This window comes from Neorhizobium sp. T25_13, from assembly GCF_002968675.1.
GTDB lineage: Bacteria > Pseudomonadota > Alphaproteobacteria > Rhizobiales > Rhizobiaceae > Neorhizobium > Neorhizobium tomejilense.
The window spans coordinates 113,401-171,071 of record NZ_PVBI01000009.1 but is presented as its reverse complement, the minus strand read 5'-3'; the positions used below and the strand labels follow the sequence as shown (position 1 = coordinate 171,071).

General features: G+C 62.2%; 48 protein-coding genes and 1 pseudogene (2 of these 49 only partly in view). 37 read left to right on the top strand and 12 right to left on the bottom strand.

Annotation, left to right across the window (positions count from 1 at the left end; genetic code table 11):
* Window positions 1–1,493, top strand: the 3' portion of a protein-coding gene (locus tag C5J22_RS21565) for an ABC transporter ATP-binding protein (protein WP_105439912.1). The gene continues 301 nt to the left of window position 1, outside the view; only the last 1,493 of its 1,794 coding nucleotides appear in the window; its start codon lies off the left edge, out of view; the stop codon is at window positions 1,491–1,493.
* Between the two features lie 78 nt (window positions 1,494–1,571).
* On the opposite strand, the gene C5J22_RS21560 is transcribed toward C5J22_RS21565, so the two are convergent.
* On the bottom strand, window positions 1,572–3,137 hold the full coding sequence (locus C5J22_RS21560) for a diguanylate cyclase domain-containing protein (protein WP_245440493.1): 1,566 nt from the start codon (window positions 3,135–3,137) through the stop codon (window positions 1,572–1,574).
* Between the two features lie 210 nt (window positions 3,138–3,347).
* Window positions 3,348–4,331: a D-erythronate dehydrogenase gene (gene denD / locus C5J22_RS21555; RefSeq protein ID WP_105439910.1), complete on the bottom strand. Its 984-nt coding sequence runs from the start codon at window positions 4,329–4,331 to the stop codon at window positions 3,348–3,350.
* A 179-nt stretch (window positions 4,332–4,510) separates the two neighbouring features.
* Here denD and C5J22_RS21550 point away from each other — a divergent pair, with 179 nt between their 5' ends.
* The 6 genes from C5J22_RS21550 to C5J22_RS21530 all read left to right on the top strand — a co-directional run bounded on the left by C5J22_RS21550 (window position 4,511) and on the right by C5J22_RS21530 (window position 9,885).
* Complete coding sequence (locus C5J22_RS21550; protein ID WP_105439909.1) at window positions 4,511–5,956, top strand: FAD-binding oxidoreductase; 1,446 nt, start codon at window positions 4,511–4,513, stop codon at window positions 5,954–5,956.
* A 34-nt stretch (window positions 5,957–5,990) separates the two neighbouring features.
* A complete protein-coding gene (locus C5J22_RS21545; RefSeq protein ID WP_105439908.1) occupies window positions 5,991–6,701 on the top strand; it encodes a FadR/GntR family transcriptional regulator in 711 nt (236 codons plus the stop codon).
* Window positions 6,702–6,897: 196 nt separating this feature from the next.
* Complete coding sequence (locus C5J22_RS31945; RefSeq protein ID WP_256386153.1) at window positions 6,898–7,020, top strand: hypothetical protein; 123 nt, start codon at window positions 6,898–6,900, stop codon at window positions 7,018–7,020.
* 16 nt (window positions 7,021–7,036) lie between these two features.
* Window positions 7,037–7,570 carry a TRAP transporter small permease gene (locus C5J22_RS21540; RefSeq protein WP_105439907.1) on the top strand — a complete coding sequence of 178 codons (534 nt, stop codon included), beginning with the start codon at window positions 7,037–7,039 and terminating at the stop codon, window positions 7,568–7,570.
* Complete coding sequence (locus tag C5J22_RS21535) at window positions 7,570–8,847, top strand: TRAP transporter large permease (RefSeq protein ID WP_105439906.1); 1,278 nt, start codon at window positions 7,570–7,572, stop codon at window positions 8,845–8,847. Before C5J22_RS21540 ends, C5J22_RS21535 begins: the two co-directional genes overlap by 1 nt.
* Before the next feature lie 30 nt (window positions 8,848–8,877).
* A complete protein-coding gene (locus C5J22_RS21530; protein WP_105403271.1) occupies window positions 8,878–9,885 on the top strand; it encodes a TRAP transporter substrate-binding protein in 1,008 nt (335 codons plus the stop codon).
* A 62-nt stretch (window positions 9,886–9,947) separates the two neighbouring features.
* Here the strand turns inward: C5J22_RS21530 and C5J22_RS21525 are convergent, their stop codons facing one another.
* The gene (locus C5J22_RS21525) at window positions 9,948–10,862 is read right to left on the bottom strand and encodes a DMT family transporter (RefSeq protein ID WP_172746740.1); all 915 of its coding nucleotides are present in this window, start codon (window positions 10,860–10,862) and stop codon (window positions 9,948–9,950) included.
* 11 nt (window positions 10,863–10,873) lie between these two features.
* Window positions 10,874–12,076, bottom strand: a complete 1,203-nt coding sequence (locus C5J22_RS21520) for a mandelate racemase/muconate lactonizing enzyme family protein (RefSeq protein ID WP_105439905.1) — start codon at window positions 12,074–12,076, stop codon at window positions 10,874–10,876.
* Between the two features lie 493 nt (window positions 12,077–12,569).
* Here C5J22_RS21520 and C5J22_RS21515 point away from each other — a divergent pair, with 493 nt between their 5' ends.
* The 20 genes and pseudogenes from C5J22_RS21515 to C5J22_RS21415 all read left to right on the top strand — a co-directional run bounded on the left by C5J22_RS21515 (window position 12,570) and on the right by C5J22_RS21415 (window position 37,849).
* Window positions 12,570–14,354 (top strand): IucA/IucC family siderophore biosynthesis protein, encoded by a 1,785-nt coding sequence (locus C5J22_RS21515; protein WP_105439904.1) that lies wholly within the window; start codon window positions 12,570–12,572, stop codon window positions 14,352–14,354.
* Complete coding sequence (locus C5J22_RS21510) at window positions 14,338–16,074, top strand: IucA/IucC family siderophore biosynthesis protein (RefSeq protein ID WP_105439903.1); 1,737 nt, start codon at window positions 14,338–14,340, stop codon at window positions 16,072–16,074. Before C5J22_RS21515 ends, C5J22_RS21510 begins: the two co-directional genes overlap by 17 nt.
* A complete protein-coding gene (locus C5J22_RS21505; RefSeq protein ID WP_105439902.1) occupies window positions 16,071–17,351 on the top strand; it encodes an AMP-binding protein in 1,281 nt (426 codons plus the stop codon). Before C5J22_RS21510 ends, C5J22_RS21505 begins: the two co-directional genes overlap by 4 nt.
* Window positions 17,348–18,649 (top strand): DUF6005 family protein, encoded by a 1,302-nt coding sequence (locus C5J22_RS21500; protein WP_105439901.1) that lies wholly within the window; start codon window positions 17,348–17,350, stop codon window positions 18,647–18,649. Before C5J22_RS21505 ends, C5J22_RS21500 begins: the two co-directional genes overlap by 4 nt.
* Window positions 18,650–18,908: 259 nt before the next feature.
* On the top strand, window positions 18,909–19,424 hold the full coding sequence (locus C5J22_RS21495; protein WP_105439900.1) for a sigma-70 family RNA polymerase sigma factor: 516 nt from the start codon (window positions 18,909–18,911) through the stop codon (window positions 19,422–19,424).
* A 100-nt stretch (window positions 19,425–19,524) separates the two neighbouring features.
* Window positions 19,525–20,499, top strand: a complete 975-nt coding sequence (locus C5J22_RS21490; protein ID WP_172746739.1) for a FecR family protein — start codon at window positions 19,525–19,527, stop codon at window positions 20,497–20,499.
* Between the two features lie 122 nt (window positions 20,500–20,621).
* Complete coding sequence (locus C5J22_RS21485) at window positions 20,622–22,907, top strand: TonB-dependent receptor (protein ID WP_105439898.1); 2,286 nt, start codon at window positions 20,622–20,624, stop codon at window positions 22,905–22,907.
* Window positions 22,908–23,014: 107 nt separating this feature from the next.
* The gene (locus C5J22_RS21480; protein WP_105439897.1) at window positions 23,015–23,314 is read left to right on the top strand and encodes a DUF2218 domain-containing protein; all 300 of its coding nucleotides are present in this window, start codon (window positions 23,015–23,017) and stop codon (window positions 23,312–23,314) included.
* A gap of 45 nt (window positions 23,315–23,359) precedes the next feature.
* Window positions 23,360–24,259, top strand: coding sequence for a siderophore ABC transporter substrate-binding protein (locus C5J22_RS21475; RefSeq protein ID WP_105439896.1), 900 nt, complete (start codon window positions 23,360–23,362; stop codon window positions 24,257–24,259).
* Window positions 24,256–25,233 (top strand): ABC transporter permease, encoded by a 978-nt coding sequence (locus C5J22_RS21470; protein WP_105439895.1) that lies wholly within the window; start codon window positions 24,256–24,258, stop codon window positions 25,231–25,233. Before C5J22_RS21475 ends, C5J22_RS21470 begins: the two co-directional genes overlap by 4 nt.
* A gap of 10 nt (window positions 25,234–25,243) precedes the next feature.
* The gene (locus C5J22_RS21465) at window positions 25,244–26,185 is read left to right on the top strand and encodes an iron chelate uptake ABC transporter family permease subunit (RefSeq protein ID WP_105439894.1); all 942 of its coding nucleotides are present in this window, start codon (window positions 25,244–25,246) and stop codon (window positions 26,183–26,185) included.
* Window positions 26,182–26,940 (top strand): ABC transporter ATP-binding protein, encoded by a 759-nt coding sequence (locus tag C5J22_RS21460; protein WP_105439893.1) that lies wholly within the window; start codon window positions 26,182–26,184, stop codon window positions 26,938–26,940. The genes C5J22_RS21465 and C5J22_RS21460 overlap by 4 nt, the downstream gene beginning before the upstream one ends.
* A gap of 333 nt (window positions 26,941–27,273) precedes the next feature.
* The gene (locus C5J22_RS21455) at window positions 27,274–29,106 is read left to right on the top strand and encodes a dipeptide ABC transporter ATP-binding protein (RefSeq protein ID WP_105439892.1); all 1,833 of its coding nucleotides are present in this window, start codon (window positions 27,274–27,276) and stop codon (window positions 29,104–29,106) included.
* A gap of 37 nt (window positions 29,107–29,143) precedes the next feature.
* Window positions 29,144–30,679 carry an ABC transporter substrate-binding protein gene (locus C5J22_RS21450; RefSeq protein WP_105439891.1) on the top strand — a complete coding sequence of 512 codons (1,536 nt, stop codon included), beginning with the start codon at window positions 29,144–29,146 and terminating at the stop codon, window positions 30,677–30,679.
* Window positions 30,680–30,745: 66 nt separating this feature from the next.
* Window positions 30,746–31,669, top strand: coding sequence for an ABC transporter permease (locus C5J22_RS21445; RefSeq protein ID WP_105439890.1), 924 nt, complete (start codon window positions 30,746–30,748; stop codon window positions 31,667–31,669).
* Window positions 31,670–31,674: 5 nt separating this feature from the next.
* Window positions 31,675–32,520, top strand: coding sequence for an ABC transporter permease (locus C5J22_RS21440; protein WP_105439889.1), 846 nt, complete (start codon window positions 31,675–31,677; stop codon window positions 32,518–32,520).
* Window positions 32,517–34,253, top strand: a complete 1,737-nt coding sequence (locus tag C5J22_RS21435; protein ID WP_105439888.1) for a M14 family zinc carboxypeptidase — start codon at window positions 32,517–32,519, stop codon at window positions 34,251–34,253. The genes C5J22_RS21440 and C5J22_RS21435 overlap by 4 nt, the downstream gene beginning before the upstream one ends.
* Window positions 34,254–34,591: 338 nt before the next feature.
* Window positions 34,592–36,084, top strand: a pseudogene (locus C5J22_RS21425) (DUF4153 domain-containing protein).
* Between the two features lie 47 nt (window positions 36,085–36,131).
* Complete coding sequence (locus C5J22_RS21420) at window positions 36,132–36,836, top strand: response regulator transcription factor (RefSeq protein WP_105439887.1); 705 nt, start codon at window positions 36,132–36,134, stop codon at window positions 36,834–36,836.
* Entirely contained in the window at window positions 36,836–37,849 is a 1,014-nt protein-coding gene (locus C5J22_RS21415) for a HAMP domain-containing sensor histidine kinase (protein ID WP_105439886.1), read from the top strand. The genes C5J22_RS21420 and C5J22_RS21415 overlap by 1 nt, the downstream gene beginning before the upstream one ends.
* Before the next feature lie 33 nt (window positions 37,850–37,882).
* Here the strand turns inward: C5J22_RS21415 and hutC are convergent, their stop codons facing one another.
* The gene (gene hutC, locus C5J22_RS21410; RefSeq protein WP_105439885.1) at window positions 37,883–38,611 is read right to left on the bottom strand and encodes a histidine utilization repressor; all 729 of its coding nucleotides are present in this window, start codon (window positions 38,609–38,611) and stop codon (window positions 37,883–37,885) included.
* A complete protein-coding gene (locus tag C5J22_RS21405; protein ID WP_105439884.1) occupies window positions 38,608–39,954 on the bottom strand; it encodes a formimidoylglutamate deiminase in 1,347 nt (448 codons plus the stop codon). Before C5J22_RS21405 ends, hutC begins: the two co-directional genes overlap by 4 nt.
* 98 nt (window positions 39,955–40,052) lie before the next feature.
* Here C5J22_RS21405 and hutI point away from each other — a divergent pair, with 98 nt between their 5' ends.
* The 10 genes from hutI (at window position 40,053) to fhuB (ending at window position 53,052) form a co-directional block, all read left to right on the top strand.
* Window positions 40,053–41,306 (top strand): imidazolonepropionase, encoded by a 1,254-nt coding sequence (gene hutI, locus C5J22_RS21400; protein WP_105439883.1) that lies wholly within the window; start codon window positions 40,053–40,055, stop codon window positions 41,304–41,306.
* The gene (hutH, locus tag C5J22_RS21395) at window positions 41,303–42,838 is read left to right on the top strand and encodes a histidine ammonia-lyase (RefSeq protein WP_105439882.1); all 1,536 of its coding nucleotides are present in this window, start codon (window positions 41,303–41,305) and stop codon (window positions 42,836–42,838) included. Before hutI ends, hutH begins: the two co-directional genes overlap by 4 nt.
* 1 nt (window position 42,839) lies before the next feature.
* Window positions 42,840–43,658 (top strand): N-formylglutamate deformylase, encoded by an 819-nt coding sequence (gene hutG, locus C5J22_RS21390; protein WP_105439881.1) that lies wholly within the window; start codon window positions 42,840–42,842, stop codon window positions 43,656–43,658.
* Between the two features lie 13 nt (window positions 43,659–43,671).
* Window positions 43,672–45,345 (top strand): urocanate hydratase, encoded by a 1,674-nt coding sequence (gene hutU / locus C5J22_RS21385; protein ID WP_105439880.1) that lies wholly within the window; start codon window positions 43,672–43,674, stop codon window positions 45,343–45,345.
* 3 nt (window positions 45,346–45,348) lie between these two features.
* The gene (locus C5J22_RS21380; RefSeq protein ID WP_105439879.1) at window positions 45,349–45,933 is read left to right on the top strand and encodes a HutD family protein; all 585 of its coding nucleotides are present in this window, start codon (window positions 45,349–45,351) and stop codon (window positions 45,931–45,933) included.
* A 218-nt stretch (window positions 45,934–46,151) separates the two neighbouring features.
* On the top strand, window positions 46,152–46,607 hold the full coding sequence (locus C5J22_RS21375) for an RNA polymerase sigma factor (RefSeq protein WP_245440492.1): 456 nt from the start codon (window positions 46,152–46,154) through the stop codon (window positions 46,605–46,607).
* Between the two features lie 78 nt (window positions 46,608–46,685).
* The gene (locus tag C5J22_RS21370) at window positions 46,686–47,621 is read left to right on the top strand and encodes a FecR domain-containing protein (RefSeq protein WP_105439877.1); all 936 of its coding nucleotides are present in this window, start codon (window positions 46,686–46,688) and stop codon (window positions 47,619–47,621) included.
* Window positions 47,622–47,721: 100 nt separating this feature from the next.
* A complete protein-coding gene (locus tag C5J22_RS21365; protein WP_245440491.1) occupies window positions 47,722–50,160 on the top strand; it encodes a TonB-dependent siderophore receptor in 2,439 nt (812 codons plus the stop codon).
* A 10-nt stretch (window positions 50,161–50,170) separates the two neighbouring features.
* On the top strand, window positions 50,171–51,055 hold the full coding sequence (locus C5J22_RS21360; protein ID WP_245440490.1) for an ABC transporter substrate-binding protein: 885 nt from the start codon (window positions 50,171–50,173) through the stop codon (window positions 51,053–51,055).
* The gene (fhuB, locus tag C5J22_RS21355) at window positions 51,052–53,052 is read left to right on the top strand and encodes a Fe(3+)-hydroxamate ABC transporter permease FhuB (protein ID WP_105439876.1); all 2,001 of its coding nucleotides are present in this window, start codon (window positions 51,052–51,054) and stop codon (window positions 53,050–53,052) included. The genes C5J22_RS21360 and fhuB overlap by 4 nt, the downstream gene beginning before the upstream one ends.
* 48 nt (window positions 53,053–53,100) lie before the next feature.
* Here fhuB and C5J22_RS21350 read toward each other — a convergent pair whose 3' ends face one another.
* The 6 genes from C5J22_RS21350 to C5J22_RS21330 form a co-directional block, all read right to left on the bottom strand.
* Window positions 53,101–53,859 carry an SDR family NAD(P)-dependent oxidoreductase gene (locus C5J22_RS21350; protein WP_105439875.1) on the bottom strand — a complete coding sequence of 253 codons (759 nt, stop codon included), beginning with the start codon at window positions 53,857–53,859 and terminating at the stop codon, window positions 53,101–53,103.
* A complete protein-coding gene (locus C5J22_RS21345) occupies window positions 53,856–54,875 on the bottom strand; it encodes a ketopantoate reductase family protein (protein ID WP_105439874.1) in 1,020 nt (339 codons plus the stop codon). Before C5J22_RS21345 ends, C5J22_RS21350 begins: the two co-directional genes overlap by 4 nt.
* A 256-nt stretch (window positions 54,876–55,131) precedes the next feature.
* A complete protein-coding gene (locus C5J22_RS31940; protein ID WP_256386148.1) occupies window positions 55,132–55,254 on the bottom strand; it encodes a hypothetical protein in 123 nt (40 codons plus the stop codon).
* 93 nt (window positions 55,255–55,347) lie between these two features.
* On the bottom strand, window positions 55,348–55,764 hold the full coding sequence (locus C5J22_RS21340; protein ID WP_105439873.1) for an organic hydroperoxide resistance protein: 417 nt from the start codon (window positions 55,762–55,764) through the stop codon (window positions 55,348–55,350).
* A 172-nt stretch (window positions 55,765–55,936) separates the two neighbouring features.
* Window positions 55,937–57,256 carry an ATP-binding protein gene (locus C5J22_RS21335; protein ID WP_105439872.1) on the bottom strand — a complete coding sequence of 440 codons (1,320 nt, stop codon included), beginning with the start codon at window positions 57,254–57,256 and terminating at the stop codon, window positions 55,937–55,939.
* Window positions 57,253–57,671 carry the 3' portion of a response regulator gene (locus C5J22_RS21330; protein WP_105429627.1) on the bottom strand. The gene runs 322 nt beyond the window's last position, so the window shows 419 of its 741 coding nt (coding positions 323–741); the start codon falls outside the window, past its right edge — the gene reads right to left on this strand; the stop codon is at window positions 57,253–57,255. The genes C5J22_RS21335 and C5J22_RS21330 overlap by 4 nt, the downstream gene beginning before the upstream one ends.

Here is a 57,671-nt window from a genome sequence, read left to right as displayed (position 1 = left end):
ACGCGGTGCTTGCCAATTTCATATATGGCAAGGCCGGTCATTCGATCCGGCATCGTCTCGCCGACCAGCTTCTGACGATCGGCTACCCGTTCTTCCTGCAGCAAAGCCCGGGGCGGCTGCTGAACATCATCTCCAACGAATCCTGGCGGGCTTCGGACGCGGTCCAGACCGTCCTTGCGGCGATCGTGAATGCATCGGCGGCCGTTATCCTGCTCGCATTTCTGCTGCTTCTTTCGTGGCAGATGTCGCTGTGCGTCACGCTTGGGCTTGTCCTGATCCAGGCTATCCATGCCTTGCTGTCGGCAGGCCTGAAGGGCCCGAGCCGCAACGTCACGTCGTTCAACAGTGAACTTGCCGCGAGAATGCTTCACCTCGTTCACGCCGGGCGCCTGATCCGCGCCTTCGGACAGGAACTGCGTGAGAGAACGATCTTCGACGCGGCTTCAAATGCGGTGCGGAAGGCGGGCTTCGTTCTTAACAGCCGCCAGGCAGCTCTCCCGCCACTAACCGAAGTGCTGCATTCCGCCCTCTTTCTGGGCGTGGTTGTCAGCGCATGGCAGGTCGGGGTCGGGTTCCCGGTCATCGTCGCTTTCGTCGTCCTGCTTTATCGGCTGCAACCGCATGTCCGGGCGCTGCAGATGGCCTGGAGCCAGATCCAGGGATGGAGCGGGGCGCTGGAAGAGGTCGAATGGCTGCTGGATTCCTCCGACAAACCAGCGGCGCCCCAGGGTAGCCACCCGATCCAGGGGCTCCGCCAGCAGATCAAGTTCGACCAGGTGACCTTCAGGTATCCGGGCTCCAGCACGCGGCCCGTGGTCCTGCGTTCGGTAAGCTTCGACATTCGCCAGGGCCGCTCGACCGCAATTGTCGGGCGGTCGGGCGCCGGCAAGAGCACGATCGTCAATCTCCTATGCCGGTTTGTGGAGCCGGATCAAGGCAATATTCTTGTCGACGGCATTCCACTCGACCAAATCGATCCCGCTGCATGGCGCCGACAAATTGCGCTTGCCAGCCAGGATCTTGAACTGGTGGATGGCACCATTTTCGAGAACATCGTCTACGGCCACGATACGTCCCTCCTCGCGGCGGAAAGCGCAGCGAGGCTTGCCGAAGCGCATGAATTTATCGAGAAGCTGCCTGACGGATATGAAACTGTCGTCGGCTATCGGGGAGCGAGCCTGTCGGCTGGTCAACGGCAGCGGATCGCGCTGGCAAGAGCTCTGGTCCGCGATCCGGAAATCCTGATCCTGGACGAGGCCACCAATGCCATGGACGGCCTGTCCGAAGCATCGATCGTGGAGACGTTGAAATTAAGAGCCGGGCGCCGCACCACAATCGTCGTCAGCCATCACCACAGCACCATTTCCTTCTGCGACGAGGTCGTCATTCTCGGTGCCGGCCGCGTCCGCAATCAGACGCCCTTTGCCGAAGTTGCGTCGTTGAGCATGGAACAGCTTTACGAACATGAGATGTCGCATGGCAGTCAATCCTGAGAATGACGTTTAAACCCGCCGGAACCGCTGCGTTCTTAGGATCAGATGCGAAGCGACGATGGGGTTCTGCCCGTGGCCTCAGCCAACCGTGACAGCCAACGGCATAATCTCGTCTTCGGCCATCCGCCAGGTGTTGCGGCCGGCCGACTTTGCCCGATAAAGCGCACGATCCGCGGCCTGGACAAGCGTTTCCCGGTCGCCGGCGGCAACGCTTGCAGCGGCTATACCTATGCTGACCCCGATGCTGATCGATAATCCCTTGATCCGGAAAGGTGCGTTCAAGGCCGATATGCACCGATCGGCAAGGCCGATATCCGCCTGGTCTTCGGTTTTCACGAGGATTGCGAATTCATCGCCGCCGAGGCGGGCCACCAGATGTCCGCCTGCGGCCGAACGCAATCGCTCACCGGCAAGCTGCAGGACCTCGTCGCCGGCGGCATGGCCGAATGTGTCATTGACCGGCTTGAATCCGTCGAGATCGAGGCAGTAGACGATGACGACGCCCTCGGTCGCTTCAGTCTTGAATGCCTCATCGAGCGCTTTGTAGAATTGCATACGGTTCGGCAGGCCGGTCAGAATATCATGATGCGCCAACCTGTTGGCCTCCGCCTCCGCCAGCACCCGGTCGCTGACATCCGCGATCGTCAGCAGGAGCCGTCGATCGCCGCCGTCGTAGAGCAACCGGACATAAATGAGGACGTGGTGTTCCCGGCCCTCCGCCGTTCGCTGGCGCCAGACGGTGCGGGCCTCGCAGTTGCCGTCGAGATTGCGGAGCCTCGCGGCGAACTCTTCACCCTGGCCTTCGGCGTGCATGTCGAAAACGGCTTTGGCAAGAAGGACCGATCTCTCGTAGCCATAGAACTGAAGCGCCGCGTGATTGGCTTCAAGGATCGCAAGGCTGTCCCCGTCGCAGAGCAGCATCGGCATCGGGTTGGCGTCGAACAGTTGCCGAAGCCACTCCTCCCGTTGCTTGAGGCTGCTAATGTCTATGCGCATCCCGATGGCGCCGCCATCCGGCGTGCGGCGATCGTCATAACGCAACCATCGCCCGTCGTTCATTTGCCGCTCCTCCTGGGAAACGGGCTGTCGAAACTTCGCCATGCGCTCGCTGAGCCAGACGTCCTGGTCCGGCACCACTTCCTGGATGCTGCCGCCTGCAAGGCTGATCTTCAAAATCTCCTCGAACGGAATTCCGGGCGTCAGGTATTCCGCGATATCGGCATAGAGATCGGCGTATTTCTGGTTCCAAAGGACGTAACGGTCCTTGGCGTCGAAGACACAGACCGCCTGCGGCAACATCTCGATGACGTATCGCAGACGAAGATTGGCTTCCCGTGCGGCGAGCCCCGCGGATTTCTCCTGGCCGCCGGCATCGATCCAGACCATGGTGAGCGGCTCGTCCGAGCCGGGACATGGCGAAACTCTGATATTGCAGGTCCGGGCTTCCCCTGCCCTGCTGCTCAAGAGAACCGGCGAACCCTCGGGATTGTCCAGCGGCCACCCGGGCAGGAGATCGGTTATGGCTGTGCCATGCAAAGTGTCGGCTGCGCCAAAGAGTGCTCTTGCCTCGGCATTCGCAAAGGTGACGAAGCCCGCCGCGTTTACAATGAGCGCGGCGAGAGGACAGGATTCCAGCAGGGTCATCACTTCCGCACCAAGCATAGCCCTTCAAGCACCGCTGATCTGCCCGGAAAAATCTACGGATGGAGGATACGCGGCAAGAATGAAATAAATCGCTAAAGTTCAAACGCCGCATATAAATGACGCGGCCTCGCTCCGAGGCATTCCGACATCTGAGCGAAGACCGCCGTTCGTTTTTGAGGCAAGCCCCTTAGTCCATTCGCGGATTTCTCATCACAGGCGGCCTCCAAGCTCATCCTCGATATGGACGCGGATGATCTCGTCGAAATTTTTCTCCGCGGTAAAGCCGAGGGCGGTCGCGCGTTTTGCCTCGAAACCGGGTGCCCAGCCTGCAACCATTCTCATGATCATCTCGTCCGGGACGCGACGAATGAGATTTACTGCCCTGTCGCCGGCCACGCGGCGAAGCGCATCGATCTGCTCGCCGACGGTCGCGCTGACGCCCGGCATGGAAAGATTGCGGTGCGGGCCGACGCGATCGAGATCCATATTCGCCGCATGGACGAGGTATCCCACAGCCGAGCGAGGCGATGTATGCCAGTGACGCACGTCATCCGACACGGGCAGGATCGCCTCCTGCCCGATCAGCGGCTCACGCAGAATGTTCGAGAAGAAGCCGGATGCAGCCTTGTTGGGCTTACCCGGCCTGATGCACACTGTCGGCAACCGGATGCCGATGCCGTCGAAGAAGCCCCGGCGGGTGTAGTCCGAGAGGAGAAGCTCCGAGATCGCCTTTTGGGTGCCATAGCTGGTAAGCGGCGTCAGATGGAAATCATCGGGAATGGGGAACGGCAGGGGAGCACCCGCGACAGCGATGGATGACGTAAAGATGACCCTCGGCTTATAGCCATCCTCGCCGTTTGCGAGGCGAACCGCGTCGAACAGGTAGCGGGTTCCATCCAGGTTGACCCGGTAGCCCTTTTCGAAATCGAGCTCCGCCTCCGCCGAGACGATCGCGGCAAGGTGAAAGATCACGTCGGGGCGGGACCCGATGAGCTTCTCGGCCTCGCCGGGCATCGAGAGGTCGGCGTCGCTCGTCACCACGGATCCCGAAAACCCCTCCGGATGATCGGGCTTCACGACGTCGACGAGGGTCAGCTTGTCGAGCGGCTTGCCGAGAACGCCGCCGTTGGCGATGAGACGCGCCGTCAGTTTGCGGCCCACCATCCCGGCCGCGCCTATGATCAGAATATGCATGCTTCCTCCCATTTCGACCGAACCACATGACTGCCCGGATGCGCCAAATTTATATTGTACGGTTGTCTGATAACCTTATATGCTTCCGTTGCAAACAGGATAGTTGTGCGCCGGGACAAGGCGCGGGGCAAACGACACTATCCAGCCAGGGGACTGATCATCCGAAGGAACCACGCAGAATGACGAGCCTGCAAACTGACCCGGCCGGAGAGCATCGCCTCCTCCTGCGATCGATGCTTGGCGAGGACCTTGTCCTGACCGATGCAGATGCGATGGCGCGATACTGTCGCGATTGGCACGGTGACGTGACCAGTGCTGCGGTTGCCGTCCTGAGGCCGCGATCGACGGATGACGTGGTGGCTTGCGTGAAAGGCTGCCGTGACCTCGGCCTCGCGATTGTCCCGCAGGGCGGCAATACAGGCCTCGTGCTGGGCGGCATTCCTGATGCGCCGGAGCGTCAGGTCGTTCTCAGCCTGGAACGCATGAACCGCATCCGCAAGATCGACGTCGACGATTTCTCGGCCGTCGTCGAGGCGGGCTGCATCCTGTGGGAGCTGAAGGAGGCGATCGCCGCAGAGGGAATGTTCTTCCCGCTGGCGCTCGGTGCGCAGGGAAGCTGCCGGATCGGCGGCAACGTCTCGACCAATGCCGGTGGCATCAACGTGCTTCGATACGGCATGACACGCGAACTGGTGCTGGGCCTTGAGGTCGTGCTGCCGGACGGTACGATTTTCGACGGCCTCTCGACGCTCAGGAAGGACAATCGCGGCATAGACCTGAAGCAGCTCTTCATCGGCGCCGAAGGCACGCTCGGCATTGTCACCGCCGTGTCGATCAAGCTGACGCCCAATCCCGACCAGGTGGCGACCGCCCTTGTCGGCCTTGCCTCCTTGGAGGACGCAATCACCCTCTATCGCCGCGCCCGGCGCGACTGCAGCGATTTGATGTCCGCCTTCGAGTTCATGCCGCCACTTGCCTTCACGCTTGCCCGGGAAGCCATCCCTGACCTGCCGATCCCGATGGCCACCGACTATCCCTGCTATGTTCTCATGGAGGTTTCCGGTTCGGGCCTCGTCGATATCGGCGACCTGATGCAGCGGTTCCTCGAAGGCGTCATGGAAGACGGAATCGTCCTCGACGGCGCGATCGCCTCATCACAGGCCCAGGCGCGAAACCTGTGGCTGATCCGCGAAGGGATGAACGAAGGCCAGGCGAAACGTGGTGTCCACATGCGCAGCGACGTTTCGGTTCCACTCTCCAAAGTGCCCGCCTTTGTCGCCGAGGCCGAAAAGGCGATCCACGACGCGTTGCCCGACTGCGTTTGCGTCTCCTACGGTCATGTCGGCGATGGGAATGTCCATCTCAACGTTCTGCCATCCGTGGAACTGCCCCATGAGCAGCGGCTCGTAAGGATCTATCAGTCGAAAACCATCCTGAACCAGGTGCTTGACCGCTTCCAGGGAAGCCTCAGCGCCGAGCACGGCATCGGCCGCCTCAAGCGGGCGGATTTCGATGCGCGCCTTCCGGACACCAAGCGCCGGCTGCTGACGGCCATCAAGAATGCCATCGATCCCGACATGGTGATGAATCCGGGCTGCCAGTTGAATTTTATTCGGAAGTCATAGAAGAGCGTCACAAGGGAGGGGCGGCGCCGTGGTAATGGACTTCAGCCAGATCAGACGAAACGAGCATCTGCCCGCACGGATCGCGTCGCAGATCGGGCGCGAGATCAGTGATGGCCGGATTGCACCCGGCGAGAAGCTGCCGACGGAACATATTCTGGCGAAGACCTTTGGCGTCAGCCGATCGGTCGTGCGCGAAGCGATTGCGCAGCTTCGCAACGAGGGTCTGGTCGAGACCCGGCAAGGTGTGGGAGCGTTCGCCACCGATTTTGAGCACCGGCAGTCGATTCGCATCGAACAGGGCAATCTTGCCGACCACGCGAGTTTTCAAAGCCTGTTTCAGCTCCGGCTGCCCCTTGAGATTGAAGCGGCCGGTCTCGCAGCCGTCAATCACACAGCCGAAGACCTTGTGAAACTCGACGAAGCGCTTGAACAGATGACGGGCGGAGAGAAGTGGACCGAGAAAGGCGTCCTCGCCGATCTCGCCTTCCATCGCCAGATCGCGGCGTCCACGCATAACGAATACTTCCTGCTATTCCTCGGTTTTATCGCGGAGCGAATTCATCTGGCCATCAATACGGCCAGGGAGGCAGCCGTGTTGACCGAGATCGTCGAAGTGACGATCGCGGAACATGCCGCAATCCGTGATGCGCTTGCGAGCCGCGATCCCATCCGCGCTCGGGAGGCAATGCGCCATCACCTTCACGGTGCGGCAAGCCGTCTCGACCTTCAATTGAAAGTTTACTAAGCTTCCAGTCAGCCGCCTCGTTAGATCGATCCAGCGGATTTCCCGAAAGCGACCAAGGGCCGCTGGACAGCGAGTAAAACTCTCTTTAGAGATACCGCAGGTGGAGGTTGTCAGACATCCTGACAATTGAGGGAGCGCGGGAGAGATCTTTGCGATGGAGGAGAGTCTGATCGCATACCAAATAGGAAACCGCATCGTGACGTCCAGGCTGCCGCTTGAGCCGCTGGTCGATGAAGTGGAGCATCGGGGCAAACGCCCGGAGCGGAATTTGACGTTGTCGACGGTGACGAAGACCTTCGCACGGCGCGGGCTCTTGTAAGAATTCGGAGGGGAACATGCAAAAGGCAATCGTTCTTTTTTTTAAGGCGTTGGAAGTCCTATTGATCCTGCTGCTTTCAGCAATGGCGATCATGGTGTTTGCCAATGTGGTGCTTCGCTACGCCTTCAATTCCGGCATGTCCGTCTCTGAAGAACTTTCCCGCTACTTCTTCGTCTGGCTGAGCTTCGTCGGCGCAGTCGTCGCATTTCGCGAACATGGCCACCTCGGCGTCGAAAGCGTCGTGGCGCTTTTCGGCCGCAAGGGCCGGCTGGTCTGCATGATCCTTTCTAACCTCGTCATCCTCGCTTGCTCGATGATCTTTTTCTGGGGGACTTGGCAGCAGTTCGAGATCAACGCCAGCATGAGCGCGCCGGTAACCGGCATTTCGATGATCTGGGTCTACGGCATCGGCCTGTTTACCGGCGCCGGCTTGTCGCTGATAGCGCTGGAGCGGCTGTTCCGCTATGTCACCGGCCGCGCGACGGCAGAGGAGATCAGCATCTTTGCCGGTGAAAACCTGACGATCGAGCAGATGGCGGAGCGTACCTGATGACACTTATCGTATTCATCGTATCGCTTCTCGGCGCCATGGCGATCGGCGTGCCCGTCGCGTTCTCGCTGATGTTCTGCGGCGTCGTGCTCATGTGGTACATGGACATGTTCAACACCCAGATCATCGCTCAGAACATGATCGCAGGTGTCGATACCTTCACCCTGCTTGCCATTCCGTTCTTCATCCTGGCCGGCGAGCTGATGAACTCGGGCGGCTTGTCGCGCCGAATCATCGATTTTGCCATTGCCTGTGTCGGCCATATCCGCGGCGGCCTCGGCATTGTCGCGATCATGGCAGCCGTCATCATGGCCAGCATTTCGGGCTCGGCCGCTGCCGATACGGCAGCCCTTGCCGCCATCCTTATCCCGATGATGGCGAAGGCTGGGTACAACGTGCCCCGTTCCGGCGGCCTGATCGCCGCCGGCGGCATTATCGCGCCGATCATTCCGCCGTCCATGGCCTTCATCGTATTCGGCGTCGCGGCCAACGTGTCGATTACCCAACTTTTCCTCGCCGGCATCTTTCCGGGCATCCTGATGGGCGTTGCGCTGGTCATCGCCTGGCTGATCACCGTGCGTCGGGACAAGGTCCAGCCGCTACCGAAAGCGCCGATGAGCGAGCGGCTGCGTGTGACCGGCAGGGCCGCCTGGGCGCTCGGCATGCCGGTGATCATCCTCGGCGGCATCAAGGCCGGCATCATGACGCCGACCGAGGCCGCCGTCGTCGCCGCCGCCTACGCGCTCTTCGTCGGCATGGTGATCTATCGGGAGCTGAAGCCAAGCCACCTGCCGCACGTCATCCTGCAGGCCGCCAAGACCACCTCGGTCATCATGTTCCTGGTCGCGGCGGCGCTGGTGTCCTCGTGGCTGATCACCGCGGCCAACATCCCGGCCGAGATCGTCGGTTACATCGAGCCCCTGATCGACCGCCCGATGCTGCTGATGTTCGCCATCATGATCCTGGTGCTCGTCGTCGGCACTGCGCTCGACCTGACACCGACCATCCTGATCCTGACGCCGGTCCTCATGCCGATCGTCAAGCAGGCTGGTATCGACCCGGTCTATTTCGGCGTGCTTTTCATCATGAACAATTCCATCGGCCTGATCACTCCGCCGGTCGGCGTGGTATTGAACGTGGTCAGCGGCGTAGCGCGCATTCCGCTTGGCAAGGTGACGGCCGGGGTCTGGCCGTTCCTGATTGCCGAAACCATCGTTCTGTTTCTTCTGGTCCTGTTCCCGGACCTCGTGCTCGTCCCTGCACGCTGGCTCCGCTAACCCCGTCTCACACATCCATGGGAGGATAATATGAGAAAACTGCTACTCACAACTACTGCACTTGCCATCGCCTGCGCATCGGCCGCACCGGCCTTCGCCGAATTCAAGGCGCGTAACATCCGCGTTTCGAACGGCATCAACGCCGACCATCCGGTCGGCAACGGCATCGCCGCCATGCAGAAGTGCCTTGACGAGAAGTCCGGCGGCAAGATGAAGCTGACAGCCTTCTGGGGCGGCGCGCTCGGCGGCGACCTGCAGGCCACCCAGGCCCTGCGCTCCGGCGTCCAGGAAGCCGTGGTGACATCGTCGTCGCCTCTGGTCGGCATCGTTCCGGCACTCGGCGTCTTCGACCTGCCCTTCCTGTTCGGCAATCCGCAGGAAGCCCACAAGGTGCTCGACGGCAAGTTCGGCGACATGATGAACCAGAAGCTGGATGCCGCCGGCCTCGTCAACCTCGCCTACTGGGAAAACGGCTTCCGTAACCTGTCAAACTCGGTTCGCCCGGTCACCAAATGGGAAGATTTCTCGGGGATGAAGGTTCGCGTCATGCAGAACAACATCTTCCTCGACACCTTCCAGAACCTCGGTGCCAATGCCACGCCGATGGCCTTCGGCGAGGTCTTCTCGGCGCTCGAAACCAAGGCGATCGACGCACAGGAAAATCCCTATGTGACGATCGATACCTCGAAGTTCTTCGAGGTCCAGAAATACGTCACCGAGACCAACCACGCCTACACGCCGTTCCTCTTCCTGTTCTCCAAGGCAATCTTCAACACCTATGCCCCGGACGAGCAGGCTGCCCTTCGCGCCTGCGCGGTCGTCGGCCGGGATGTGGAACGCCAGGTGATCGGCGATCTCAACAAGAAGTCGCTTGAGAAGATCAAGGCGGCCGGCCTGCAGGTCAACACGCTTTCGCCGGAAGAGCAGCAGCGCATCCGCGAAAAGTCCGCGGTCGTCTATGAGAAGCACAAGGCTGTCATTGGCGCCGAAGTGGTCGACGGCATCGTCGCCGAGCTCAAGGAAGTCCGCAAGAAGTAAGCCGAAGGCTTCGCGCGACAGCGACCATTTGGGAAAGCCCGCGAGTGATCGCGGGCTTTTCTCTATTCGGGAATAGCGGGAAGCACGCTCTCACGCTTCTTGAGCATCTGCTCCCGGATGAAGATGAAGAGGCCGGAAGCGACGATCAGGGCCGCCCCGACCATCATGCCGAACCGTGGGATGTCGCCGAAAAACATCCAGCCGAAGATCACGGCCCAGAGCAACAGCGTATATTGGAGCGGCGCCACGGTCGCGGCATCGGAGATCTTGAGGGCGCGGTTGACCAGCATATGGGCTGCCATGGCGACGATACCGAGCAGCCCGAGCAGAAGAAGATCGCGGCTCGATGCAATCGGCGACCAGTCCATGGGCGCGAAGGCAAGGCCGGCGACGCCGGCTCCCACGACCTGGAAAAAGACCAGCGCACTATCCGGCGTGCCTCGCAGGAAACGCCCGGAGATCAGCATGAAGGCAAAGGCGGCGCTGCCGACGATCGAAATGACCGCCGGCATGCTGAACATGGCGCTCGAGGGTTCGAGCGTGATGATGACGCCGACGAAACCGACGGCGATCGCCGTCCAGCGCCGCCAGCCGACCTTTTCGCCGAGCAGGAAGGGCGAGCACGCCGCAACATAGATCGGCGCCGCTAGCCAATAGGTCATGACGTCGGCGAGCGGCAGGTACATGACCGCATAATAGAAGCAGAACACTTCAGCCGTCGAAAACGCCACGCGGAAGAACTGCATGCCGGGCCTTTCGACGGTCAGCAGATTGCCAAGACCTGCCTTCCAGACCATCGGCACGAGGATGATCAGTGCTGCAAGGCTGCGGATCAGGACAACCTGACCGAGCCCGTAATTCGCGACCAGCCACTTGCCCATAGCATCGTTGAGAGCAAACATCAGCATGCCGAGAAGCATCAGCATCGGGCCGGTCGTGCCCGCGGTCTTGAGCACGGTCGCCGAGGATATAGTCATTTCATTGCACCTTAGAGAATGGAGGCGTCGGACGTCCGCCGGCTGACGGTGAAGGCTCGATCGAGCTCGGGATTGAGCTCCATCCCGAGACCCGGGCCTGGCGGCACGGTGATCATGCCGTTTCTCACCTCCGGCAGCGCCGTCACCAGGTCCCGGTACCACGTCTTGTAGAATGCGCGCACGCTTTCCTGCACCAGCGCGTTCGGCGCGTTGAGTGACAGATGGGTCGATGCGCAAAGAACGACCGGGCCGGTGCAGTCGTGTGGCGCGACCGGCAGGTGCCAGGCTTCCGCCATGGACGCGATCTTGCGGGCCTCCGAAAGGCCGCCGCACCAGGAAATGTCGAGCATGACGATGCCGGCAACGCCGGTTTCCAGGTAATCGCGAAAACCCCAGCGGGTCGCGAGCGTCTCGGAGGCTGAGATCGGCGCCGGCGAAACTTCCGCATAACGCTTCAGGCTCGACAGGCTATCCATCTTGATCGGATCTTCATGCCAGAAGGTCTGGTACGGTGTCAGGGCCTTGGCGATCTGCATGGCCGGCAGGAGTTGCCACATGGAGTGGAACTCGACCATGATATCCATCCTGTCGCCGACGGCCTTGCGGATCTTCTCGAAAGGCTGAAGCGCAAGATTCAGGTCCGGCATCGAGATATACTGGCCTTTGGTTTTTTCCGCGGCCGCGTCGAACGGCCAGATCTTCATCGCGGTGATGCCCTCTTCGAGCAGCGATTCGGCCAGCTCGTCGGCGCGATGCAGAAAACCGTTCAGATCGTCATAGCTGGTGCCACCGGTCAGACCGTAGTTGGCGGTCGCCTGGCCGGTCGCCTTCTTGATATATTCGGTCCCCGCGCAGGTATTGTAGGTGCGGATTTCCCTGCGGCTGAAGCCTCCGAGCAGCTGGGCGATCGGCTGGTTCGTGACCTTCCCGAAAATGTCCCAAAGGGCGATATCGAACGCCGAATTGCCGCGAACTTCCGCGCCTGAGGAACGAAAACCGATATAACCGACCAGTTCCTGCGCCAGGAGGTCGATCTGCAGCGGGTCGCGGCCGATGACCCGCGGAGCCACGTATTCGTGGATATAGCTTTCCACGGTCTCTGCCCCGAAAAAGGTTTCGCCGAGGCCGGTAATTCCTTCGTCGGTGTGGACCAGTACCCACAGCAGGTTCGCACGCTCTGCAACGCGCACAGTTTCAAGCTTGGTGATCTTCATTGTTGCCTCCCTTGTGAATTCAACCACAGGCCTTGGCCTTTGGTAAGGCAAGACCCGCGATTTTGTCGCCCACAGGATAATCATCAAAGCAGAGTCTGCCGGCGCGGATCAAAAATTCTGAAAGCGGTGAAAAAAAGGTGCGGACAGATCGTCCTTGTTGCCGAGCGCCTGCACAGCAAGAGCAAGGCACGCAAAAACGGATGACAGGAACGGGTTCGCCGCCATGAGATCACAGCTTCAGGCACCGCAGGCCGAAACGAGCCCGTTGCATCGCGGCAAAGCGGGACGCTCGGCTCCTGCTCTTCCTACGGGGCCCAACCTCAAACAGTTCCCTGCCCCGGCGCTGCAGCCGGCAATCCAGAGAAAACACGCCCAGCAGCCAGATCACTGTCGGCGGAAGCCTGGCTGAAAACCGGCAGAGGCTGTCGGCCGCCGGACGCTGACTGGAAAGCCATTGCGTGGCCGTCGGCTTGCGCAATGGGGATGGAGACATATGCAATCGTCAAGACAGACCGCGGAAGCGGCGACATTCCAGAGTTTTGCGAACTGCTACCTGCGGGAGGTCAGTTCCGGTAGCCGGATTGTCCACCGCAGCGTGAGCGGGACGGTCGATGCCATCGAATGGCCACTGCCGCAGCAGCAGCTCCTCTTGCGCGCAGAGATCGTCTCCGCGTCGGTCTGCGGACCGCAGCATTTCGGCAGGTTGTGGACGCGCGCCGCGTCCGACATGTCCTGGCGGGCGGTCGAGCCGATGTCGGCGCTGCATCTCCTCCTCCAGGAGGCCTACCGGCAAATGGAGGACGACCGGACCGATGCCCTGCGCAGCTTTGAACTGGAGCTGCTGGTGCGTGTTCTCGACAGCTACCAGCAGATGACGCTCTACCTCGAAAAAGCCTCTCCCGCGCCATCGGACGAGGGACATTTCATCGAGGCCGAACAATCGCTCGTCTTCGGCCACTGGCAGCATCCGACGCCGAAAAGCCGGCAGGGCATGACATTCTGGCAGCAGGAGCGATACGCCCCGGAACTGCACGGACACTTCCAGCTGCAGTATTTTGCCGCCAGGACAGAACATGTCCGCGAGGCTTCGGCGCGAACGATGCAGGCGCACGAGATCATCCGCTCCGAGCTTGGCGCGTCCGGAGCCGATCTCGGCATCGACCCGGACGAGTGCCTTATACCCATGCATCCGCTGCAGGCCGAAGCGCTGCTTCTCGATCCGGGTGTCCAGGCGATGCAGCGCGACGGCCGCCTGCGCCATCTCGGTCCCGCCGGGTCACTCTTTACCGCGACCTCGTCGGTACGCACGGTCTACAGCCCGTATTCCGATTGGATGCTGAAGTTCTCGCTTCCCGTGCGCATCACCAATTCCGTCCGCATCAATCGCCGGCCGGAGCTTGAAGCCGGGGTAGCGATGGCGAAACTGATAGACGGCATCGGCTTTGCCGAGCGTTCTAAAAATTTCCGCATCATCCAGGACCCCGCCTACATCACCCTCGATATACCGGGTCGCGAGGAGAGCGGTTTCGAAGTCATCCTGCGCGAAAATCCATTCAAGGGCGCGAGGGCACAGGGCGTCGTGACGGTCGCCGCCCTCACCGCCGACCCGCTTCCAGGCAACCTGTCGAGACTGGAGCGGACCATCCGCAAGCTCGCAGCCAGGGGCGGCGACGGTATTTCGAACACCGCGCTTGCATGGTTCCGGCGTTATCTTGGCTGTGCCGTGGAGCCATTGATCCGGCTCTACGACGATTACGGGGTGGCGCTCGAAGCCCACCAGCAGAACACCCTCCTCGATATCAGCATGGGTTATCCGGCCACCAGCTACTATCGCGACAACCAAGGCTTTTATCTTTCGGAGCGCTATCGCAGCCTGCTTGCCGGGCATGCCCCGGAAACGGAAACGATTGCCTCGCTCTATTTCGCGGATGCCGAAATCCGTGACCGGTTCGCCTATTACCTGATTGTAAACCAGGTCTTTTCCGTCATCAGCCGCATGGGCCATGACGGAGTTTGCGACGAGGGTGTTCTTCTTTTTGCCCTGCGGGCGCATCTGGAACACTGCGCCGAAACGATGTCCGGCGGCGGCCGGGATTTTGCAAGGCACGTTCTCGATCTGCCGACGATCACGTCGAAGGCCAATCTCACGACCCGGCTTTTCGATGTCGACGAGCTTCAGTCGAGCGGCGTGCATTCCCTGTATCGGCCCATCCCGAACCCGCTGAGGGTTCCGATCGCGCTTGCAGCACCGAGGACCGGCCATGCCATTGCCTCTTGAAGCCGCGGGAGAACCTCGCGACCGCGTCATCCGCCAGCTCGTGGCGGCACTGCTGTTCGAGGGCGTCATAGAGGTGCGCGAAAGCGCCTGTGGCGGTGCGACGCAATTTCAATGGATGCTCGGTGGCCGGGAATTCCGGTGCCGCGGCACGATCGGCCCGTTCGGACGCGCCCGCATCACGAAGGGATCGGTGGAAATGTGGGCCCTCGATGGCCATTGGGAAAGCGCCTCGCTCGGCACGATCATCCCGTCATTGCCCGGCACCGGGATCACACGCGGCAAGCTGCTCGGCGAACTGGAGCAGACGATCGCCTTTTCCGAATGGAACCACCAGAACCTGCCCCCGAAGAACCGCCGTGCCCTTTCCTTCGTCGAACTGGAAAGTGCCGTCGATGAAGGGCATCCGTACCATCCCTGTTACAGAGCCCGAACCGGATTTTCGTTTGCCGATCATGCCGCCTACGGGCCGGAAGCCGGGCAGCCATTCCAGCTCGTCTGGCTGCTCATCGCGCAAAAACATCTCGCCGAGGCGCTTCCGGGTAGCAGAGACGCCTTCTGGCGCACCGAACTCGGCGACGAGACGTGGACAATCCTGGAGGCGAGGCGGAAACAGCTTGGCTTGCCGGCCGGGGATTTCGGGCTGGTGCCGCTGCACCCGTGGCAATGGAAAGACCTTGGCGACACCATGCGCGCGGGGTGGATCGCCGCGGGAGAGGCGCATTACCTCGGCCCTGCGGGAGATCGTTACGTGGCGAGCCAATCGATTCGGTCCCTGTTCAATGTCGACCGGCCGCTCGCAGCGAGCATCAAGCTGCCGCTCAACATCATCAACACCTCGTCTCGCAGGACGCTGGAGCCGCATTCGGTCTGCACGGCGCCGGTGCTGTCTGCCTGGATCGCCGGCATCGTCCGCGACGATTCGTTGTTTGGCCGGGAATTTCCCCTCACCATCCTGCAGGAATATGCCGGGGTCATCGCCGACGCCGGAGGCCCTCTGGCCGGCCAGCTGGGCGCGATCTGGCGGGAGAACGCCGAGGCGACGCTGTCGCCCGGCGAGGCAATCATCCCGTTCAACGCCCTGATGATGGTCGAAGCGGACGGAAAGCCCTTTGCGGATAAGTGGATCGACCGTTTCGGCCTCATGCCATGGATGAACCGGCTTCTGGAGGTCGCCGTTCTGCCTGTCTGGCACCTCCTTGTCGGCCACGGGATCGCCGTTGAAGCCCACGGCCAGAATATGCTGCTCGTCCACCGGGACGGCTGGCCGGTGCGGCTTATCCTGCGCGATTTCCACGAGAGCGTGGAATTTGTGCCCGATTTTCTGCGCGAGCCGAAGAGAGCTCCGGATTTCGCTGCGCTGAACCCGCTCTACCGCCATGCGGAACCGGATCAGTATTACTGGACGGACAATCTCGATTCCCTGCGGGAACTCGTGATGGACACGCTGTTCGTGTTCAACCTGGCGGAGATCTCGCATCTTCTCGACGTCTGTTACGGACTTCCGGAATTCCGCTTCTGGCAGCGGGTCGAAAGCCTACTCACGTCCTATGCGCAAGAGCAGGATATGCAGCACCGGCAATCGCTGCTGGGACATGACCGCGCGCTCATCCTCACCGAATCCCTGATCACCCGAAAGCTCCTCGCGCTGAAGCCGGAATATCACCACGAGGTGCCGAATGCCCTGGCTGCCAGGACGTCTGAACGAAGGAGAAAACCATGATCCAGATCGATGGACGGCTCTACGATCACGCCTATTTCGACGAAACATCGCGACGCATCGCCGCGCAGATCGGCCTTGCTGAAAACGACAGCGGACGCTACGCGGTCTGCTTCAGCGAGACGACCCAGTGGCTGTCCCTGTTCTTCGCCATCCGCAAGGCCGGCGCAAGCGTCCTGCCGATCCATCCCGGCACGCCCTATGCCGCCGCCCGAAAACTGGCGATCACGGCCAACTGCGACCGGCTTTTCTACAACAGCCTGACGGCCGAAGTGCTCGACCCGAAGCAAGAGGCGCCAAAGCCGGGTCGGCTGCTGCACATGAGTTCGGGAACGACCGGGGCAGCAAAATGCATCGCCCGGCCGTGGGCCGAAATCGACCGGGAGGTCGAAAGCTATGTCGCGACCTTCCGCGAACCCGAAGGCATGACGCCGGTGATCGCCTGCCCGACCACCCATTCCTACGGGCTGATCTGCGGGATTCTCGTGGCCCTCAAACGCGGCCAGGTCCCCGTCATCGTCGAGACCGCCAATCCGAAATATCTCCTGAAAGTGCTGCGCGAAACCGAGCGACCGCTCCTCTATTCCTCCCCGGCGATCCTCCATACGCTCTCGCGGCTTTTGCCCGAGGGGGAAAAGCTTCATGCGGCGATGACCTCCGGCACACTGCTTCCCGATCCGTGGTTCGTGCAGATCCGCGCAAGGAGCGAGCATCTCTTCCAGCAATATGGCTGCTCGGAATCCGGCTGCATCGCCATCAACCCTGACATGCGGGCCGCAGGCGACATGGGTTTCGTCCTGCCGCACCTGACGGCCGAGACCGGAACGGGCTCTGACGATACCGGCGAGATCGTCGTCCGGAGCGATGGCGGCGCGGCAATCCACACCCGCGACGTCGGCTACCGCCGCGCGGACGGCATGCTGGTCTTCGTGTCGCGCATGGACGACATGATCAACGTGTCGGGGCTCAACGTCTATCCCGGTGACGTGGAGGACGCGGTGATGGCGATGCCTGGCGTTACCGACGCCGTCGCCTTCCGCAGGAGCGACCGTTTTGCCGGCGAACGCGTGGCCCTGCTCTACAGCGCCAATCAGCCGGTGGCACCGCAGGATATCCGCGCATGGTGCAGCCGCCATCTCGCCAGCCACCAATTGCCGATGGAAATGATCCAGGTCACAGAAGTCCCCCGCCAGGCGAACGGCAAGATCAGCCGCCGCGAGGTCGCGGCCCGTCACGCGGCCGGCGAGTTCGCAGGCCCCGAAGCAGGAGTTGCCTCATGACCCGTGAAGATATTCTCGAAGCCGTCCGGGCCGTGCTTTCCGAGCACATGGCCCATCCGCATATGCGTGGCTTCGCACCGGAAGCCCGCCTCAACGAGGATCTTTATCTCGATTCCGTTCTGATCCTGCAGATCTTCCTCAATATCGAGCTGGAATACGGCCTTGCCATGCCGGAAGAGGCGATCGCGCGGCAGGAACTCGACACGGTTGCGGACCTCGTGGCGCTCTATGTGCCGAAGGCCATCATTCCGTCATTCCCGATGACGGGCGGGACCGCAGATGAGGGGGTCCACGGTGAGGCCTATTACGACATCAAGGTGCATTGCTTTGTCAGCTGCGTCTGCGACGGCCTGAAACGGCAGGGGCTCGACCAGCGGCCCTTCTATTTCGGGGTCTGGGATGCGCGGTTCACCGTCAGCGAAAGCTTTCAGCTCCTCTATCATTCGCCGGAGATTACCCAGGACTTCTTCCGCGACTGGTTCCAGCGGCTCTACCAGGTCCAGGTCCGGGAGTGGTACGACCCGGCGAAATCGAAGAGCGACAACCTCGCCACGCTTTTCGACCTCGTCGACAGCCGCCCGGAGACCGGCTCGGTCATGGTCATGCTCGACATGTTCCACCTTCCCGAGCGCGAGAACAAATTCAACCAGAACCCCTTCCCGCATTACCTGATGCTGCAGAAGACCGCCGACCCGGACAAATGGTTCGTGCATGATCCCGATTATCGTTGGGAAGGCGAAATCGAGCGGGAAAAGGGGATCCACGCGATCATGCAGCCGACGGTCGGCGGTGGTTACGTCTTCGACAACGCACAGGCACGCAATCCGGCGCCGGAAGATCTCAGGGATTATTTCGAGGCCTGCTTCGTTGCTGACCGCAATCCGCTCTCCGATGCCGTACGCGACATCGTCACGGCCCATATCGAGGGCCGCAATGGACTGCAGCTGGCGAACCTGGCATCGGCGGTTCGTGAACTGCCGGTGATCACCATCCGCAAATATGCCTATGAGCACGGTTTCGCTTTCTTCTGGCGCGCCCTGAAACTGCCATCCGCCGAATTCGAAACCTGGTGCGAGGAGATCGAAGCGCTCGTCCAATCGCTGAAGAATCTGCATTACGCCTGCATGAAGCTCGGCCAGACTGGCGACCGGAACCAGGCCGGTGCAGTCTTCGAGCGCCTTGACGAGGCCGACCGGCTGGAACGCAACCTGAAGAACAGGCTTGGCGAGGTCTTTTCCGATTGGTGCGACCAAAATCTACCGCTCACCGCCCCGAGACTTAGAAGAGCGGCCGGATAGGGCTGAAACGTACATATATCTCGCCGCTTCGCTTCTCCCAGAGTGTCGCGACGGGTGGGAGGGACTGAGGACGGCAGCAAAGGCAGCCCGGCCTTTGCTGCCGTCATCATAATATGACTATTGCATTCAAGTTTTTGATGGTAGATATGCGTCGCATGATAGGTAGTCCAACCATGTCATTCATATCATCGACCCATCCGTTGCATCTCGTGGCGAGCACCGGGTCAGCATATTAGACGAGCTCAGATACTCTGACCCTATGACCTTGGAAGCTGAAAGTCGTCACAGCCTCTATCTCGCCCACCGCTCGGCGCTGGTCGACTATGCCGCTCGGATCCTGGGTTCCCGGGAGGCGGCCGAGGATATCGTGCAGGAAGCCTATCTGCGTTTCGCGCCGGGGAAGACGCCCGGCGAATCGGCGCGCCAGGGACTGGCCTATCTCTATCGCATCGTCCGCAATCTCTCCTTCGACGTCCTGAAGCGCCGCAAGATCGAGTATCGTGGCCATGCCGAAGACCCGCCCTTCTGGACCATTCCACAAGCCGCCGACAATCCGGAACAGACGGCGATGTTCTGCGACGAAGTGCGTGTGGCGGCGGCGGCACTCGACGCGCTTCCAAGCGAGATCCGGATTGCTGTCGAAATGTACCGGTTCGGTGGCCATACGCTCGAAGGCGTAGCCGACCACCTGGGCATCTCCGTCGCCACCGCCCATCGTCACGTGCGGACCGCCATGGTCAAGATCGCCACCGCGCTCGACAGGAAAACCGCCTGAATATCTCCACACATGCGAAAAATCCGGAGCAGCCAATCGTTCCTACGCAAGAAGGGGAATTTCGGATAGAGATCGCAAGACATCCGAAGCAGGTTGAGACTTGGCAGGGCACGACAAAACGGACGAGAGCATTCTGGAGGAGGCGATGGACTGGTTCCTGCGCCTGCGCGAACCACATCGTACAGCCGCCGACGAGCGCGATTTCAGCCTCTGGTTCAACCGGTCGCCTGCAAATCGCGATGCCTGGACGAAAGCCTGCAAGACCTGGGAGCTGATGGGCGAGACGACGCCCATCCACGAAGACCTCTGGAGGCCGGCCGGCCAAGCGAAAATGCTTGCCGCTCGCCACCGACGGCGCGTCTGGAGTGTGGGCACGGCGCTCGCGCTGGCGGCCTGTCTTGTGCTGGCGTTGGCCGGCCCCTCCCTCTTCATTCGCTACCGGGCAGATTTCAGGACCGTAACGGCCGAGCTGCGCAAGATCACGCTCGAGGACGGCAGCGCGGTCGAACTGGGCGCCGAAAGCGCGATCGATGCGGATTTCGCCAACGGCGCACGGCATGTGACGCTGCTTTCCGGCGAAGCCTTCTTCGACGTCAAGCACGATCCGGCGCGGCCCTTCACCGTCACCGCAGCCGGCGTGAAGGTCACCGTGCTCGGCACCGCGTTCAATGTCCATATCAAGCCCGAAAATACGACGGTGGAACTGGTTCGCGGGGTGGTCGGCCTCACGATCGACGGCGCGGCGCGCGCCTTCGAGCTTTCTCCCGGCGATTCCGTGACCGTCAGCAACACCGATGGCCGGGTGTCGCGAGCAAGATTGGCGCCGGAAGACATGGCGGCCTGGCGAAACGGGCGGCTGTTCGTCAACGACGTGACCGTCGCCTCGGTCGTCGAGGAACTGCAGCGCTATCATTCCGCGTGGATCAGCATCCCGAGCGACGATCTCGCCAATCGGCGCGTCACCGGCCTCTACGATCTCTCCGATCCTGATCGGGCCCTCGAAGCGCTGGTCCAGCCTTATGGCGGCAGGGTGCACCACATCTCCCCCTATCTCAGGGTGCTTGCGCTTTTCTAGGCCGTTAAAATTTCCTGAAAATTTTTGCGATGCGGTGAAAAAAGCGCCGGGCGCAGTCGTCTTTACCCTGAAGCGCAGGCCGGGGGGCCTTGGCGAACACAGTGTAGCAGGAGACGGGGCGGATGATTTTGCCGGTGAGTGGAGTAGTGCGTGGCGTGGGGGCAAAGGGCAAGCGGAACGCTTTTGCACTGAGCTTGATGACAACGGTCGCAGCAGCCGCGATTGGCGGAAGCGCGATCTTTGCGTCCCCGGCCCTCGCCCAGACGGCGACGCGCAGCTTCAATATCCCGGCTCAGCCGCTTGCTTCGGCTCTCAATGCCTTCGGCCGCCAGTCCGGCCTTCAGGTGACGCTGGCTGCCTCGACTTCCCGCGGTGTCGCCGCGCAGGCCGTCAGCGGCAATCTCACGCCGGATCAGGCGCTCGCCCGCATGCTCGCAGGGACGGGCGTGAACTACAGGATCGCCAACGGCACGGCTGTCATCGGCACTCCCGCAAATGCGTCCGGCGATGTGCCGGCCGAAGGGGCCACGACGCTGAGGCCGATCGTCCTGCAGGGCCAGCCGGGTGCCGAAGGCGATGTCGGTGAAACGGTCATCGGACCCGAGCAGCTCGAGCGCATCAACCCGACCGACCTCGCGGACGTGTTCCGGGAACAGGCCGGCATACAGGTGGGCAGCTCGCTTCCCATGTCGCAGAAGGTCTATGTCCATGGGGTCGAGGAAACCAATCTCGCCATCAGCATCGACGGCGCACGCCAGAACAACAAGGTCTTCCATCACAACGCGACCAACCTGATCGACCCGAGCCTGCTGAAGGCAGTGGACGTGGACGCCGGCATCGCGCCCGCCGACGCCGGTCCCGGCGCCCTCGCCGGCTCGATCAACTACGAGACCAAGGATGCGATCGACCTTCTGGCGCCCGGCAAATCCTTCGGCGGCTTCGTCACGTCGACCTACAATTTCAACAGCGATACGGTGACGACCGGGCTTTCCGCTTACGGCAAGCGTGAGGGCTTCGAGTTCCTCGGCTATTTCAATTTTGCCAAAGGCGACGACTTCGTCGGCGGCAATGGCAGAGAAGTATCCGGCACGGAAACCGATCTGATTTCGGGCCTTGGCAAACTCGCCTATGAAGCGGAGAGCGGCGACCGCTTCGAGATCAGTTACGACCGCAGCCGCGACGACGGGCTGCGCCCCTACCGCGCCAATGCAGGCCATATCGTCCGGCCGCCATGGGAACCGCTGACACGCAATTACGAGATCGACCGCCAGAACCTTGTCTTCACTTATACGGATACTTCGCCCGAAGGTTGGTGGGATCCGAAAGTGGTGCTTGCCTATAGCGGCTCGGAAGTCACCGTGCCGGTCTATAGCTCTCTGGGGTATCAATATGACGCCACCGGCAATACGACCAGCTTCAACGGGAAGTTCGAGAACAAGTTCTCCTTCGATATCGGCAATATCGTCGCAGGCGTCGACTTCTATTCCGACATTGCGGATCTCGATGCCGACGTCGATTCGTCGAAGGAAAAAGCGCGCAATGTTGGCTTCTATGCACAGGCACGGCTGGAGCCCTGGGACCGCACCCGCCTTTCGTTCGGCGGACGAGCGGACTATCAGTGGTTCACCGGTGTCGGTGGGCAGGATTACGACAACGGCGGCCTGAGCGCCAATATCTCCGGTGAATACGACCTGACGGACGTACTGACCGCCAAGGCCGGCTTCTCGCATGTCTGGGCCGGCATACCGATGGCAGAAAACTTCGTCATGAACCCAGCCTGGACCTACGGTCCCGATGGGCCGGAACCGGTCTCCGCCAATAACTACATGGTTGGGCTCGAGGCGGAATATGAAGGCTTCACTGCAGAGGCAAGCCTTTTCCGGACCGACATCTACAATGCGCGTGCGGTGCGCTACAACCCGCCCACGACAGGCGGTATCATTGAACGGGACATGGTATCACAAGGCTTCGAACTCGGCGCAGGCTATGAGTGGGCGAATGGCTATGTGAAGGTCAAATACGCTCATATTCGAGTGGATATCGACGGCGTTCCTGCCGACTCTGATACCGGCAACTATCTCGCCACGCCGGTTGGCGACATCATCACCATCACGGCCGCCCATACATTCGTCGGCTGGGGCCTGACGATCGGCGGCGATATCGAGATCGCCCCTAAATATGACCATGTCGCCGGCAATGCCCCGGCCTACAAGGCCTATGAGGTGGTCAACGCCTTCGCCGAATGGAAGCCCGAGGCTCTGCCAAACTTCACCTTCCGCGCCGAGGTCCAGAACGTCTTCGACGAGACCTATGCGGACCGCGCCACTTACGGTCAGGAATTTGGAACCGTCAGACCCCTCTATGAGCCGGGCCGCAGCTTCCTCCTGACTGCCAAGGCGACGTTCTGAAGAACATGATCATCCGTTCACATGACCGTGCGGCAACCGCGTTCCCGGTTGCCGCCGCAGCAGGGGTGAGATAAGTGGAGAGCAGCAGTCATCTTAAGGAGAGGGCTTTGTTACAGGCGACTACGGAATGGCGCACCGAGCACGGCGGAAAATACCTCGTCCAGTTGTGCAAGCATTTCGCTCACAAGATCGACGTCTCCTATTCCGAGACCCATGGGGAGTGCCGCTTTGCCTGCGGCACCGCCATTCTCGATGCGGATGACGGCGGCCTCAGGATCCTCGCGACCGCAACCGACGAGGAACAGCTGACGGAAACGGAATCGGTGATCGAGAGGCATCTGGTGCGCTTCGCCTTCCGTGAAAATCTGGAGGCCCTGCAATGGCAGAGACCCGATCGGGCCGCCTGAGGCCCGATCGAGCATCCTGCCGACGGGTCAAGACATGGTGAGAGAATGAATTTGAGGACGATCGCGGCTTTTGCCGCTTTTGCTTTTTCAGCCCTCCCCGCGCAAGCGGTGGATATCCTGACTGCCAAGGGTCCGGTGCAGGTCGCCGCCTCACCCGCCAAGATCGCGGTCCTGGATATCGCGGCGCTCGATACGCTCGATCGCCTCGGCATCAAGCCAGCCGGCGTTCCGCAGAAACTATACCTCCCGCAACTGGAGCGTCTGAAACAGGGCGCGGAAGTCGTCGGAGATCTCTTCGAGCCCGATCTCGAGGCTCTCAGCGCGCTCGGTCCGGACCTGATCATCGTCGGCGGCCGCTCCTCGACCAAGGCTTCGGCGACCGCGCAGGTTGCGCAGACCATCGACATGACCATGGATGGCGACGACCTCGTTGCCCAGGCCAAGGAGCGGTTGGCTACCTATGGTACGCTCTTCGGCAAGACGGAGGAGGCCGCTTCCGCCGTAAAGGAACTGGATGCCCGGATAGAGGCCGCCAAGGCAGCAATTGCCGGCAAGGGCAACGGCCTGATCATCATGACCAACGGGCCGAAGGTCACCGCCTATGGTCCCGGCTCGCGCTTCGGCTGGGTGCATGCCGCGCTGAACCTGCCAGCGGCGGTGCCCGGCATCGAAGCCGCCAATCACGGCGAAGCGATCTCCTTCGAGTTCATCGCCAAGGCAAATCCCGACTGGCTTCTGGTGCTCGACCGCGCCGCCGCAATCGGTTCCGGCGAACAGGGCGCCAAGACGACGCTCGACAACGAACTGGTCGCCAAGACGACAGCCTGGAAGAAGAACCAGGTGATCTATCTGCCGGCCGCAGAATTCTACATCGCCGCCGGCGGGGTGCAGTCGATACAGCGTGTCGTCGCGACCGTCGCTGAGGCGTTCACCGCCGCCCGATGAGCATTGCCGCCGCCAAGCAATCGTCGAAAACGGGGTGGATCGCCGGCCTGGTGCTTGCGATCCTTTTTGTTTTCAGCCTTTGTGTCGGGATCGGCGACCTGCCGATCACCCGGCTGTTCTCTGACGGGCGGGCGCTGGAACTCCTGCTCGTCAGCCGCCTGCCCCGCACACTCGCGGCGATCCTCGCCGGCGCCGGCCTGGCGATCGCCGGGCTCATCATGCAGACGCTTGCCCGCAACCGCTATGTGGAGCCCTCCACCGCCGGAACGGCGCAGAGCGCCGAACTTGGGATCCTGCTTGTCACCCTGCTCCTTCCCTCCGCCAGCCTTCTGTTCAAAAGCCTTGCGGCGAGTGCCGTCGCTCTTCTCGGGACCTCGCTCTTCCTGATGACGGCGCACCGGCTTCCGCCGACGCAGCCCTTCCTCGTGCCGCTCTTCGGGCTCGTCTTTGGCGGCGTCATCGGCGCGGCAGTCACCTTTGTCGCCTGGCAGGCCGACCTTTTGCAATATCTCTCGGTCTGGACCAATGGCGACTTTTCCGGCGTCCTGCGCGGCCGTTACGAACTCCTATGGCTCGGGGCACTGATGGTGGTGATCGCCTGGATCGTCGCCGACCGGCTGACGATCATGGCGCTCGGCCGCGATGCCAGCATCGGGCTCGGCCTTGACTATGCGCGCATGCTGCAGCTCGGGCTGGTCATCGTCTCCGTCATTTCGGCCTTAAGCGTCGTGGTCGTCGGCATGATCCCCTTCGTAGGCCTCGTGGTGCCGAACATCGTCTCCCGGCTGATGGGCGACAATATGCGCGGCACGCTGCCTTTCGTGGCCGCCAGCGGCGCGATCCTGGTGCTCGGCTGCGACATTCTCGGACGGCTGCTCCGCTATCCTTACGAAATTCCGGTCGGAACCATGATGGGTTGCGTCGGCGGGCTGATCTTCCTCTGGCTTCTGTTCCGGCGGCCTTCCCATGTCTGAGCGCCGGCACATGCCCGATCGCCGGCTTCTCTGTCTTGCCGGGGCGGCCCTCTTCTGCATCGTTGCCTTCATGACGATCGGGCTGCGCGGCAATATCGGCTTCGTGCTCGCCCTGCGCGCCATGAAGCTTGCCGCCCTTCTGCAGGTGAGCGTGTCGATCGCCGTCTCGACGGTGATCTTTCAGACCGTCACCAACAACCGTATCCTGACGCCGTCGATCATGGGTCTCGACGCGCTTTACCTGTTCGGCCAGATGCTGCTCGTCTTCCTGCTCGGCGGGCTCGGTTATGCGGCGCTCGACGCGCAGCTGAAATTCGGCGGCGAGATTGTCGTGCTGATGGCACTGGCAACGGGCCTCCTCCTGCCGATGCTCCGCCGCCGCACCGACATGGGTCTGATGCTGCTCGCCGGCATCATCTTCGGCATCCTGTTCCGCAGCCTGCATTCCCTGCTGGCACGCCTGATCGGTCCCAATGACTTCGCCGTCGTCCAGGGCGCGAGTTTCACCAACTTCAACGACGTCCGCACCGATCTTCTCGCCTTTGCCGCCATCCTGACAATCGCCGGCATCGTGATCGCCTGGAGAGCCCGGCATGTGCTCGATGTCATCGCACTCGGCGCAGATACGGCGACCGGGCTCGGGATCAGCTGGTCGCGCACCGTCACCGGTCTGCTGCTGCTCGTCTCGGCACTTGTCGCCGTTTCGACGGCGCTGGTAGGCCCTGTCGCGTTTTTCGGCCTGCTGGTCGTGGCGCTTGCCGAACGCATCGTCGATACGCGGAACCACGCGGCTCTGATGCCGGCCGCCATGTTGACGGCCGTCATCATCCTCGTCGGCGGACAGACGCTGTTTCAGCATGCGCTGGGCAGCAGTTCGACACTCGGCATCGTCATCGAGTTCGTCGGCGGCTTCGCCTTCCTTGTTCTGCTCGTTTTCGGGAGCCGCAAATGATCCGGATAGAAAACGTCTCGCTGCGGCACGGCCAGACGCAGGTCCTCCAGGACATTTCGCTGACGATCCCGAAGGGCGGCATCACCGCTCTGGTCGGCCCGAACGGCGCAGGCAAGTCCTCGCTCCTGTCGCTCATCGCCAGGCTGCAGCCGTTGCAGGCCGGGAGGATCAGTGTCGACGGCTTCCCCGTAGACACGACACCGAACCGCGATCTCGCCCGGATTCTCGCCATCTTGCGGCAGGACTCGATCGTCACCAGCCGGCTGCGCGTGCGCGAACTCGTGGGCTTCGGCCGTTTTCCGCATGGACGCGGACGCCTGACGCCTGACGATTACGCCATCATCGACCAGTCGCTGCAGCAGTTCGACCTGACGGATCTTTCCGACCGCTTCATCGAAACCCTTTCCGGCGGCCAGCGGCAGCGAGCCCTGGTGGCGATGGCATTCGCCCAGGGGACGGACTATCTGCTGCTCGACGAACCGCTCAACAATCTCGACATGTATTTCGCCCGTGAACTGATGCGTTCGCTCCGCAGGATCGCCGACGAAAACGGAAAGACCATCGTCATCGTGCTGCACGACATCAACCAGGCGGGTGCCCATGCCGACCGGATCGTCGCAATGAAATCCGGCCGGATTGTCGCCGATGGCACGCCGTCCGACTTGCTGACGCCTAACACCCTGCAAGCCATCTTCGGTTTCGAGATGCGGGTGGAAACGTTCGACGATACGCCGGTTGTCCTGCATTTCCGCTAGGCCGGGGACCTTCAACGGGGCGGAAACAAGTGAAACTGCCCGGGTAGAGACCATCTGAACCTTCGCCATCCGACCGGTGGGAATATCAGCTCGTTGCGCCGTTGACAAATTGTCGACAAAGTGATGACATATTCTTATCAAGGCAGGGATGAGGCAGTTGACGGAAAGACCGAAAGAAATTCGGAGCCGCCATAGACGGGAAAGCAAGCGGGTACCGATGGGAGTGGCTGCCAGCAGCCGCCATGCCAGACGTCACGAGCATCTCGTGAATTCCGCTGGCCATGCCTTCAATCAGGCGCCCTGCGCCGCCGCAATCGGTAGGGAGCTCCCCGCGTGACGCCAACCGCCTCCACCCCTCTTCTGGCCGTGGACGACCTGTCGGTCGAGTTCGGCGCCTCCCGCGTCATCGAGAACCTGAGTTTCTCCATCTCAGCCGGCCAGACGGTCGCGATCGTCGGCGAGTCCGGTTCGGGCAAGTCGGTGACCTCGCTGTCGATCATGCGGCTTGCCGACATGCTCGGCGCCAACTATCCGACCGGACGCATCCTGTTCCAGACCGCAGGCGGCGAGATCGACCTGCTGAAGCTCGACCAGAAGAGGATGCGCAGCATTCGCGGCAAGGAGATCTCGATGATCTTCCAGGAGCCGATGACCTCCCTGAACCCGGTCTTCACGATCGGCGACCAGGTGGCCGAAATCCTGAAGCTGCATGAGGGCAAGTCGAACAGCGCAGCGCTCGCCGAAGCGAAGCGCCTGCTCGACATGGTGCGCCTGCCGGATGCGGCGGAACTCCTGACCCGTTATCCGCACCAGCTATCCGGCGGCATGCGCCAACGAGTGATGATCGCCATGGCACTCGCCTGCCGGCCGCGGCTGTTGATCGCCGACGAGCCGACCACGGCGCTCGACGTCACCATCCAGGCACAGATCCTCAATATCCTGCGCGACCTGCAGAAGGAACTCGGCGCCGCCGTCATCTTCATCACCCATGACATGGGCGTCGTCGCCGAGATGGCCGACGACGTTGTGGTGATGTGGAAAGGCAAGGCGGTGGAGAAGGGCAAGGCGCTCGACATTTTCGAACGGCCGACCAATGCCTATACGCGCACGCTGCTCGCAGCCGTGCCGAAGCTCGGCAGCATGACCGGCGAAGAGTTTCCCAAGCGCCTGCCGCTGACCGTGCTCGAAGACGGAGAGCCGAAGCTGTCGGGTGTCGAGCGCATCCAGAATACCGCCCGCTACGATGCCGCTCCGCTCTTGTCGGTGCGCGATCTCGTGGTGCGCTTCGACATCAAGAAGGGCCTGCTCGGCAAGGTCACACACCGCGTCCATGCCGTGGAAAAAGTCTCTTTCGACATCCATCCGGGTGAGACGCTGGCGCTGGTCGGCGAATCCGGATCGGGCAAGTCGACGATCGGCCGCACCATCCAGCAGCTTCAGAAGGCAACTGCCGGCAATATCACCTTCTCAGGCAAGCCACTGTCGGCGATGAGCATGACCGAGCGCCACAACCTGCGCCGGGATGTGCAATATATCTTCCAGGATCCGTTCGCCTCGCTCGATCCGCGCAAGACGGTCGGCTTCTCGGTCGCCGAGCCGATCCGCACCCACGGCCTTCTCGACAGCGAGAAGGAGATCGCAAAAACCGTCGATGCGCTGCTCGAGCGGGTCGGCCTCACCTCCGCGCATGCCCGTCGTTATCCGCACGAGTTTTCCGGCGGCCAGCGACAGCGCGTCTGCATCGCCCGCGCGCTCGCCTCGAAACCGAAGCTGATCATCGCCGACGAGGCGCTTTCCGCACTCGATGTCTCGATCCAGGCGCAGATCATCAACCTGTTCATGGACCTGCAGGAAGAGCGCGGCCTCGCCTACCTCTTCATCAGCCATGACATGGCCGTGGTTGAGAAGATGAGCCACCGGGTGGCGGTGCTCTATCTCGGGCAGATCATGGAATTCGGCAATCGCCGCCAGATCTTCGAAACGCCGTCTCACGACTATACGCGCCGGCTTCTTTCAGCCGTGCCGGTCGCCGATCCGCGCCGCCGCAAGCCGCTGGCGATGATCGAGGGCGACATTCCAAGCCCGGTCCGGGCTGTCGGCAACGAACCGGTGCTTCTCGCCCGGGAGGAGATCGCGCCAGGCCATTACGTGGCGCGCAGCGCGTGACGATTTGACATTCGGTTTTTCAACAGGAGCAAAAACGATGATAAAAATGCAGAGGGGTTTGCGGACGGCATTCGTGGCGATGGCGCTCGCAGGCACGGCATTCGCGCCGGTCTCGGCTCTCGCCGCCGGCAAGCTGACGGTGTCCTCGCCGCAGGATCCGGGCAGCTGGGATCCGATCGACACTTTCCTGGTCAACTGGGCCTCGGTCTCGACCAACATCTTTGACGGCCTCACCTATCGCGGCCCCGACCTGAAGCTCGTCCCGGGTCTCGCGACCTCCTGGGAAGTGCTCGACAACAGCATGCGCATCCGCTTCAAGTTGCGTGAAGGCGTGAAATTCCACAATGGCGAGGCCTTCGACGCCAATGCCGTCAAATTCACCTTCGACCGCCTGCTCGGTCCGGAAGGCGCCAAGGGTCCGCAACAGTCCAACTACAATTCGATCGGCAGCGTCGAGATCATCGACGCCAACACCGTCGAGTTCAAGATGAAAGTCGCCGATCCGGTCATCCTCACCAAGCTCGCCGGTTACGGCGGCATGATCGTTCCGCCGAAATACATCGCCGAAAAGGGCGACGCCTATTTCAACGCCCATCCGGTCGGTACCGGCGCCTTCAAGTTCGTTTCCTACGAGCCGAAGGTGAACATCGTCCTCGCCGCCAATGCCGATTACTTCGGCGGCGCGCCGAAAATCTCGGACCTGGAATACAAGTTCATCTCCGAGCCGGCGACAGCCGTTGCCGAACTCCAGGCCGGCCGCGTCGATCTGGTCATCCCGCCGACCATTCCGATCGGCATGATCCCGACCATCCAGGGCAATGCCAAGCTCGCCGTGGTCACCTCGCCGGGCCCGACGGTCTATGCGCTGCGCTTCAACACGCGCGACGGCATCACCAAGGATCCAAAGGTGCGCCAGGCGCTGATCATGGGTGTCGACCGCGACGCGATCATCAAGTCGATCCTCGGCGGCCAGGCACAGCCGATCGCCAGCTTCCAGGGGCCGCTGTCCTTCGGCTTCGACAAGGCCATGAAGCCGCTTCCCTACGATCCGGCCAAGGCCCAGGCTCTGCTGAAAGAAGCCGGCGTCGCTCCGGGCACGGCCCTGCAAATCGACCTTCGCGGCAACGAAGCGACCTTCATCGAGGTCGCCCAGGCGATTTCCGCCTATCTGCAGACGATCGGCATCACCGCGACGATCAAGCCTTATGAGACCAACGTTCTGCTGAACGACATCATCCCGAATGGCAAGACGGGCGCGATGTTCCAGCAGTCCTGGGGCGGCTGGACGCTCGACTACGACAACACTGCGGTCGCGATGTACAAGACCAAGGAAAAGTGGAACCCCTACGACAGCGACCCAAAGATGGACGAGCTACTCGCCAAGCAACGCACCATCACCAATGTCGCCGAGCGCGAGAAGGTTCTGCAGGAAATCGCCCGTTACGCCGCCGACCGGGCGCTGGAAATGCCGCTCTACAACTTGAACGCCATCTTCGGCATCAACAAGCGCGTGAAGAATTTTACGCCCGTGCCGGATAGCCGTCTGAAGTTCACCGACGTCACCGTCGATTAAGACTTCGCGGGGCCGCTGCCTTCGACTGGGGCGGCGGCTCCGATAAGAAAACAAGGGAACGAGAGATTGGCCGCATTCCTGGTAAAACGCCTTCTGCAGGCGATTTTCGTCGTGATCGCCGTGACACTGACGGTCGCCTTCGCGATCCGTCTCACCGGTGACCCGGCGCTGATGCTGACGCAGGGAGCTGGCAGCGTCACCGAGGCCGATCTCGTGCGCATCCGCGAGGGCCTCGGCCTCAATGAGCCGTTCTTCGTTCAATACCTGAATTTCCTGAAGGGCATATTCACGCTCGATTTCGGCAACAGCTTCCTCGGCGGCACGCCGGTATCGCTGCTGATCGGCAAGGCGCTGCCCGCGACGCTGGCGCTCGCCTTCACCTCGCTGATCGTCTCGATCGTGATTTCCATTCCGCTCGGCATCAAGGCCGCCACCGCGCGCGGCAAGTGGGCCGACCAGATGATCCGCATCCTGTCGCTCGTCGGTCTGTCGTTTCCGAATTTCTGGCTGGCGACGATGCTGGTCCTGCTCTTCGCGATCGCGCTGCCGCTGCTTCCGCCAAGCGGAATGGACGGATTTGAAAGCTTCATCCTGCCGGCCGTCACCATGGGCATCATCCTGACGGCGACCAATGTCCGCCTGGTGCGCACCACCATGCTGGAGACACTGCGCTCGCAATATATCATGGTCGCCCGCGCCAAGGGCTTGAGCGAAAACGCGGTGCTCTACAAGCACGCGCTTCGAAACTGCGCCATTCCGCTGATCACCTATTTCGGCCTGCAGTTCGGCGGCCTGCTGGGCGGCATCGTCGTCGTCGAGCGCGTCTTCAACTGGCCGGGCCTCGGCACGCTCGCCTTCGACGCCGTCGGCGCCCGGGACTATCCGGTGCTGCAGGCGGTCATCACCGTGTTGTCGCTGATGATCATCGGCATCAATCTTCTGGTCGACATAGCCTACGGCCTCGTCGATCCCCGCATCCGGACGGAGTGAGAGCCATGGCCTCGCGCACTGCTTCCTCGAATTTCCTGAAGCTCGAATTCGTCCTCGGCGCCCTGCTGGTCGGCGTTATCGGCATTGCCGTCATCTTTTCCGGCGTGATCTTTCCGGGCGGCGCCGAAAAGATCGACCTGATGTCGCGCCTCGTGCCGCCATTCATCAGACCGGCACATGTCTTCGGCACCGATCCGCTCGGACGCGACGTGCTCGCCCGCGTCATGGCCGGCGGCAAGATCTCGTTGCTGGTCGGTTTCGTCTCGGTTGCCGGCGGCGTCACCATCGGTGTCTTCATGGGCCTGATCGCCGGTTATTACCGCGGCATCTGGGACATGCTGGTGATGCGCTTTGCCGATATCCAGCTGGCGCTCCCCTTCATCCTGCTCGCCATCACCTTCATTGCCATCGTCGGCGGCGGGCTCGCCAACACGATCATCCTGCTGATCGTCTCGCAATGGGTGCAATATGCCCGCTTGGTGCGGGGTTCGGTGCTGACGCTGCGCGAGCGCGAATTCATCCTTTCGGCCCGCGCGATCGGGGTCAAGAACTGGCGCATCATCGTCCAGCACCTGCTGCCCAACCTCATCGGCCCGGTCATCGTGCTGATGACGCTGAATGTCGCCACCAACATCCTGCTCGAATCGAGCCTCACCTTCCTCGGCCTCGGCATCGACCCGACCATCCCGAGCTGGGGCGGCATGCTCGCCGAAGGCCGCACCTATCTGCAGACGGCCTGGTGGGTCAGCGTCTTTCCCGGCCTTGCCATCCTCCTCACCGTCCTTGGCCTCAACCTTCTCGGCGACTGGCTGCGCGACAGTCTCGATCCCACAGGCAGAACCTCCGCATGACACTGATCCACGAACAGCAGGTCGATCGCACGCTCGACACCCTCGTCGCACGCTTTTCCGGCGCCAAGGGTACCAGGATCGACGCCTGGGTGTTCGACGACGAAAAAAGCCGCGGGAAGGCCGAGGCGATACTTGCCGCCGCAGGCGTCGAGGCGAAGTTCCGCAGCGCCTACAAGCCGTTGCTGCATTTCTTTCTCGAAGAGGTCGATCTCGAGAACCTTTCCGCTCTGCATATCGTCTACCCCGTTCACAAGGCCTGCCCGAAGAACCGTTTCCTGCTGGAAGCCTATCCGCTCGCCGGTCTTGTCGGCGCGGCACGGCTGACCTTCGAGGCCGGGTCCGAAGATGCCTTTTACGTGGTGACGCTGACCGCAAGGGACCGCAGCATCGAGACCCGTAAAGTCTTCGCGCCGAACCGGCTCCATACGGATTTCATCGGCGAAACGCTGCTGTCGCCGACCGGCTGGCTGTGCCTCGACGGCGGAGCCGGCGAACGGCTGGAGACCGACTACGAACTCCTGTTCTTCTCGGCCGTCGAAGCCGTCGCGGCCCATGATTGGGGGACCACGGAGCCTTATTTCGACGAGCTCAATATCGCCGTTACTCTGCCGGCCGAAGACCGGCGTTTGGCCGTGGGCGAAGAGGTCGTCAGCCTGCGCGAGGCGCTGCACGAGGATTTCTATTTCACGCTTCTAGAAATCTTCCAGAAAAAGTCCGGCCGGCCGATCGGCGACCGGGGCCTGCAGCCGGGGCAGATCATCCCGGAGATTCGTCACGGAGAAACCGTCTCCGTCCGCATCGAAACGCGCCCGCTCTGGACCTCCGAGGCCATGGCCGAGCCACAGCGCCTCGCCTCCGCCGTGTCTCCTGTCTCCGTGGCGCAAATCCGCCGGGAACTCGCCGCGATCGACGGCGTCGCCTTCGAAGCCCGCTCCCGGACCGGCCGCGCCGTGGAGGCCCGTTATCACGCCGGCGGCGACAAACCCGTCATCATCAGCGGGGGCCAGCATGCCAACGAGACGACCGGCATCGTCGGCGCTTTGCGTGCCGCGCAGACGCTGAGTTCAAGACCGAACGCGCATTTCGTCATATCGCCGCTCGAAAATCCCGACGGTTATCAGGTGCACTGGCGACTTCGCACTGACAACCCGCTGCACATGCACCATGCGGCGCGCTATACCGCGCTTGGCGACGATCTCGAATACCGCTCGGGCAAGGAGCTGTTCGAAAAGGCGATCCGCGTTGAAGCGGAAAGGCTGAGCGGTGCGAAGCTGCACGTCAACCTGCACGGCTATCCTTCGCATGAATGGACGCGGCCGCTTTCCGGCTACGTGCCGCGCACATTTGCAATGTGGACGGTGCCGAAGGGCTTTTTCCTCATCATGCGCCATCACGCCGAATGGACCGCGCAGGCGGAAATCCTGATCGACCGCGTCAGCCGCCACCTCGCCGCCATTCCCGGCCTCGTCGCCTATAACGCCGCACAGATCAAGCTTTTCGAAACCCATGCCGGCGAGACCGGCTTCCGCATCATCAACGGTTTTCCCTGCCTGATCTCCGTCGACGACCGCCACACGGTTCCACTGACGCTGATCACCGAATATCCGGACGAAACCATCTATGGCCCGGCCTTCATCCAGGGCCACACGGCGCAGATGGAGAGCGTGCTTTCCGCCTATGATGCGATCCAGGCGATCGAGGAGCCGGCTCCGATCTCGAAACCCGCGGTGTAGTCGGCCAACCGTCCAGCTTTATTTCGGATAGGATCATCCGGCGATGAACCTCGCTCCGTCGCGGCATGACCGCGCGTCGAAAACGCGGATCGCGGCCTCGCGATTCTCCTGAATTATTCCTTGCCGCCTGCACAGATTCTGCAATCCGGTCCGGCATTCTCTTGTCATGAACAAGAGCAGCACCCCGCCCCGCATCACTCCCTCCACACTGCCAGATCGCCTCCGCCATGACGGATGGTGGCTGGTGGACGATCGCCAGCCCGAAGGAATTTCTCCTGACCGGCGTCCGGCGACCATGTTCATCGTGATCGAGGGCGGCGTCAGAGAGAGGACCAGCAGTGCAGATGACTGATAAGATGACGGCACCGATGCCCAGAGCACGCGGCGCCAATCGGATCGCCGCACTTCTGGCGGTAGTGGCGATTTCGGATTTCCTGATCTTCGATCAGGCGCCTGGGCTCAACCTTTTCCTGTTTGCGATTTTGGCAGCCGCCGCGATTCTCTTGTCGGCAAGGCGGCGCGCGCAGCCCTTGACGGCGGCCTTCCTGTTCGGTCTTTCGGCTTTCGCCGCGGCGCCGCTTATCGAAACCCCATCACCAATGGGCATCGCGATTTCACTTGGCGCGATCATGTGTGTTGCGCTGGCGAGCGCTGGGCTCGTGCCGCAGCGGCCGAGCGGTCTTCCCGCGGTCCTTTTTCGTTTTGTCCTCGTTGTCCCGTTACGACTTCTGCAGGATTGCCGAAAACATCTTGCCTTGCGGGCTGAACGCTCGTCCTTTGCCGCAATCTGGCGCAACCTCGGCATCTGGATGGTGCCGCTCATTCTCGCTTCGGTTTTCCTGCTTCTCTTCGCCGTCGCCAATCCGCTGATCGAAGACGCGCTGCGCAGCATCGATCTCGCATTCCTGCTGCAATTCATGGATCTCTGGCGGATCGGCTTCTGGCTGGCGATGGCCGCTTTTGTCTGGGCCATGCTGCGGCCGCGCCTCAAGCGCAGGATCGCTCGACGCGGGGCAGACGACACGGCCGCGCATCCCAACGAAATTCCATTTCTCACCCATGCTTCGCTGCTGCGGTCGCTCCTCCTCTTCAATGCGCTCTTTGCGATGCAGACCTTGCTGGATCTCCTCTATCTCTGGGGCGGCGTCGATCTCCCGGACGGCATGACCCATGCGGAATATGCCCATCGCGGCGCCTACCCTCTGATCGCCACCGCTCTGCTTGCCGCAGCCTTCGTCCTGATCGCCATGCGTCGCGGCGGCCCCGGCGACAAAAGCCCCTGATCCGCGGCCTCGTCCATGTCTGGATCGGCCAGAACGTGCTTCTCTGCCTGTCGTCGATCCTGCGGCTCGACCTCTATGTCGAGGTGTATTCGCTGACGGAACTGCGCGTTGCCGCGGGAATATGGATGGGCCTCGTTGCCGTCGGCCTTGTCCTGATCCTGCTGCGGATCGTGTTGCGCCAATCCAACCAATGGCTGATCGCCACGAATATCGCCGTGCTGGCAGGCGTGCTCTATCTCAGTGCCTTCATCGATTTTCCGGCCTTCATCGCCCGTTTCAACGTCACGCACAGCCTGGAACTGAACCATGACGGCGTCCCGCTTGATATCGGTTACCTGTCGTCGCTCGGCCCCTCCGCCATTCCGGCGCTTGATCTCTATCTCTCCGCCCTGCCCGACGAGGCGATCGACAAGAAGCACAGGGCGCTGTCGGTCAGGCAGTCGCTTGGCCATGATTTTGCCGCCCGGCCGCGTGACTGGCGGAGCTGGAGTTTCCGCGCGGAGCGGATCGAAGCCTATCTTCGTTCACCTGCAACCATTGCAAGATAGAGGAAGAACGATAACAACAGCGGCGGTACATTTCTGCAGGACCCATCATGGCGCATCGCATCCTCGTCGTCGATGACGAACCTCATATCCGCGACGTGATCTGCTTTGCCCTGGAGCGCGCCGGCATGGTGTCGACGACCGCCCGCAACGGCACCGAAGCAATGATGGCCTTCCATCGGGGAAACATCGACCTCATCGTTCTCGATATCGGCATGCCGGAAATGGATGGCTTGGAGGTCTGCCGCCAGATCCGCAAGACCTCCGGGCTTCCGATCCTGTTCCTATCGGCCCGGGACGAGGAGATCGATAGGGTGCTGGGGCTTGAGATCGGCGGGGACGACTATGTCACAAAGCCCTTCAGCCCCCGCGAACTGGTCGCCCGCGTCAAGGCGATCCTGAAGCGCAGCGGCAATGGCGGCGGTTTCGACAACCGTGAGAATATCCTCGTCGCCGGAGAGATCAGCCTCGACCGGGCCGGCAGGACCGTGAGCTTCGGCGGTACCGTAGTCACGACCACCGCGCTCGAATTTTCCATTCTGGATGCGCTGCTTTCCCGCCCCGAGATGGTGTTCAGCCGCGAGCAGCTGATGGCGGCGGCTTATGGCCCCGGCATCCATGTGGCGGATCGCACGATCGACAGCCATATCCGCAACATCCGGGCCAAATTTTCGGCGGCAGGCGCGATCGGCATTATCGCTACCGTTCACGGTGTCGGCTTCAGGCTGGGCAGCGATCTCGGGAGGAAGGCGTGATGCCGGCGCCAAGGGTGCGGACCAAATGGCGGCCGCCGCTGGCGCTGATCGTATACGCAGTGCTTCTGGCCGTGATGGCACTGCCGGTCTTGATCATCATCTGGTTTCGTGCCACGGAAACGACCTCGATCCGGATGACGCCCGCCGAAACGGGGGCACTGGTGGTCGTCCTCACACTGACGCTCGCGGTCGCTTACGTGCTCGCCCGCACCATAACCCGCCCCATCAATGCGCTGATCGCCCGTACCGAGGAGATCGCCCGTGGCGGCAAGGCGGCAATCCGGCCGCTGGAACGTTATGGAACGCGCGAGATTGCGACGCTGTCGCAAAGCTTCCTCGACCTCGCGGGCAGGCTGGTCGACCGCACCGAATATGTCCGCTCCTTTGCCGCGCATGTCTCCCACGAGCTCAAATCGCCATTGACCGCGATCCGGGGCGCTGCCGAACTGCTGCGCGACGACCAGGCCGACCTGCCGATGACAACAGCGCAACGCCTGCGTTTTCTCGACAACATCATCGCCGACGCGGAAAGGCTCGACGCCTTGCTGTCGAGGTTGAGGGAGCTGGCTCAGGCGGAGCTTCCCATGGCTGAGGGCGAAACGAGCGTCGAAGATGTCCTGCCCCGGCTGCGCAAACGGTTTCCCGGCCTTGAAATTTTCGGGTTGGGAGACACGCAAAGTACCGTCGCCCTGCCATTCGAAGCAGCCGACATCGTCTTTGCCAATCTTGCGGAAAACGCGGCTCAGCACGGCGCCAGCAGACTGGAGCTGGTCGTCGCGGCCGACGCGCGAACCGTCACCATTCTGGTGCGCGACAACGGCAGCGGCATTTCCGAGGGAAACCGGGAACGCGTCTTTCAACCCTTCTTCTCGACCCGTCGCGAACAGGGTGGCACCGGCATGGGCCTCGACATCGTCCGCACCATGCTGGGATCATACGGCGGCACAATTCACCTGCGGCAGGCGACCGGCGCAGGGACTGAATTCGAGATCATCGTGCCCCTGACGCCTTGACGGGCGAGGGTATTGATAGCGCAGTCGCGTCGCCTAGCTCTCTCCGCCGGGCGTGAAACGGGCGACCAATGCGTGCCGGTCGCCGGGATAGGTGAAACGCACGAATGTTACCGGACCGGTGCTGCCCCAGGTCCGTCGTTCGATGACCAGGCAGGCTGCATTCCTGGAAATGTCGAGCGTCTTTGCGACCTCCGCGCTGGCCGACTGGGCATAGATCCGATGTTCCGCAGTGCTCCATGGGATCTGGCTGATGAGCCAGTTCCCCGGCGCCGACTCCAGAAAATCCTCACCTTCCGCTTCGGGCACGGTCGTCAGATTGATCAGCCGCTCCTCAAGGCAGAACGGCCGCTCGCCGGCATGGTGAAGGCAGAGGAGGTCGAGGACCGGCGCCGTTTCCGAAAGCTCCAGGTGCTGCCGATCGACGGGGCTCGCCTCGCGCCGAACCCGCCTCTCCAGCCGGTAGGAATAGGGAAGCTTGAGGGAGCGGACCTCCGCCTCGATACTATGGATTTCGAGCACTGCGGCCTGCGTCACCGGTTGCGCCACGAAACTGCCGGACTTCTTGCGGCGCTCGATCAGCCCGGTCCTCGCCAGATGCGTCAGCACCTTGTTGGCGGTCATCCGCGAGCAGCCGTATTGTACCGCAAGGTCGACCTCGAAAGGCAGGCGATACCCGGGAGGCCATTCACCGGAGACGATCCGCCCCTCTATGTCGCTCAGAATGCGATGATGAAGGGTGGCTTCCTTGCCGCCATTGGTCATAGTGTCAGCAATTCCTGCATTACCGTCCTGAACCGCCGGCCGATCGCATCGCGCCGGACATGCTTCCCGCCCTCGACCTGCTTGCGGCCAAGCGCCCAGACACAATCCACGGCAACGCCGTCCGCAAAGATCCAATGGTCGAGAATCTGGTCGGCGGCAAGATAGGGAACGTGCTCGACATCGAGCGAAACGATATCGGCGTTGTTGCCCTGGGCCAAGCCAACGGCAGCGTTGAGCGCCATTCCGCCGCCCGAAAGCGCCGTCTCGAACAGCCGCCGACCCGTCGAACCTTCCGGCTGCGCAAGGACGTTGCGCTTCTTCAAGCCGAGGCGCTGGGAGTATTCAAGCTGGCGTAATTCCTGCGCGACTGAGATCAGTATGTTCGAATCCGAGCCGATGCCGAAGCGGCCGTTCTGCCCGAGGAAAAGCTCGCAGGGAAAAATGCCGTCGCCGAGATTGGACTCGGTGATCGGGCAAAGCCCGGCGATAGCGCCGCTTTGCGCCATGCGTCGGGTTTCATCCTCGGTCATATGCGTTGCGTGGATGAGGCACCAGCGTTCGGTGACCGGCATGTTTGCAAACAGCCATTCGACGGGTCGGGCGCCTGACCAGGCAAGGCAGTCCTCGACCTCCTTCACCTGTTCGGCGATATGGAGATGCACAGGCCCGTCGCCCGCCATCGGCACGACCTGCCTGAACTCCTGCGGGGTCACGGCTCGCAGGCTGTGGGGCGCGACGCCAAGTTTGGCGCCGGGCATGGCCGCGGTCAGGCGACGGCAGCCGTCCATGGTCCTGGCGAAATCGTCGATCGAGTGGATGAAACGGCGCTGTCCCGCGATCGGCGAAGCGCCGCCGAAGCCGGAATGAGCATAAAAGACTGGCAGGAGCGTCAAACCAATCCCGGTCTCCGCACTTGCAGCCCCAATGCGTTCGGCCATCTCGGCGATATTGGCGTAGTGGCTGCCATCCCTGTCGTGGTGGAGGTAGTGGAATTCGCCGACCCGCGAAAAGCCGGCTTCCAGCATTTCCATGTAAAGTTGCGAGGCGACGGCCTCGACCTGTTCCGGCGTGATCGACAGCGCGAACTTGTACATCAGCGTCCGCCAACTCCAGAAACTGTCGTCGCCGGCACCGCGAGCCTCCGTGAGACCCGCCATGGCGCGCTGGAGGGCATGGCTGTGCAGGTTCGGCATCGCAGGCACCAGTACCTTGTGCCGCTCGTCTTCGGCCGCCGCCTCGATGCCGACCTCTACTCCGGCGAGCCGGTCCGCGTTGATCGTCAACCTTACATTCTGCTGCCAGCCTTCCGGCAGAAGAGCCAATTGCGCATGAAGCGTGGCCATGGACGCCCTTCCCTTTTCCTCGCGAAGACCAAAATTCTTCTTGTCACCCGGATTATTATGTATATACATGTTCGCCCATAAGGAAAGGCGAAAAGCTTATGGATGGGGAAGATTCTTCAAAATCTGCAGCAGGCTCCGCATCGCTTTGGCACAATGCGCGGATCGCCACTTTTGCTCCGTCGGCATCCGGTCTCGGCATAATCGAAGCCGGTGCAATCGCCGTGCGCGACGGGCGGATAGCCTTTGTCGGCACACTGGCCGACCTGCCTGCCGAATTTGAGAAATCCGAACACAAAACCGATTGCGGCGGGCGCTGGATCACCCCGGCCCTGATCGACTGCCATACCCATCTGGTATTCGGCGGCGACCGCGCGATGGAATTCGAAATGCGCCTGGCCGGATCGACCTACGAGGAGATCGCACGGGCCGGCGGCGGCATCATCTCGTCGGTGAAGACAACCAATGCCCTCTCGGAAGACGAGCTCCTCGCCCAGGCGCTTCGCAGGCTGGACACGCTTCTGGCCGAGGGGACCGGCACGGTCGAGATCAAATCCGGCTATGCGCTGAATATCGAAGGCGAGCTGAAGATGCTGCGGGTTGCCCGCAGGCTCGGCGAAGTCCGGCCGGTGCGGATCGTCACGAGCTGGCTTGCCGCGCATGCGACACCGCCGGACTACAAGGGCCGCAACGGCGATTATATCACCGACGTGGTCCTGCCGGGTCTCGAGGCTGCGCATTTGCAAGGGCTCGTCGATGCCGTCGACGGTTTCTGCGAAGGCATCGCCTTCTCGCCGGCCGAAATCACCCGGGTTTTCGACAAGGCGAAAGCGCTTGGCCTTCCCGTCAAGCTGCATGCGGAACAGTTGTCCGATCTCGGCGGCGCGCTCCTCGCCGCCTCATATGGCGCATTGTCGGCTGACCATCTCGAATATCTTTCGGCGGCGGACGCGAGGGCGATGGCGCAGGCAGGCACCGTCGCGGTGGTGCTGCCGGGTGCCTTCTATACGCTGCGCGAAAAGCAGGCACCGCCCGTCCAGGCACTGCGCGACGCCGGCACCCGTATTGCATTGGCGACCGACAGCAATCCGGGCACCTCACCGCTGACCTCGCTGCTCATGACCATGAACATGGGCGCGACATTGTTCGGCCTGACGGTCGAGGAATGTCTTGCCGGGGTCACGCGGGAGGCCGCGCACGCACTCGGCCTTCAGGCTGAAACCGGTACGCTTGAAGTCGGCAAATCCGCCGACTTCGCGATCTGGGATATCGAGCGGCCGGCGGAGCTTGTCTATCGCATCGGCTTCAATCCGCTGACGGCGCGGATCTTCAAGGGCGAGAGGGTTTCCGCATGAGCATTGTTCTGAGACCCGGCTCGGTGAGCCTTCGCGAACTTCAGGATATCTACTGGAACGGCACCCCGGCGCGGATCGATCCTTGGTTCGACGCGGGGATAAGCAAGGCGGCGGCCCGGATCGCCCAGATCGCCGCCGGCAACGAGCCGGTCTACGGTATCAATACCGGCTTCGGAAAGCTGGCATCGATCAAGATCGACAGTGCCGATGTCGCCACGCTCCAGCGCAACCTGATCCTGTCGCATTGCTGCGGCGTCGGCGCTCCGCTTGCCGAGAATATCGTCCGCCTGATCATGGCACTGAAACTCGTTTCGCTTGGGCGCGGCGCTTCCGGCGTCCGGCTCGAGCTGGTACGCCTGATCGAGGCGATGCTGGAAAAGGGCGTGATCCCGCTCATCCCGGAAAAAGGCTCGGTCGGCGCGTCGGGCGATCTGGCGCCGCTTGCACATATGGCGGCCGCGATGATGGGCGAAGGCGAGGCCTTCTATCAATGCAGTCTGCTGCCCGCCGCCGAGGCTCTTGCGAAGGCCGGACTGAACCCGGTCGTGCTTGCCGCCAAGGAAGGCCTTGCCCTGATCAACGGCACCCAGACCTCCACGGCCCTGGCACTGGCCGGCCTGTTCCGCGCCCATCGGGCTGCCCAGACCGCGCTGGTGACCGGCGCGATGTCGACGGATGCCGCCATGGGCTCCTCCGCGCCTTTCCATCCGGATATCCATACACTTCGCGGCCACAGGGGCCAGATCGATGCGGCCGCGGCCCTGCGCGCGTTGTTGTCGGGTTCGGTCATTCGCGAAAGCCATCTGCAGGGCGACGAACGGGTGCAGGATCCCTATTGCATCCGCTGCCAGCCGCAGGTGGATGGCGCCTGCCTCGATCTCCTGCGCTCCGTCGCCCGCACGCTCGAGATCGAAGCCAATGCCGTGACCGACAATCCGCTGGTGCTTTCGGATGACACCGTCGTTTCCGGCGGCAATTTCCACGCCGAGCCGGTGGCCTTTGCCGCCGATCAGATCGCGCTTGCCGTCTGCGAAATCGGTGCGATCTCCCAGCGCCGCATTGCGCTTTTGGTGGACCCGGCCCTCTCCTACGGTCTGCCGGCGTTTCTTGCGAAGAAGCCGGGGCTCAATTCCGGGCTGATGATCGCGGAAGTCACGTCCGCCGCCCTGATGTCGGAAAACAAGCAGATGTCGCATCCCGCCTCGGTCGATTCGACGCCGACCTCCGCCAACCAGGAAGACCACGTTTCGATGGCCTGCCATGGCGCGCGCCGGCTTCTGCAGATGACCGACAATCTCGCGACCATCATCGGCATCGAGGCGCTGACGGCGGCGCAGGGCGTGGAACTGCGCAAGCCACTGACGACCAGCCCCGAACTCCAGAAGGTGATCGCCACCATCCGCTCCGTCGTTCCGAGCCTGGAAGAGGATCGCTACATGGCAAACGATCTCAAGGCGGCGACGGATCTCGTCGCTTCGGGCGCGCTTGCCGCGTCCGTTTCAGCGGATATCCTGCCGGTCCTGGAGGCGTGAAATGGCTGTCTTTGAAGTGACCCAAGGCGCCTCCCCCGTCATTCTCGGCTTTCCGCATACGGGAACCGACGTGCCCCCGTCGGTCTGGGAGCGGCTGAACGATAACGGCCGCCTGCTTACCGATACCGACTGGCATATCCACCAGCTCTATGATGGTCTTCTGGCCGATGCGACGACGGTGCGGGCCACGTTCCACCGCTACGTGATCGACGCCAACCGCGATCCGCAGGGTGCCAGCCTCTATCCCGGCCAGAACACCACCGGCCTGATCCCGGAAACGGATTTCGACGGCAGGAGCATCTGGAAGCATGGCGCCGAGCCGACCGAAGCCGACACCGCCAATCGGCTGCGCGATTTCCATGCGCCCTATCACACGGCGCTTGCAGCCGAAATCGAACGGGTAAAATCCATCCACGGCATTGCCGTGCTCTACGACTGCCACTCGATCCGCTCGCACATCCCGTTCCTGTTCGAGGGTACCTTGCCCGATTTCAATATCGGCACGGACATGGGCAAGACCTGTGCCCCGGCAATCGAGCAGGCGCTGCTCGATGTGACAACTGTAGCTTCGGGCTACACGAGCATCCTGAACGGCCGTTTCAAGGGCGGCTGGACGACACGGTTTTATGGCAGGCCGGAAACCGGCGTCCACGCGATCCAGATGGAACTTGCCCAGTCCACCCACCTTGCGGCGGAGGCCCTGCCCTTTGCCTATCATCCGGCCAAGGCAGAGCGGCTGCGCGTCCATCTGAAAGATATCCTGACGCGGATCGAGCGGATCGCCCTCTGCGTCGCGTCACAGAAAAACAACAACCGATAAAGGGAACGTTCCGATGACCAATCCCCGCCACAACATCCGCGAAATTCGCGCGCCCCGCGGCAATCAGCTCAACGCCAAAAGCTGGATGACGGAAGCGCCGCTGCGCATGCTGATGAACAATCTCGACCCGGACGTGGCGGAAAACCCCAACGAACTGGTCGTTTATGGCGGCATCGGACGCGCTGCGCGCACCTGGGACGATTTCGACCGGATCGTTGCGACGCTGAAGACGCTCACCGAGGAGGAAACGCTTCTGGTGCAGTCGGGCAAGCCGGTCGGCGTGTTCCGCACTCACAAGGACGCGCCGCGCGTATTGATCGCCAACTCGAACCTCGTGCCCCATTGGGCCACCTGGGACCATTTCAACGAGCTCGATAAGAAGGGGCTGGCCATGTATGGCCAGATGACCGCCGGTTCGTGGATCTATATCGGCACCCAAGGCATCGTGCAGGGGACCTACGAGACATTCGTGGAAGCCGGACGCCAGCATTATGGCGGCAATCTCAAGGGAAAATGGATCCTGACCGGCGGTCTCGGCGGCATGGGCGGTGCCCAGCCGCTTGCCGCCGTCATGGCCGGCGCCTGCTGCCTGGCGGTCGAATGTAACCCGGACAGCATCGATTTTCGCCTGCGCACCCGCTATGTCGATGCGAAGGCGGAAACGCTCGACGAAGCCATGGAGATGATCGCCCGCTGGACGGCCGCCGGCGAGGCAAAATCCGTCGGCCTGCTCGGCAATGCCGCCGAAATTCTTCCCGAAATGGTCCGTCGCGGCATCCGTCCGGACATGGTCACGGACCAGACGTCGGCTCATGATCCGATCAACGGCTATCTGCCGAAGGGCTGGACGATCGCTGAATGGAAGGCCAAACGCGAGACCGATCCGAAGGCGGTGGAAAAAGCCGCCCGGGCCTCGATGCGCGAACATGTGGAGGCGATGATCGCCTTCTGGAACGCCGGCATTCCGACGCTCGATTACGGCAATAATATCCGCCAGGTCGCCAAGGACGAGGGGCTGGAAAATGCCTTCGCCTTCCCCGGCTTCGTGCCGGCCTATATCCGCCCGCTGTTCTGCCGCGGCATCGGCCCGTTCCGCTGGGCCGCCCTCTCAGGCGATCCGGAAGACATCTACCGCACCGATGCCAAGGTGAAGGAATTGCTGCCGGACAACGCGCATCTCCACAACTGGCTCGACATGGCGCGCGAACGGATTGCCTTCCAGGGCCTGCCGGCGCGCATCTGCTGGGTGGGCCTCGGCGTCCGCCACAAGCTCGGCCTCGCCTTCAACGAGATGGTCCGCAATGGCGAACTGAAAGCGCCGATCGTGATCGGCCGCGACCATCTCGACTCCGGATCGGTCGCCTCTCCCAACCGCGAGACGGAAGCGATGAAGGACGGCTCGGATGCGGTATCCGACTGGCCGCTGCTGAATGCGCTCCTCAACACGGCATCCGGTGCCACCTGGGTATCGCTGCATCACGGCGGCGGTGTCGGCATGGGTTATTCGCAGCATTCCGGCATGGTCATCTGCTGCGACGGCAGCGAGGACGCCGACCGCCGCATCGAACGGGTGCTCTGGAACGACCCCGCCACCGGCGTCATGCGCCATGCGGATGCGGGCTACGAGATCGCCGTGGATTGCGCCAGGGAAAACGGACTTCGCCTGCCCGGCATTCTCGGGAACTGACCCATGAAAATTCTGCGCGCATCCGATCACAAGCGAATGCCGTGGAAGAACGGAGGCGGCGAGACGGTGGAGATCGCCGTCTATCCCGCCAGGGCATCGATCGAGGATTTCGACTGGCGCATCAGCATGGCGACCGTCGCCTCCGACGGACCGTTCTCGATCTTTGCGGACGTGGACCGAACCCTGTCGATCCTCTCCGGTGCCGGAATGGAGTTGACGATCGATGGCGGCCCACCCGTCACTCTCGAGCTCGATTCCGAGCCCTGTCCGTTCTCGGCCGACAGGCCGGTTTTTGCCACGTTGGTCGATGGCGTGACAACGGACCTCAACGTGATGACGCGGCGCGGCCGGTTTTCTCACCGCGTCATCCGGCAGCCGGTGCCCGTCTCGCTGCGGCCGTCGGGATTTTTGAGATTTGTTCTTGCCACAGGGAAACACGTGATTGCGTTCGGTTCGCAGAGAGCTGACCTCCGGCCGCTTGATTGCCTGATCTTTGGCGCCGAAGTGACGGACGACCTAGTTATCTCCGGGGACTCGGAGGTTTTCCTGATAGAGCTGGTTTCCGAAGGTGAGAGCGACCTGCGCTGACGCTCTCACTCAGGGTTCGTCGAGCGCGATCGACGGCGGCTTCGCCCATTCGTTGAACCAGCAACCCGCGTCGATTTCGAGTCATGCGTGATCTTGAAAAAACTTGACGAAGTTAGTCATGATTTTTGAGTGAGCCTCTTGCCGCCGCACCGGTCGCCGGTATAGTCGGAGGCATGGACGATATCCGTAGACGCGATTTTCTTGAGGTCTTTCTCTCCGTGAGAGAACGTCTGGCCGCCGCCATCCAAAGGCGGGTGGAATGTGCGGCGACCACAGCCGATCTCACGCAAGACACGTTCCTGAGGCTCTGGGAGCGACCTGGTCTTCTACGCGACGTCTCCGATCTGGCAGGCTACTTCGTGACCACCGGACGCAATCTGGCTGCCGACCATGAACGTCGCCGGCGCATCGCACCTTTCATCGCCGGCGTCGATCACCTCGAATACGTCGCAGACAATCGTCCTTCTGCCGAAGACGTGGTTCTCACCCGCGATGAATTGAAAAAACTGCAGGAAATCGTCAATTCGCTGCCGCCGAAGTGCCGGCAGGTCTTTCTGCTCTCGCGGATAGAAGGGCTAAGCTATGTCGAGATCGGCACAAAGCTCGGCATTTCTCCCAAAACGGTCTTCAGCCATATGGTGACTGCGCTGGAACGGCTGAAAGCCGGAATGTAAGCAGTTCTTTCATGATGCCGGACCAGATTTCTCCTCGTCCTATTCGTTCTGTTCATGGGTTTTGAGGAATCGCGTCTCATGGAAGAAGCGCCGGACGGCCACAGACAGGCAGAGGATGAGATCTCACGCAGGGCAGCGGAGTGGTTCGCGCTTCTGCTGGATGGCAGCGAGACTGCGTCCGACCGCCAGCGCCTTCGGGAATGGCTGCTGGCCGACGAGAGACACGCCAAGGCCTATTCCGATCTGGAACGGTTATGGTCCGGGGCCGGCATAGTCCATGACCTCGGCAAGGCGCAGTCCCCATCGCGACGAACCGTCCTGAAAACGGGCGGGGCTGCCGTGGTGCTCGCCGGTGCCGCCTGGGGCGGCATGCGCCTATTGGGTCCGGCGGCGGCTTACAACACCGGGACGGGTGAGACCGCCTCGGTGACACTGCCCGATGGTTCTATTGCCACGCTATCGACCCGGACCGCATTGGCACTCAATTTCGATGCCGAACGGCGCCGGGTCGTCCTTGAAAAAGGCGAGGCGTTTTTCCAGGTCGCACCGGACCCATCCCGCCCCTTTGTCGTCCAGGCCTCGGATCTCTTTTCAACGGCGCTCGGCACTGCCTTTTCAGTCGGTTTCCAGGAAGACGGGATCGCCGTGACGGTCACCGAACATGCAGTCAGCGTTTCCACTCGCGACAAATTCCAGCGCGTTGAGCAGGGGCAGAGCCTGATTTACAGGAACGGGCGGATGTCGGTGCCTGTCAAGGCGGATGTCGAGACCCAGCTTTCCTGGAGGAGCGGCAAGCTGGTTTTCCTTTCGACCCCATTTCGGGACGTCGTATCGTCTCTCTCCCGCTGGCGCACCGGCAAGATCATCGTCATGGACGACAGACTGGCGCAGAGCCGGGTGACGATCATCGTCGATGTGAAGCGGTCCGATACCATCCTCGACACGCTGGCGCTCGGCCTGCCGATCAAGGTCCAGACCCTATCGCCATGGCTGACCTTTATTTACCCGAGATAAATATTTCAAATTTCACTCAGGTTTTTGGGGAAAGCGTTCGTCACCATGATCAGAGCGTGTGTATCGCGCTGGTCTGTCGCGTTGCCTAAGGGGGATTTTCGTGTCGCGTCTTATCATCAACAGCCATCTGCCAGGCATGTCGGCAGGATCGTTCCGCAAGCTGCTTCTGGCGACCGCCTGCGTCATGCCGCTCTTTCAGGCAATGCCGGCAGCGGCGCAGGTTCCTGCCTCGTCCTACACGTTCTCGATCCCTGCCCAGCCCCTTTCTTCCGCTCTGGTGCGTTTTTCCTCGGTGACGGGTATCGACGTGCTTTTCAACGGCACCCTGCCGGCCGGCGCTCGCACGCAGGGCCTCAGCGGTTCCGCGTCACCACAGGAGGCGCTCGGTCGGCTGCTCGCCGGAAGCGGTCTTTCCTGGCGGTTCCAGGGTGCCAATACCGTCGTGCTGACGGATTCGACCGCGACCAGTGCCGCCGCATCGTCGGGCAGCGCGACAGAGCTCGCTCCGATCATATTGACCTCGGAGACCGCCTGGGGGCCGGTGGACGGCTTCGTTGCGACCCGTAGCGCAACAGGCACCAAAACCGATACGCCGCTGATCGAGACCCCCCAGTCTATTTCGGTGATCACGCGCGATCAGATGGACGTGCAGGGGGTCAACAGCCTCAACAGCGCGCTGCGCTATACCCCGGGCGCCAGCGGCGACCTCTACGGTACGGACAATCGCGGGCTCGGGGTCCAGCTTCGCGGCATGGGCACGGGCAATAGTGGTGTGTTTTATCGCGACGGCCTGCAGCTCAAGGATTCCAATTTCGCCATGTTCAACGCCATCGAGTCCTATGGCGCCGAGCGTTATGAGGTCCTGCGCGGCCCGGCTTCCGTTCTCTACGGACAGGCCACACCCGGTGGCTTGGTCAACTACGTCAGCAAACGGCCGACCGAAGAGGTGCTGCGCGAGGTCGAGATCGTCGGCGGAAGTTTCGAGCATTATGAGGGCCGGTTCGATTTCGGCGGACCTGTCGGCAACGACGACACGCTGTTCTATCGCATGACCGGCGTTGTGCGCGAGAGCTCGACGCAGATCGATTTCGTTGACGACGATCGCCTCTTCCTGGCGCCGGCGATCACGTTTAAGCCGGACGGAGACACAAAGCTCACCGTTCTCGGCCAATACCAGCGTGATCGCTCCGGCTGGGCCATGCAATATCTTCCGGCATCCGGCACCGTTTCCGGCAATCGCTTTGGCAAGATCCCGAATAGCCGTTTTGTCGGCGAACCTGCTTTCGACGAATATAACAATACGCTCGGCTCCGTCGGTTACGAATTCGAACACCATTTCAACGATGCCTGGCAGATCCGGCAGAACGCGCGCTATGTCTGGCTGACTCATGAGGAGCAGGGCGTCTTCGGCGGCGGGCTGCAGGCAGACGGCCGGACCTATGATCGTTATGCCGATGGCGGCAGCACCAATCTCCAGGGCGCAACGATCGACACGCAGATCATCGGCGAATTCGATACGGGCGAGTTGGCGCATACCCTGCTCGCCGGTATCGACTTCAAGCGCCACTACTATCGCGACTACGCATCGAGCGGTGACGTGGGTACGCTCGATATCTTCGATCCCGTCTACGGCAGTCTGATCGGCGCGATGGCGCCTTACCGGAACACTGAAACCGTACAGAGCCAGCTTGGCATCTATGGACAGGACCAGATCAAGCTCGATCGATGGACGCTGACATTGGGCGGACGTTACGACTGGGCATGGGGAACGGCTCGCGATGCCGTTGAATCCGACAATAACGTGAACATGAAAGACGACGCGTTCACCGGACGCGCCGGCCTCGTCTATCTCACCGACAGCGGCCTGGCGCCCTATGTCAGCTATACCGAATCCTTCAATCCGATCACCCAGGCGGGGTTCGAACCGGAGACGGGCCGCCAATATGAGGTCGGCATCAAGTATCAACCGCCGGGTTCAAACTCCTTCATGACTGTGTCGGCCTTCGATCTCGCCCGCCAGAATGTCGTCAGCCATAGCGGCCCGGGCGGAGCGACAATTTCGCAGACGGGGGAGATCACCTCGCGCGGCATTGAACTCGAGGGTGTGGCAAGCCTTGATTCCGGTTTGGATGTGCGGCTTGCCTACACCTATCTCGACACAGAAGTGACAAAGGAAACCAACGGGGATTCCGGCGCCGGAACAAGTGATGTCGGCAAGACGCCCTTCGGCGTCGCCCGGCACCGTGTCTCGCTCTGGGCGGACTACGAGTTGCAGAATGGCCCGCTGGAAGGCCTCACCATCGGCGGCGGCGTTCGATATGTGGGCAAGACCTGGGGCGATGATGCCAATACCTTCAAGGTTCCCAGCTATGTGCTCGCCGACGCTGCACTCAGCTACAAGAAGGACAACACGACACTTTCGCTCAACGTCAGTAACATTTTCGACAAGGACTACGTTGCCTCCTGCTTTGCCGACGGCTTCGGTTGCTTCTATGGCGAGGGGCGCCGGATCACGGCCTCCGTGCGGGTTACCTGGTAAGGAAGGCGACTTGAGCGCTGGCTTCCACTATCCGACAAGGCGCGCGTTCCTGGGCGGGACGGGCGCCTTTGCCGCCTTCCCGTTCCGCGGTTTCGCGTCATCCCCTCCCCGGCGCGTCGCCTGCCTGGAGTGGACGGCGGCCGGGATGGTGACGTCCCTCGGACTTGCGCCGATCGCCGTCGGCGATCTCAATGGGTATAGGCAGTGGGTCGATCAGCCGACATTGCCGGAGACGACGCTCGACCTCGGGTCACGGGGCGAGCCGAGCCTCGAGCTGCTGGAAGAGCTCAATCCAGACTTGATTATCGCAACCTACGGATACGGATTGGAGGTTGGCGATTTTGAGCGCTTCGCGCCCACCTACAACCTCCCCCTCTATGCCGATAAAACCTCGCCATATGCGCAGGCCAGGCTGGAGACGAAAAGACTTGGCGAGCGCCTGGGACGGGAGCGCGAGGCCGAAGCTCTCCTTCTTGGGGCAGAACGGACAATCAACCAATCGCGCCTGCGGCTCGCAGACCGCAAGGCTGCCCCTCTCTGCCTCTTCACCTTTTTCGATAACCGGCACCTGCGCATCTACGGTGCCGGCAGCCTGCTTCAGGATGTGCTGGACCGGCTGGACCTTCGGAACGCATGGGACCGCGAGACAAGTGAATGGGGGATTTCGACGGTCGGCGTGGAGCAGCTCGCAACCATCGGCGATGCCCGGCTCGTTTGTCTGGAGCCGATCATGCCGCATGCGGTGCGGATGATGCGTAGTAGTTCATTGTGGCAAAACCTGCCCGCAGTGCGCGCCCACCCGATCACCTCCATTCCCACCCTCTGGCCGTTCGGCGGACTGGACGTAGCGGCCCGCTTTGCGTCGCTGCTCGCCGACAATCTGGTTTCGGCATGACAACCGGCTCGCGAACTTCACTGGAGCGGAGATCAACACCCTTCGCCATCCCCGCGCTCCTGGCGTTTGCTGGTCTTTGCGTTCTCCTGACCTCGCTTCGGCTAACCGAGCTTCTGCCGTTGAACCTCTGGTGGAGCGCACTGATCGCACCTGACACGACCCAGGTCGGGCAGTTGCTCTTCCATCACTCCGCCCTTCCCCGTGTGGCGGTCAGCATCGTCGCCGGCGCAGCGCTCGGCCTTGCGGGGGCGATCTTCCAGCAGACCCTGCGCAATCCGCTCGCAGAACCCGCAACCGTCGGCACGGCAGCCGGGGCCAACCTGGCGCTCGGCACAGCCGCCATCCTTGCGCCATTCCTGCTGGAGACCGGTCGCGAACTGGTGGCGATCGGCGGCGGCGCGTTGGCGACGGCGGCGGTCATCCTCATCGCCTGGCGCCGACATCTCTCTCCAGTTTTGCTGGTGCTCGCAGGCCTCGTCGTCAGCCTGGTCTGCGGTTCGGCAAGTGCGCTCCTCGTCGTCCTCGACCGCGACTACATGACGGAGCTTTTCATCTGGCAGACAGGGTCCCTCATCCAGAATGGCACGGCCGTGGCGACGAACCTTTCGGTCAAGCTGCTGATCGGATTTGCCCTGGCGACAAGCTTGATCCGACCGATGCGCATCCTCGAGCTTGATGACGAAAGCACCCGCAGCCTCGGGTTTTCCCCCGCAGTACTCCGGCTGGCCGGTCTGGCCGTCGCCGTCTGGCTAAGCGCTGCCGTCGTTGCCGCGGTCGGCGTCATCGGTTTCGTCGGACTTGCAGCGCCGCATATCGCAGGGGCGCTCGGCGCGCGCACTTTTGCGCTACGGATGGTTGCGGCGTCGGCAGGTGGCGCATTGCTCCTCTGGTTCACCGACCAGCTCGTGCAGGTTCTGCCGCTGTCGGAAGAAGTGCCGACAGGCACAGCGACGGCGCTCATCGGCGCTCCTCTGCTTCTCCTGCTTCTGCCGCGCATGCGGGCAATCATGCCGACGCGCGGCGGGTCAGACACCGCCTCGCCTCGCCACGTAATCCGTTGGTGGATGCCGTTTGCGGCGACAGCCACGATTGCCGTGACGATCGCCCTCAGCCCGTTTTTCGCACGCGGTGTCGATGGATGGCACTGGGCTTCCGGAGCCGAACTTGCGACCTTCCTGCCGCTACGCCTGCCGCGCGCATTGGTGGCGCTGTCGGCGGGGGCGATCCTTGCCGTTTCCGGTACGCTGATACAGCGCATGACAGGCAATCCCATGGCTTCGCCGGAGGTGCTCGGCATATCGTCCGGGGCCGCGATTGGCATCATCCTGCTGTTTCTGATCGGTATCCAACTCGACCGGACGAGCATGATCCTGGCGGCTGCGGCCGGCGCATTGCTGACGCTCGGGGCAATCGTGCTGATGGCGGCAAGGGCATCCTTTTCGCCAGACCATATCCTGCTTGCGGGAATTTCCCTGTCAGCCATCGGCACGGGGCTTGCTGCGCTCGTCCTGGCAAGCGGCGATCAGCGTATCGATTTTCTGCTCGCCTGGCTCTCCGGCTCGACCTACCGGGCAACCTTGAGCGATGCGGCAACGGCGGGCTGCATCTTGCTCGTCACCCTGGCCGGTTCACCGCTCATGGCGCGCTGGCTGGAAATCCTGCCGCTCGGCCAAGCGACCTCGATGTCGCTCGGCATTCCGTTGAAAACCGTGCGGCTTTCCATCCTCCTGGCGGCTGGGCTTTGCGCGGCTGCCGCAACCGTGTTTGTCGGCCCGCTGAGTTTCGTCGGGCTGATCGCGCCACGTGCCGCCGACTATCTCGGCTATCATCGGCCGCTACCTCAGCTTTTCGTCAGCGCGTTCCTCGGCGGTGTCACAATGGCGGTTGCCGACTGGCTCAGCCGGACCATCATCTTTCCCTGGCAGGTACCTGTCGGTCTGCTGGTCGCCCTCGTCGGTGGTCCGTTTTTTCTCTGGCAGATTGCGAAGCGGAAATGAGCCCCTTCTTCAGGCCTGATCATGCGCGTCGAGATAGGCCCGCGACGCTCATTTGCCGCCATCCACGCTGATGATCTGCCCGGAAATCCAGCCGGCGAAGTCGGACGCGAAGAACATCACCATCGCCGCGATGTCGTCAGGTGTACCAAGGCGTTTGAGGGCAATATTCTGCAGGAGCCGCGCCTGCCCTTCCTCGCCCATCGCCTCCCATTGTCGCTCGGTCGCCGGGTTGGAGCGCACGAAGCCGGGCGCGACATTGTTGACGGTGATGCCCCACGGCCCCAGTTCATGGGCGAGTTGGCGCGTCAGTCCGATCTGGCCGGCCTTGGCGCTGGCATAGGCCTGGATTCCCGTCAGGGAAATTCCAAGACCGGCGCCGCTGGAGATGTTGATGATGCGCCCCGCATTTTTCCTCTTCATGCCCGGGGCAACCGCCTGAGCCATGAAGAAGGCGCCGGACAGGTTGACGTCGAAGATCGTCTGCCAGTCGCTTTCGGATATTTCCTCGATCGGCCGGCCCACCTGCCCGCGCACGCCGCCCGCATTGTTGACCAGGACGTCCGGCGCGCCGGAGCCAGCCTCGATCGCTCGGACGGTCTCCTGCACGGCGCTGCGATTGCCGACATCCAGTACATGCGCTTCGGCGTTCGGCCCGCAGAGCCTGACCGTTTGATCAAGCCCTGCCGCATCGACGTCGCAGGCATGCACCGCCGCGCCGCGCCTCGCGAATCCTTGCGCGATCGTCCGGCCGAAACCGTGGGCAGCACCCGTGACAATCACCACCTTGCCGGCGAACGAAATGTTCATGCCGTCACCGTCGCCAGCTCTTCGAGATTGGCCATGTCGAGCGGGCGTTTGCCGTCCTCGATCTCGTGGATCATGGCGATGAGGCGGGCGGCAAGCGGCGTCGGAACGCGCGATTCTCTGCCGATCTCGACGACCGGCATCACCTGCGCGTCCACCTCGGTCTTGCGCTTGCGCACCGCGAGATCGCGCCAGATGCCGGAATGCGATTTCGCCGACCTGCGGTTATGCGCCACCATGTCGTCGAACGACGTGTCGGTCTGCTCCGGTGAGGCCAGCGGCCCGAAGGCAGCCGGATCGAACCCGTCGAAGGCTTCCGGCCGGATGTTGTTGATAGCCGCCACCGTCGCTACTTCCAGCGCGAGCCGGCGTAGAACCGGGCGGGCGATCGGATTTTCGAGTACATCGGCGATGCTGTCATTGGTGAGAGCCGTGCCGAACAGCAGCGCACCGTAGATGAGCTTGCCCCACAAGAAGCCCCAGACATTGTTGGTGATCAGGGCCTTCGGTTCGACATGCCGCATCAGCTGATAGATATCCTCGGCCCGATCGGTGAAACGCCCGTCGAGTTCACCGATCACCGCGGCGCCATGGCCGCTATACTGCACGACGCCCGGCTCCAGATAATCCGCCCCGAAATTGATGAAGCAGCCGATGACGCGATGTTCTCCGACGATGCGGGCAATCACGCGTTCGTTGAGCCCGTTCTGGGCGGAGACCACATATCCGTCGGCGGGGAGATGCTGGACGAGAGACCTTGCCGCCGCCTCCGTATGATGGGCTTTGACACAGAGGAAAGTCCGCTGATACTGGCCTTCCAGCTCTTCCGGCAGATAGGCCCTGGCCTGGACGGTATCCTCAAAGATCGGGCCGACGATCTTCAGGCCCTTCTCGTTGATCGCATCGACATGGTCCTTGACGTTGTCGATGAAGATCACATCCTCGCCGGCGCGGATGAAAGCCGCACCCAGCGTGCCGCCGATCGCACCGGCGCCCCAGATCAGAATTGGCTGGCTCATGCCCAAGCTCCCTCCAAAAGCCGCCCGCATTCCTGCGAGCGCGATATCCCACATTGCCTAACGCGCGCCCGTTGCAGTTTGCTTGAAACGACAGGGCCACAGCATGACGATATTCGTTTCACCGGCATGGCGGACACGCGCATTCCGAGGAGTAGACCACTACGGTCGCGTGGTCGAGTACCAGTCGGGATCGCGAAGCATGTGACGACGGCGACCGGGTTCGCGCTTCCGGCCGCCGCTTTTCCCAGACGGGATTTCAGAACGAGGAACCTGCGGCCAGCAGGCCGGCCAAGGCCGAAGGCTCCAGTGCGGTTACGTCGTATATGCAGGGCGCCGCGAAGACGGCCGCTCCCAGGATGCAGATGATCACCAATCTCATGGGGTTCTCCAGGGACGAGGCGCCCGCCTCGTCCGGTTATCGGTTCCTGCCTGTCGTCGCGCAGATCCGGCGCGACGCGCAAACCGCGTTTCCTCAGGCGAGAATCAGCTCGACATTGATGTTACCGCGGGTCGCCTTCGAATAAGGGCAGGTCTGGTGAGCCTCTTCGACAAGCTCCTTGGCAAGTTGCGGATCGATGCCCGGCAGGCTGATGTTGAGGCGGGCCTGCAGGAAATATGCGCCCTCGGTCGTCCCGAGGTCGACCTCGGCATCGACCGCCGCCTCGGTGGGCAACTTGATCTTCCGCTTAGCTGCGGCAAGACCCATGGCGCCGATGAAACACGCCGACCATCCGGCTGCGAAGAGCTGCTCGGGATTGGTGCCGGCATGCGCGCTGCCGGGAGGTGAAAGCTTGACGTCGAGCTGGGCGTCGTCGCTGCGCGAGAACCCGTCGCGCCCGCCGGTCGTGCGGGTCTTGCCGGTATAGAGAACCTTGTCGATCCTGGTCATGGAACACTCCTTTGTTGGTGTCGCCGGTTGCGACATCGGTTGACGGGAGTGGTTTGACGGGCGGAGGTATCCGGCATGTTTCCAGAATCGCCGGAAATGTATCGAACCGTAGCGCGGACCTTGCCGGACATCCTTTCATACAAAACGCTTCGAAAAATCAGCCGATTTCCGATCAGCGGATGGTGACTTCGGCAGCCAGCCCGCCACCGGCGCGATTGTAGAGCCTCACCGAACCGCCGAGTGCTGCGGCAAGCTGCTGGGCGATGGCAAGACCAAGCCCCGAGCCGCCGGTTTCGCGGTTGCGGGATTGCTCCAGCCTGAAGAATGGCTGCATGGCCGCCTCCAGCATTTTTTCGGGGATCCCCGGCCCTCGATCGAGGACGGTGATGACGATGTCGCCCTCGCCCCTTCGCTCGACGCTGATCTCGGCTGCGCCGGCAAATTTCACCGCATTGTCGATGAAGTTCGAGAGGATGCGGCGCAGCGCGTGCGGTTTGGTGGATGCGGTGCCCTGTACCACGCCGGCGACGGTCACCGCCTTGCCGGTATCCTGATAATCATAGGCAATGCTGTCGATGAAGGAGGCAAGATCGATGCGGGAAACTTTCTCGCCATTGCCATGCGCGCTGCGCGCATAGGCTATGCCGTCCTGCACCAGCCACTCGATCTCGCCGAGGTCATGCACCAGCTTGTCCCTCTCGGGCGAATCGTCGGCCATGTCGGCGCGCAGCCGCATGCGGGTGATCGGCGTCTGGAGATCATGGGAGATGGCGGCGAGAATCTGCACTCGTTCCTCGAGATAATGGGCAATCCTGTCGCGCATGGCGTTGAAGGCCCGTGCCGCATGGGCGACTTCGCTCGGGCCGGCCTCGCTCAAGGGCGGGCCTTTCCTGTTGGGATCGAGCGCATCGGCGGCGGCCGCAAGGTCTCCAAGCGGGCGGATCGCCTGTCGGACCGCAAACCAGGTGCAGATCACCAGAAGCGCCATCTGGACAGCGAACACGTAAGGAAGCCATTCGGCGATCGGCATGACACCCCTCGGCGTGACGTCGATGGTGAGTGGAGAGCCGTCGGAAAGGGTGAGATGGCCCTGCAGCCGCCTGACGTCACCGGGAATGGTCTCCACCCGCAGCGGGAACCGATGCCCCACCGCCTCCTGGATCTTGCCGGTAATCTCGGCGCCCCGGCCCGACATTTCCGGCACGCCGGCAATCCCTGGCCCGAGCACCAGGCGGTAGTTGCCGCGGCTCAACCGATCCAGCCAATCGGCCCGCTCGCCGGCCGGCAGCCGGTCGAGGATGGCGATCGATGTCGCAAGATCGTTTTCAAGCGTGCCGAGCATGACGGCCTTTGCCGACATGTAACGTTCAATAAAGAGGATGCTGAAGGAGAGCCCGTAGGCGATGGCGAGGCCTGCGAACAGGATGAGGAAAAGCCGGGCACGCAACGTGCTCGGCCATAATTTTCCCAAGCGGGAGACGCCGGCGCTCACGGCTTCGGCTCCGAGATCTCGACGGGAACCGAGAAGACGTAACCTTCGCTGCGCACGGTCTTGATATAGGTCGGCTCGCGCGCATCGTCGCCGAGCCGCTGGCGAAGCCGGCTCACCAGCAGGTCGATCGACCGGTCGAACAGGTCCGCATCGCGGCCTTGCGTGAGGTTGAGGATCTGGTCACGGTTGAGCACACGCTGCGGATGATCGATGAAGACGCGCAACAGCCGGTATTCGGCACCGCTGAGCGCGATTTCCGTGCCTTGTCTGTCGAGCAGATGGCGGCCGACCGTATCGAGCCGCCAGTCGCCGAAGCTCAGCAACTGGCCCGCCTCGCTGATCTGCAGGTTGGGCGGCAGCATGCGTGTCCGGCGCAGGACGGCCTTGATGCGCGCCAGCAACTCACGCGCGGCAA

Bases quoted from the DNA above. Each gene is read 5' to 3' on its own strand.
- C5J22_RS21525 (WP_172746740.1), bottom strand. From the start codon at position 10,862: ATGACTATATCCTCGGCGACCGTGCTCAAGACCGCGGGCACGACCGGC.
- C5J22_RS21500 (WP_105439901.1), top strand. From the start codon at position 17,348: ATGACCCGTGAAGATATTCTCGAAGCCGTCCGGGCCGTGCTTTCCGAG.
- C5J22_RS21510 (WP_105439903.1), top strand. From the start codon at position 14,338: ATGCCATTGCCTCTTGAAGCCGCGGGAGAACCTCGCGACCGCGTCATC.
- C5J22_RS21485 (WP_105439898.1), top strand. From the start codon at position 20,622: ATGATTTTGCCGGTGAGTGGAGTAGTGCGTGGCGTGGGGGCAAAGGGC.
- C5J22_RS21465 (WP_105439894.1), top strand. From the start codon at position 25,244: ATGCCCGATCGCCGGCTTCTCTGTCTTGCCGGGGCGGCCCTCTTCTGC.
- C5J22_RS21345 (WP_105439874.1), bottom strand. From the start codon at position 54,875: ATGAGCCAGCCAATTCTGATCTGGGGCGCCGGTGCGATCGGCGGCACG.
- C5J22_RS21380 (WP_105439879.1), top strand. From the start codon at position 45,349: ATGAAAATTCTGCGCGCATCCGATCACAAGCGAATGCCGTGGAAGAAC.
- C5J22_RS21370 (WP_105439877.1), top strand. From the start codon at position 46,686: ATGGAAGAAGCGCCGGACGGCCACAGACAGGCAGAGGATGAGATCTCA.
- C5J22_RS21495 (WP_105439900.1), top strand. From the start codon at position 18,909: ATGACCTTGGAAGCTGAAAGTCGTCACAGCCTCTATCTCGCCCACCGC.
- C5J22_RS31940 (WP_256386148.1), bottom strand. From the start codon at position 55,254: ATGAGATTGGTGATCATCTGCATCCTGGGAGCGGCCGTCTTCGCGGCG.
- C5J22_RS21505 (WP_105439902.1), top strand. From the start codon at position 16,071: ATGATCCAGATCGATGGACGGCTCTACGATCACGCCTATTTCGACGAA.
- C5J22_RS21350 (WP_105439875.1), bottom strand. From the start codon at position 53,859: ATGAACATTTCGTTCGCCGGCAAGGTGGTGATTGTCACGGGTGCTGCC.
- C5J22_RS21340 (WP_105439873.1), bottom strand. From the start codon at position 55,764: ATGACCAGGATCGACAAGGTTCTCTATACCGGCAAGACCCGCACGACC.
- C5J22_RS21435 (WP_105439888.1), top strand. From the start codon at position 32,517: ATGACACTGATCCACGAACAGCAGGTCGATCGCACGCTCGACACCCTC.
- C5J22_RS21405 (WP_105439884.1), bottom strand. From the start codon at position 39,954: ATGGCCACGCTTCATGCGCAATTGGCTCTTCTGCCGGAAGGCTGGCAG.
- C5J22_RS21545 (WP_105439908.1), top strand. From the start codon at position 5,991: ATGGACTTCAGCCAGATCAGACGAAACGAGCATCTGCCCGCACGGATC.
- C5J22_RS21560 (WP_245440493.1), bottom strand. From the start codon at position 3,137: ATGACCCTGCTGGAATCCTGTCCTCTCGCCGCGCTCATTGTAAACGCG.
- C5J22_RS21420 (WP_105439887.1), top strand. From the start codon at position 36,132: ATGGCGCATCGCATCCTCGTCGTCGATGACGAACCTCATATCCGCGAC.
- fhuB (WP_105439876.1), top strand. From the start codon at position 51,052: ATGACAACCGGCTCGCGAACTTCACTGGAGCGGAGATCAACACCCTTC.
- C5J22_RS21520 (WP_105439905.1), bottom strand. From the start codon at position 12,076: ATGAAGATCACCAAGCTTGAAACTGTGCGCGTTGCAGAGCGTGCGAAC.
- C5J22_RS21415 (WP_105439886.1), top strand. From the start codon at position 36,836: ATGCCGGCGCCAAGGGTGCGGACCAAATGGCGGCCGCCGCTGGCGCTG.
- hutC (WP_105439885.1), bottom strand. From the start codon at position 38,611: ATGACCAATGGCGGCAAGGAAGCCACCCTTCATCATCGCATTCTGAGC.
- C5J22_RS21535 (WP_105439906.1), top strand. From the start codon at position 7,570: ATGACACTTATCGTATTCATCGTATCGCTTCTCGGCGCCATGGCGATC.
- C5J22_RS21470 (WP_105439895.1), top strand. From the start codon at position 24,256: ATGAGCATTGCCGCCGCCAAGCAATCGTCGAAAACGGGGTGGATCGCC.
- C5J22_RS21440 (WP_105439889.1), top strand. From the start codon at position 31,675: ATGGCCTCGCGCACTGCTTCCTCGAATTTCCTGAAGCTCGAATTCGTC.
- C5J22_RS21515 (WP_105439904.1), top strand. From the start codon at position 12,570: ATGCAATCGTCAAGACAGACCGCGGAAGCGGCGACATTCCAGAGTTTT.
- C5J22_RS21540 (WP_105439907.1), top strand. From the start codon at position 7,037: ATGCAAAAGGCAATCGTTCTTTTTTTTAAGGCGTTGGAAGTCCTATTG.
- denD (WP_105439910.1), bottom strand. From the start codon at position 4,331: ATGCATATTCTGATCATAGGCGCGGCCGGGATGGTGGGCCGCAAACTG.
- C5J22_RS21460 (WP_105439893.1), top strand. From the start codon at position 26,182: ATGATCCGGATAGAAAACGTCTCGCTGCGGCACGGCCAGACGCAGGTC.
- hutG (WP_105439881.1), top strand. From the start codon at position 42,840: ATGGCTGTCTTTGAAGTGACCCAAGGCGCCTCCCCCGTCATTCTCGGC.
- hutH (WP_105439882.1), top strand. From the start codon at position 41,303: ATGAGCATTGTTCTGAGACCCGGCTCGGTGAGCCTTCGCGAACTTCAG.
- C5J22_RS21450 (WP_105439891.1), top strand. From the start codon at position 29,144: ATGATAAAAATGCAGAGGGGTTTGCGGACGGCATTCGTGGCGATGGCG.
- C5J22_RS21475 (WP_105439896.1), top strand. From the start codon at position 23,360: ATGAATTTGAGGACGATCGCGGCTTTTGCCGCTTTTGCTTTTTCAGCC.
- hutU (WP_105439880.1), top strand. From the start codon at position 43,672: ATGACCAATCCCCGCCACAACATCCGCGAAATTCGCGCGCCCCGCGGC.
- hutI (WP_105439883.1), top strand. From the start codon at position 40,053: ATGGATGGGGAAGATTCTTCAAAATCTGCAGCAGGCTCCGCATCGCTT.
- C5J22_RS21550 (WP_105439909.1), top strand. From the start codon at position 4,511: ATGACGAGCCTGCAAACTGACCCGGCCGGAGAGCATCGCCTCCTCCTG.
- C5J22_RS21530 (WP_105403271.1), top strand. From the start codon at position 8,878: ATGAGAAAACTGCTACTCACAACTACTGCACTTGCCATCGCCTGCGCA.